Source organism: Streptomyces sp. NPDC018610, from assembly GCF_044391765.1.
Taxonomy (GTDB): Bacteria; Actinomycetota; Actinomycetes; order Streptomycetales; family Streptomycetaceae; genus Streptomyces.
Map to the genome: position 1 here is coordinate 394,160 of NZ_JBISAL010000006.1, position 55,815 is coordinate 449,974.

Here is a 55,815-nt window from a genome sequence, read left to right on the forward strand (position 1 = left end):
GGGCGGACGTCGAGGCCGCTCTCGACCTGGCCGAGGAGACGGTGCCGCTGCGTGAGGCGCACACGTTGGTGGGCCTGGCCGGGTCGGTGACGACGGTGTCCGCGATCGCGCAGGACCTGCCGGAGTACGACTCGCGGCGCATCCACCACTCCCGGGTCTCCCGCGACCAGGTCCGCGAGATCACCACGCGGCTGCTGCACTCCACGCACGCCGAGCGCGCGGCGATCCCGTCCCTGCACCCCGGACGGGTGGACGTCATCGGGGCGGGCGCCCTGGTCCTGCTGGCGATCATGGAGCGCGTCGGCGCGGAGGAGGTCGTGGTCAGCGAGCACGACATCCTCGACGGCATCGCGTGGTCTTTGGCCTGACCGCCTACAGGTCGCGGTATACGTCCCGCCGGTCGCCCACCTTGACGACGAGAACGACGAGTTCACCGTCGTTGATCTGGTAGGCGACCCGGTAGCTTCCGACCCGGAGCCGGTAGAGCCCGGACGGGCCGGTGAGCTTCTTGACGTCGGCGTCCTGGCGGTACGGGTCGTCACCGAGCGCGGTCAGCGCGGTCAGGACGCGCATGGCGTCGGGCCGGCTGATGGCCCGGAGCTGCCGTTGCGCCGCCGCGGTGAACCGGAAGGCGTACTTCACGCCGCCTCGCCGTCCTGTTCGGTGAACAGGTCTGCCAGCAGTTCCGCCATCGTCACTGTGGGACCGCCCTCGGCCAGGACCGCTTCGGCTTCGCGAGCCAGCATGACGTCGGCCGCTTCCTCCAGAGCTTCGAAGTCCGCGATCGGGACTACGGCGGCCACCGGAGCGCCGTTGCGCGTGATGACGGTCGGAACGCCTTCCTCGGCCCGGTTGATGTGGTCGGCGAGGTGCGCCCGGGCTTCCCGTACGGTCACGGTGTTCTCAGTCATGAGGTCAGTGTACGCACTCGCGTGTACACATGTCCGGTCCGGAGGGTCGCGTTCGTGAGCGATCCTCGACGGCATCGCGTGGTCGTCGGCGTGACCGACTGAGCCGTCCGGCACGGTCGCTCCAGTGGTCTTTTTCCCCTTTGCGGTTGTTTCGCCCCTTTGGCCCCGGTGCACCCGGGAGTCGAGACTCCTGAAGGAGGGTGACGAAACATGATCACCAGAGAACAGATCGCGACCGTGCTGGACCATCCGGTCCATGACGGTGACGGCAACAAGATCGGTGACGCCAAGCACGTCTACCTGGACGACGTGACCGGGCTGCCGGAGTTCGTGACCGTCAAGACGGGGCTGTTCGGCACGCACGAGACGTTCGTGCCCACCCGGGAGGCCTCTCTGGTCCAGGACCACATCCAGGTGCCGTACCGCAAGGACAAGGTCAAGGGCGCTCCGCACATCGACGTGGACGCGGGCGGCCACCTGTCGGAGACCGAGGAACACCGGCTGTACGACTACTACGGTCTGGACTGGAGCGAGGGCACGGGCCACGGCGGCCGGACGGGAACCGGCACCGGCGGGACGGCCGGCACCACCGGCGCCCGTACGACCGGCACGGCGGCGACGACCGGGCGCACAGGGGCCGGAGGCGCGGCGGCCGGGGCCGCGACGGGCGCCTCGGCAGGCGCGGCGGGCATCTCGGCGGACGCGGCGGCCCGTGCGCGCGCGGCCGGGCGCACCGATGAGCGGGCCGGCGGACGCATCGACGAGCGGGCCGGTGAGCGAGCCGGCGGGCGGATCGACGAGCGGGCCGGCGGACGCATCGACGAGCGGGCCGGTGAGCGAGCCGGCGGGCGCACCGGTGAATGGGCGGGGGAGGGGACCGGAGACCGGTCGCGCACGGGCATGGGCCGCGACGACGCCATGACGCGCTCGGAGGAGCGGATGCACGTCAGCGTCGAGAGCCGTGAGGTGGGGCGCGCCCGGCTGCGCAAGTACGTGGTCACCGAAGAGGTGGAGCAGACGGTGCCGCTGCGCCACGAGGAGGTGCGGGTCGAGCGCGAGCCGATCACGGACGCCAACCGTGACGCCGCCCTGTCCGGACCGGAGATCGGCGAGGCCGAGCACGAGGTGATCCTGCACGAGGAACGCCCGGTGGTGGAGACGGAGGCCGTGCCCGTCGAGCGGGTCCGGCTGACCACCGAGGAACACGTCTCCCAGGAGAAGGTGCGCGGCCGGGTCCGCAAGGAGCGCATCAAGGGCGAGGCCATCGGCTTCGACGAGACGGACGAGACGGGCCGCGGGAGGGACGTCCGGGACGACCGGGGCGACACGGGCCGGGGCCGCCGTCTGTGAGGGAGCCGGGGTGGCGGGACCGTGCCGCGCGGGGCGCCGACGGCCGGCCGTCGGCGCTTCGGCGCCGGTGACGTCGGTCTCTTTCGGGCGGTCGCGCTACCCGGCCGGTGCTACTGGTCGGTAACCTCCCTTGAGCAGCGGTGACGACGCATGAGCGGGCCGCGGGCGCCCTTCGGTCCGCCGTCCGGCGCCCCGTCGGGAAAGTTCGTGAAGTTCTTCACAAGGAATTGCCCCGGGCGGGGCCGTCCGGAGGCGCGAATGGGGCTTTTCGGGGGCTCGTCAGGGTCCGGACGGCGCTCGGGTGAGCGTCGGAGCCGGGTCTCGCAAGGGCCGAACGGGCCCTCCCCGGAAGGCCCCGCGGACTCGGAGCGGCAGCTCACACGGCCTTGACAACGGTCGTAAGCGGACGACGGTCCCCCTCCGTCGTCGTTCCCTCCGTCACAAGGGCCGCGCAGTTTAGCACAGCCCCTCCAGAAGCTTGTGAAGGGGCGCACGAGATGCCCCCCTCGGACAGGTGGATACTCGATGCCATGAGCACCACGGAGCGTCCCAGGATCCTCGTAGTAGGCGGTGGGTACGTAGGCCTGTACGCAGCTCGGCGCATCCTCAAGAAGATGCGCTACGGCGAGGCGACCGTCACGGTCGTCGACCCCCGGTCGTACATGACCTACCAGCCCTTCCTCCCCGAAGCCGCCGCCGGCAGCATCTCCCCGCGGCACGTCGTCGTCCCGCTGCGACGCGTGCTCCCCAAGGCGGAGGTCCTCACCGGCCGGGTCACCACCATCGACCAGGACCGCAAGGTAGCCACGATCGCCCCGCTGGTGGGCGAGGCGTACGAGCTGCCCTTCGACTACCTGGTCATCGCGATGGGCGCGGTCTCCCGCACCTTCCCGATCCCCGGCCTCGCCGAGCAGGGCATCGGCATGAAGGGCATCGAGGAGTCCATCGGCCTGCGCAACCACGTCCTGGAGCAGCTGGACAAGGCCGACTCCACCACCGACGAGGAGATCCGCCGCAAGGCGCTCACCTTCGTCTTCATCGGCGGCGGTTTCGCCGGCGCGGAGACCATCGGTGAGGTCGAGGACATGGCCCGGGACGCGGCCAAGTACTACACCAACGTGTCCCGCGAGGACATGCGCTTCATCCTCGTCGACGCCGCCGACAAGATCCTCCCCGAGGTCGGCCCCAAGCTCGGCCAGTACGGCAAGGAGCACCTCGAGGGCCGCGGTGTGGAGATCTACCTCTCCACCTCCATGGACTCCTGCGTCGACGGCCACGTGGTGCTGAAGAACGGCCTGGAGGTCGACTCCAACACCATCGTGTGGACGGCGGGCGTCAAGCCCAACCCGGTGCTGTCCCGCTTCGGTCTGCCCCTCGGCCCGCGCGGCCACGTCGACTGCGCGCCCACCCTCCAGGTGCAGGGCACGGACTACATCTGGGCCGCCGGCGACAACGCCCAGGTGCCCGACCTCGTCGGCCGCAAGGCGGGCAACGAGAACGCCTGGTGCCCGCCGAACGCCCAGCACGCGCTGCGCCAGGCCAAGGTCCTCGGCGACAACGTGGTCTCCGGCATGCGGGGCTTCCCGCAGAAGGAGTACAGCCACGCCAACAAGGGCGCGGTCGCGGGCCTCGGCCTGCACAAGGGCGTCGCGATGATCGTCATGGGCAAGATGAAGATCAAGCTCAAGGGACGTCTCGCCTGGTACATGCACCGCGGCTACCACGGTCTGGCCATGCCGACCTGGAACCGGAAGATCCGCATCTTCGCCGACTGGACCCTCGGCATGTTCCTCAAGCGCGAGGTCGTGTCCCTGGGCGCCATGGAGAACCCCCGCGAGGAGTTCTACGAGGCCGCCAAGCCGGCGCCGGTCGCCGCCGCGAGCAAGACCGAGGAGAAGGCCAAGGCCTCCTGACCTCCGCCGGTCGCTGATCCACCCGAAGGACCTCCCGCCATCCGTGGTGCGGGAGGTCCTTCGGCGTTCCGCCCGCGCGCGGACGGGAGATGGGTGGCTCATGCATCTGTTTTGCCCAGTCGTAACCCGCTTGCGGGACTGTGCCGAGGGCTTCCGGGTGTTTACGTGGTGGATGACATTCCGGCGTTCGTCGTCACGGAGGTGTGTACACCATGCCCGATGCCGCGTCGCGGCTCACGAGACCGCTCGAACAGCTTCTGGGAAGCCCGCTACCGGTGCGCGTGCGTGCCTGGGACGGGTCCGAGGCGGGGCCGCCGGGGGCGCCGACGCTCGTCGTACGCAACCGCCGCGCCCTGCGCAGACTGCTGTTCAAGCCCGGCGAACTCGGCCTGGCCCGCGCCTGGGTGGCCGGCGACCTGACCGTCGAGGGCGACCTCTACACCGCCCTCGGCCTGATGGCCGGACTGGTCTGGGAGCGCGGCGAGGACGCCCGAGGCCTCGGCGCCCTCCTGCGCGAGCCCGCGGCGCGGGCCGCCGTACGCGACCTCGTCAAGCTGGCCGGGCTGCCGCTGCCGCCCGCCCCGCCCCCCGAGGAGGTCCGCCGGCCCGGCCACCTCCACACCCGGCGCACCGACAGACGCGCCATCAGCCACCATTACGACGTCGGCAACGACTTCTACGAGATCGTCCTCGGCCCGTCCATGGTGTACTCCTGCGCCTACTGGCCGGCCCCCGAACCGGACGCCACCCTCGAACAGGCACAGCACGACAAGCTCGAACTCATCAGCCGCAAGCTCGACCTGAAGCCCGGTCAGCGCCTGCTGGACGTCGGCTGCGGCTGGGGCTCCATGGCCGTCCACGCGGCCCGCGAGCACGGCGTGAGCGTCGTCGGCGTCACCCTCTCCCAGGAACAGGCGGCCTACGCCAGGAAGCGCGTCGCCGACGAGGGCCTGACCGACCGCGTGGAGATCCGCGTCCAGGACTACCGCGACGTCGCCGACGGGCCGTACGACGCGATCTCCTCCATCGGCATGGCCGAACACGTCGGCGCCGCCCGCTACCTGGAGTACGCGAGCGACCTGCACGCCCTGCTGAAGCCCGGCGGACGGCTGCTGAACCACCAGATCGGCCGCCGCCCGCAGCGCGACGAGTCGACGTACGAGGTCGACGAGTTCATCGACGCCTACGTCTTCCCGGACGGCGAGCTCGCCCCCGTCGGCACCACCGTCACCCAGCTGGAGCGCGCCGGCTTCGAGGTGCGCGACGTGGAGTCGATCCGCGAGCACTACGCCCACACCCTGCGCCGCTGGGTCGCCAACCTGGAGGCCGACTGGGACCGCGCGGTACGGCTCACCAGCCCCGGACGCGCCCGCGTGTGGCGGCTGTACATGGCGGCCTCCGCGCTCGCCTTCGAACGCAACCGCATCGGCGTCAACCAGGTGCTCGCCGTGAAGACCCCCGACTCCGGCGCCTCGGGCATGCCGCTGCGCGCCCGCACCTGGGGCGCGCCGGAGGCCTGACGCACCCGGGGAGACGGAGAAGGGGCCCGTTCCGCACCGGAACGGGCCCCTTCGCGCGGGTGAGGGGTCGTCACTCGGACTTGATCGCCTGCAGCATGTTCAGACGGGCCGCGCGCCGGGCCGGCCACAGCGCCGCCAGCACGCCGACCGCCGCCGCCAGCAGCAGGAACAGGGCCATCCGCCCCCAGGGCAGGACCAGTTCGTACGTCGCCAGCTTGGTGCCCAGCAGCTCGCCGGCGGCCCAGCCGAAGAAGACGCCCAGACCGATGCCGAGGACGCCGCCGAACAGGGCGATCACCAGGGACTCCAGGCGGACCATCCGCTTGATGCCCCGGCGGTCCAGGCCGATCGCGCGGAGCATGCCGATCTCCTGGGAGCGTTCGAACACCGACATGGCCAGGGTGTTGATGACGCCGAGGACCGCGACGATCACCGCCATGGCGAGCAGGCCGTAGAGCATGTTCAGCATCAGGGTGAACATCTGCGCGATGCCGTTGGAGATGTCCTTCTTGTCCTGGACCTGGACGGCCGGGTTGGAGCCGAGCGCCTCGACCAGCCTGTCCTTGGTGGCGTCGGACGCGCCGTCGGCGGTCTTGACCAGGACCTGCATGTCGGTCACGTCGCTCAGGTGGGGGGCGAGGACGGCCTTGTCGAGCATGATGCCGCGGATCATCTCGTTGCCCTCGTAGACCCCGGCGACCGTGAGCTTCTGCTTCTTGCCGTCCTCGTAGGAGACGGTGAAGGCGGACCCGGCGGTCCAGTGGTGGTCCTTCGCGGTCCTGTCGTCGACCACGATCCTGCTGCCGCCGATCGCGAAGGAGCCGTCCCGCACCTCCAGGTCCGTCAGCTCGCCGATCGCGGCGCCGTCGACGCCGGTCAGGTACTCGGTCTCGCCGTCGATGCGGGAGGGCGCGTCGAGCAGCGGGCTGGTGGCGGTGACGCCGTCGGTGGCCTTCAGCTTCTTCTCGACGTCCGGGGACAGGCCGTTGCCGTTGGCCATCGACACCACGTAGTCGGCGCGGATCGAGGCGGCGGCCATCTTGTCGATCGCGTGCTGCAGGCTGCCCGCCATCACCGTCATGCCGGTGATCAGGGTCAGCCCGATCATCAGCGCGGACGCGGTGGCCGCCGTACGGCGCGGGTTGCGCACCGAGTTCTGCCGGGCCAGCCTGCCGGAGACCCCGAACACCCGCATCAGCGGAGCGGCGGCGGCGATCAGCGGCCGGGACAGCAGCGGCGTCAGGACGAACACGCCGATGATCAGCAGCACGGCGCCGAGACCCATCGGGGCCTGCGCGGAGTCGGCGTCCATCGTGGTGGCCGCGAGGACCACCGCGACGCCCGCCCCGGCGAACAGCGCGCCCAGCGTGTTGCGCAGCACCAGCGACTTGGTGGTGGCCCGCGCGTGCACGCTGCTCATCGCGGCCACCGGCGGGATCTTCGCGGCGCGCCGGCCCGGCAGCCACGCGGCCAGCATGGTCACCAGGACGCCGACGGCGAGGGCGGCGACGACCGTGCCGGGCGTGATCACCAGCGGACCGTCCGGGACGGTGGCGCCCAGCGTCCCCAGCAGGGACCGCAGCCCGGCGCCGATGCCGATGCCGGCCAGCAGACCGGTCACCGCGGCCACCACGCCCACAACGAACGCCTCGATCAGCACCGACCGGGTGACCTGGCGGCGGGAGGCGCCGACCGCGCGCAGCAGCGCCAGTTCCTTGGTGCGCTGGGCGACCAGCATGGTGAAGGTGTTGGCGATGATGAACGTGCCGACGAACAGCGCGATCCCGGCGAAGACCAGCAGGCCCTGCTTCATGCTGCTCATCGACGAGGAGATCATCTCCGCCTGGTCGTCGGCGAGCTCGCGGCCGGTGGTGGTCTCGGTGCGCCCCTTGGGCAGCGCCCGGTCCAGCTGCGCCTTCAGCGCCGTCTGGCTGGTGCCGGCCTTCGCCGCGACGTCGATCTCGTCGTACGTGCCCGGCTTGCCGAACAGCTTCTGGGCGGTGGCCGTGTCGAACAGGGCGAGGCTGCCGCCGGCGGCGACGTTGCCGTCGTCGGTGGTGAAGACGCCGCTGATCGTGGGGGTCAGGACGGGGCCGTCGACGGAGATGCGCACGGTGTCGCCGACCTCGTAACCGGCCCGGCGGGCGGTCTCGGAGTCGATGAGGACCTGGTTCGCGCCGTGCGGAGCGGTGCCGGAGGCCAGCGGGTAGCGGGGGTCCTTCGTGCCCCAGTAGTTGCCGCCCTCGGACTGGAAGCCGTTGCCGATCAGCTTGCCGTCCTTGCCGGCGATGGCGGTGAAGCCGCGGACGACACCGGTGGCGGACTCCGCGCCCGGCACGCCGGCGCTGCGCTTCAGCAGCGCCTGCGTCAGCTCGGGCGTCCTGCCGACCCGGTCGCCCTCGCTCTTCTGGTGCTTGGCCTCGACGGCCACGTCGACATGGTCGAAGCCCTTGGCGGAGCTCTTCTGGAACGCGTCGGAGATGGTGTTGGTGAAGACCAGGGTCCCCGACACGAAGGCCACGCCGAGCATCACGGCGAGCACGGTCATCAGGAGCCGGGCCTTGTGCGCGAGTACGTTGCGCAAGGCGGTGCGGAACATGGGTTGTCTCAGTCCAGGTGAGGTGTGCGGGGGCTGGGGACGACGGATGCCGACAGGGAGGGACCGCCGGGCGGGCGGCCCGGGGCGCCGCTCGTCAGCTGGTGCGCCCCTTGACGTCGAACTGCTTCATGCGGTCCAGGACCGCGTCCGCCGTCGGCCCGTACACCTCGTCCACGATCCGGCCGTCGGCGAGGAACACCACCCGGTCCGCGTACGCCGCCGCCACCGGGTCGTGGGTCACCATCACCACGGTCTGGCCCAGCTGCCGCACCGAGTTGCGCAGGAAGCCGAGCACCTCGGCGCCCGAACGCGAGTCCAGGTTGCCGGTGGGTTCGTCACCGAAGATGATCTCCGGCTTGGAGGCGAGCGCCCGGGCGACCGCGACGCGCTGCTGCTGGCCGCCGGAGAGCTGCGAGGGCCGGTGTCCCAGCCGCCCGGACAGGCCGACCATCTCGATCACGGAGTCCAGCCACTGCTTGTCGGCCTTGCGGCCGGCGATGTCCATGGGCAGGGTGATGTTCTCCAGCGCCGTCAGCGTCGGCAGCAGGTTGAACGCCTGGAAGATGAACCCGATCTTGTCCCGGCGCAACTTGGTGAGCTGCTTGTCCTTCAGGGAGCCGAGCTCGGTGTCGCCGATGCGCACCGAACCGGAGGAGAAGGTGTCCAGCCCCGCGACGCAGTGCATCAGGGTGGACTTGCCGGAGCCGGAGGGCCCCATGATCGCGGTGAACTCGGCCTGCGCGAAGTCGACGGAGACCCGGTCGAGAGCGACCACCTGGGTCTCGCCCTGTCCGTAGATCTTCGACAGATCCGTGGCGCGCGCGGCCACGGCGGTGGTCCGGCCGGCGATGGAGGAGGTGGTCACGGGTGGGTGCTCCTGACGGGACGACGATGTTCTCGGGGACGGGTTCCATCGTCGCGGCCGAACAGGCCCGTGGCGTCAGCCGCAGTCCTGGTTCCGGAGGGCGACTCGGGTCGGACGGTGAGCACCCCTGTCATACCCAGGTATGAGGGCCGCCCCTGAGACGCGCCGGAGGCCGTCCTTGGGGAGAGGAACGTCGAGAAAGGGTGGAGCCTCGCTGCCCGGGCGGTGAAATTCCGTCATTCCGTGTACGCGGCCGACTGCCGCACGTAAGGCTGTGGGCATGTGCCGAAGGCGGTTTCTCGGCCCTGATGCTCCCTCAAGCGTCAATAAAACAAGACAACATGAGGACACCCGCACACGGCCCGGGTGGTGTACCCCGATAGGCTCGGACCTCGGCGCGGAGCCCACGGCCTGGCCCGGATGGTGGAATGCAGACACGGCGAGCTTAAACCTCGCTGCCCCTCGCGGGCGTACCGGTTCGAGTCCGGTTCCGGGCACTCCCACCCAAGCGGTGTCCGGCCTGTGAAGACCCCGGGCCGGCGCCGTTTCCCTTTTCCTTCCGGACGCGCCACTTCTCGCGCATCACCTCCCCTCGGGGCGTGCCGTTCGTCCCCCGTGCGCGCCGCTGCGCTCCGGGGCGTGCCGTTTCACCCGCCCCGTGCGCGTCGCTTCCCTTCCGGGCGTGCCGTTCACCCCCCTGTGCGCGCCGGGTTCCCCCGCGGCGCCCGGCCCTCCGGAGCGTTCAGGCTCCTTCCGCGGCGGAGTGCGGGCCGGCGCGGGATCCATTGACATCGGGCGGGTCCGGGCGGAGACTCAGGGCAATTCAGTGAAGGAAAGTTCACTACGCGAACGCAGCCGCCGACGCGACCGCGAACGCCCGTGGTGGCCCCGCGGCGAAGACGCCCACCCGAAGGGAACGACCGATGCGCACCACCGTCGGCATCATCGGAGCCGGCCCGGCCGGCCTGCTCCTGGCCCGGCTGCTCCACGACGCCGGGATCGACTCGGTCGTCCTGGAGAGCCGCGACCGCGCCTACGTCGAGCGGCGCCAGCGCGCCGGGATCCTGGAGCAGGGCACCGTGGACGTGCTGCGCGCGGCCGGGGCCGGGGAGCGGATGGACCGCGAGGGGCTGCGTCACGACGGCATCGAACTGCGGTTCGCCGGGCGGCGCCACCGCGTCGACTTCCCCGGCCTGACCGGCGGCCGGTCCGTGATGGTCTACGCCCAGACCGAGGTCTGCAAGGACCTCATCGCCCTCCAGCTCGAGGACGGCGGGCCGCTGCTTTTCGAGGCGGAGGCGCTGGCCGTCGAGGGCGCGGAGGGCGACCGCCCGTCGGTGCGGTTCCGGCACGAAGGGCGCGAGGACGTCCTCACGTGCGACTACGTCGTCGGGTGCGACGGCTTCTGGGGCGTGGCCCGCAAGGCGGTCCCGGTCGGCCTCTCCCAGGTGTTCGAGCGGACGTACCCCTTCGCCTGGCTCGGCGTCCTCGCCGACGTGCCGCCCTCGCACGACGAACTGGTCTACACCCGCCACGACCGAGGCTTCGCCCTGCTCTCCATGCGCTCCCCGTCCACCTCCCGTCTCTACCTCCAGGTCCCCGCCGGCGCCGACGCCGAGAGCTGGACGGACGAGGAGATCTGGGACGAGCTGGAACGGCGGCTGGAGACGGACGACGACTGGGAACTGGCGCGCGGCCCGATCACCCAGAAGTCGGTCACCCCGATGCGCTCCTACGTCCACGAGCCGATGCGCCACGGCCGCCTCTTCCTCGCCGGCGACGCCGCCCACATCGTGCCGCCGACCGGCGCCAAAGGCCTGAACCTCGCCGTCGGCGACGTCGTCACCTTCGCGCGGGCGCTGACGCACCGCCAGGAGACCGGCTCCGACCAGCTGCTGGACTCCTACTCCGCCGACTGTCTGCGCCGGGTCTGGCAGGCCGAGCGGTTCAGCTACGACATGACGACGATGCTCCACCCGGCCCCGGACGCCACCCCTTTCGAGGGGCGACTCCAGCTCGCCCGCCTGGACCGGATCGCCTCCTCGCGGGCCGCCGGCGCCGACCTGGCCGAGGCCTACACCGGGTTCCCGATCGGCCGAACGGGCCCTTCGGGGCGCCGGGGGTCTCCGGCCGGTTCCGGACGTGTACCGGGTCGGTCATGAACGCCGCCGTCACGTGCCGGGAATCACCTGGCCGCGTAGCGTGTTCCGCAGCAAGGCGGGGGAAAGATCCTTCCCAGGTAGTAGGGTCGATCCTTTGCCGTTCCATTACTCTTGAGCCAAGGCCGCGACGTGCGGCCATGGAGGAGTGAGATGAGGAGCAGAAACCCGGTCTTCTCGCGACGGGGGTTCAGCCGCGACAACGGCTACGCGGGCTTCAACACCGCGCCGCAGGCCGGGGGCCCCGCAGTCGGCACGCAGGGCGGTCCGTACGCGCAGGGCGGTCCTTACGCCCAGCCGAGCGGCAACCCCTACGCGCAGAACCCTTACGCCCAGCAGGACCTTCAGTACGGCGCGCCGCCGCAGGCCCCGGCCGCCACCGGCCGGATGACGATGGACGACGTCGTCGTGCGCACCGCCTCCACGCTCGGCGTGCTCGTGGTCACGGCCGCGCTCGCCTGGACGCTGCTGCCGGTCGACGACGCCCACATCTCCCGGTCGTACGGCATCGGGATCGGCGCCGCGCTGATCGCGATGGTGCTGGGCTTCGTCCAGTCCTTCAAGCGCAAGGCCTCACCCGCGCTGATCCTGACCTACGCGGCGTTCGAGGGCGTCTTCCTCGGCGTGGTCTCCAGCGTCGTCGACAACCGCATCGCGAGCGGTGCGGCCATGCAGGCCGTGCTCGGCACGATGGCGGTCTTCGCCGCCGTGCTGGTCGCGTACAAGGCCCGCTGGATCCGCGTCAACCGCCGCTTCTACGGCTTCGTGATGGCGGCCGCGCTCGGCTTCGTGCTGCTGATGGCGGTGAACCTGCTGTTCGCCGCGTTCGGCGGTGGTGACGGCCTCGGCTTCCGCAGCGGCGGCCTCGGCATCTTCTTCGGCATCGTCGGCGTCATCCTCGGCGCCTGCTTCCTCGCCCTGGACTTCAAGCAGGTCGAGGACGGCGTGACCTACGGCGCGCCGCGCGAGGAGGCCTGGCTCGCGGCCTTCGGCCTCACGCTGACGCTGGTGTGGATCTACATGGAGTTCCTGCGGCTCATCGCGATCCTCAACCAGAGCGACTGACGTCCGCCGACGTCCGTGTACGCGCGGAAGGGCCCCGGCTCCGGCCGGGGCCCTTCGTCGTTCCCGCGCCGCCCAGGGCGTGTTTCGAAAGTCCCGCCTGCCACTTTCGAAACACGCCCTAGAGCAGCTTGCGGGCGGCCCTCCTCAGGTCGTACTCGTGGATGATCGCCTTGGCGTGGCCGTAAGCGAGGTTGTGCTCGTGGCGGAGCCAGCTGAGCTTCTCCTCGAAGCAGAGCGCCGGGCCCTCTTCGACGGTGCGCAGCCAGTCGGCGACTTCACGACCGGTGCACTGGGGGATGCGGGCGAGCAGGTTGCGGTGGGTCTCTTCGGAGAAGACTTGGGACATCGGCGCCTCCGGACGCGTTCGACGAAGCCGGTCCTTCACGTCACCGTGCCCGAGGGTTCGCTCGTTGGCAACAGTCCGGGTGCGGCGCGTAGTCTCGCGACGTGGTTGACACGACATCGCTGAGCCGGGCAGTGGATCACTTCGCGGACCGTCTGCGGGCGGCGCCGCAGAGCCGGCTGCAACGGAGCGCGGCGGCGGAGGCGCTGGCACTGGCCAGGGAGTTCGCACGCCGGGCCCAGCTCGCCGAGGAGCCCGGGCGGGAGCCGCGTGAGATGCCGGACGCGGGGATGTTCGCGGTCGCGGACCAGATCACCGTGGCCGGACACGACCTGGCACTCGTACTGAAGGACGAGGCCGAGGTCGAGGAGGCGGTCCGCCTCGTGACGGAGGCACAGAGACGCGCCGGGGTGTGACCCGGGCGGCGGGGTACGCCGGGCGGGCGAGGTGCGCCTGGGTGTGGGCCCGGCCGGTGGGGGTACGCCGGGCGTGACAGCGAGTCGAGTGCGGCGCGCCGGGTTGTGGCGGCGCGGCTGAAGCGCGCCGGGGCGCCCGGAGTGTGACGGGGCGGCAGGAGCGCGCCGGGTGTACTGCCGGATACGCCGGGCTCGGCCATGGAACGGCGGGCGGCCGGCCGTGGAACGGCGGGCGGCCGGCCGTGGGGCGGCGCCCGGCTGTGAAGGGCCCGGCTGACGGAGGGATGCCCGGCCGCGGTGGAGCGGCGTCGGGACGTGGCCGGTCAGGCAGGCCGGTCAGAGCGAGGCGATGACGCGGTCCGCCAGGATGTACACGTTCTCCTCGCCGCAGGAGAAGGTCAGGGTGTAGGCGCCGGAGATGCCCGAGCCGCCCAGCAGGACCGGGGACTTTCCGGCGCGCAGCGCGTCGGCCAGCCGTTCCGCGGTCTCGCGGTGGCCCGGCGTCATGCACAGGGTCGTGCCGTCGGCGAAGACGTAGACGTCCAGGGTGCCCAGCGGGCCGGGACGGACGTCGGTGAGCTCCACCTCGTCCTCGGCCAGTTTCTCCAGGGTGGCGACGGTGCGCTCGTGGTCGCCGACGACCGGGGAGGCGTGCGGGGTGAAGTCCGGGTGCGAGGGGTGGCGGCGGCGGGCCGCGGCCAGCTCGGCGGACTCGCCGGGGCCGCCCTGGGCCTCGTCGGCGTCGGCGCCCGGTTCGGTCACCGGCTCCAAGTGCTCCAGGCCCGCGAAGTCGGCCTGCCGCGGCAGGAACAGCTCGCTGTCGGGCAGCCCGAGCAGGGACGGCGTGTCGGCCGCGTCACGGGCCTCCTGCGCGGCCCAGAAGGCCCGCGCCTCGGCCAGCTCCCGCTCCCGCTCCTCGGCGAGCGCCTGGACCACGGCGGTGCGTATCTGCTCGGCGTCCGCCTGTCCGCGGGCCGCGGGCAGCAGGGCACGCGCCGTCACGGCGTGGTTCTCCGCGAGCTGGCTGTGCAACGCCGTGACCTGTCGGCGCAGGGTGAAAAGGGTGCGCAGGACGGCGACGCCCACGGCGCCGGTGGCGGCCGTGGTGAGCAGCAGGGCGATGGGCATGGCGCTCACTGACGTACTCCCGGGTTCAAGGTGGACCCCCGACTTCCTACATCAGCTTGAAGGGCGGACTATCCAACTGTCAGTGCGTAACGTCACGAAACGGACAGGAATGTGGCTAGTGGGGCGCTTGATCCGCCTGGCGCGACGCTGTTGACCTGCGAAGATCCCCTTCCGATGGGAAGTAGGTCACACTCTGGGGGAGATTGGATCACAGAACGGCCCGGAATCCAGGGGTTTCCTGTATTCCGGGCCGTTCGTTCACTCTGGGTTCCGCGGCGGACACTGACGGTCCCTCACGGGGCCGCCCCGCGGGGTCAGCTGAGGCGCTCGATGACCATGGCCATGCCCTGGCCGCCGCCGACGCACATCGTCTCCAGACCGAACTGCTTGTCGTGGAACTGGAGGGAGTTGATCAGGGTGCCGGTGATGCGGGCGCCGGTCATGCCGAAGGGGTGGCCGACCGCGATGGCGCCGCCGTTGACGTTCAGCTTGTCGATGTCGATGCCGAGGTCGCGGTAGGAGGGGATCACCTGGGCGGCGAACGCCTCGTTGATCTCGACCAGGTCGATGTCGTCGATGGTCAGGCCGGCCCGCTTCAGGGCCTGCTTGCTGGCCTCGACCGGGCCGAGGCCCATGATCTCCGGGGACAGGCCGGAGACGCCGGTGGAGACGATCCGGGCGAGCGGGGTCAGACCCAGCTCGCGGGCCTTGGTGTCGGACATGATGACGAGCGCGGCGGCGCCGTCGTTGAGCGGACAGCAGTTGGCGGCGGTGACCAGGCCGTCGGGGCGGAAGACGGGCTTGAGGCCGGAGACGCCCTCCATGGTCACGCCGGCGCGCGGGCCGTCGTCCTTGGAGACGACCGTGCCGTCCGGCAGGGTCACCGGGGTGATCTCGCGCTCCCAGAAGCCGTTCTTGACGGCCTCCTCGGCGAGGTTCTGCGAACGGACGCCGAACTCGTCCATCTCCTGGCGGGTGACGCCCTTCCAGCGGGCCAGGTTCTCGGCGGTCTGGCCCATCGCGATGTAGGCGTCGGGGATCAGGCCGTCCTCGCGCGGGTCGTGCCAGGTGGTGCCCTCCTGCTGGGCCACGGCCGCGGTGCGGGCCTCGGCCTCGGCGAACAGCGGGTTGTGCGTGTCCGGGAGGCTGTCGGAGTTGCCCTTGGTGAAACGGGAGACCATCTCGACGCCGGCCGAGACGAACACGTCGCCCTCGCCGGCCTTGATGGCGTGCAGGGCCATCCGGGAGGTCTGCAGCGAGGAGGAGCAGTAACGGGTGACCGTGCAGCCGGGCAGGTGATCCATGCCCATCTGCACGGCGACGATCCGGCCGAGGTTGTTGCCCTGCTCGCCACCGGGCAGACCGCAGCCGAGCATCAGGTCGTCGATGTCCCTCGGGTCCAGTTCGGGGACCTTGGCGAGTGCCGCCTGGATGACGGTGGCGGTGAGGTCGTCGGGGCGCAGGTCCTTGAGGGAGCCCTTGAAGGCGCGGCCGATGGGCGAGCGGGCGGTCGAGACGATGACGGCTTCGGGCATCAGGGCTCCACGGGGGTGCGGATGACGGGCAGGGCTGGTCTGGAAGTTACCCGTACGTATCGCCGCGGTCACGGGGGTGACGGTGTGACCCTGACCGCAGTTTTCTAAGCGCTTGCTTTTTCGGTCGTCCGGCGTGACGTCCGCTCCCACCGCCCCTTCCGGCGCCTGAGGTTCGTGCGGTCGGGTGACACCCGCGGGCGGCAGCCCGTACGGCGATCGAGGACGAGGCCGACCGGGGACGCCAGGGGGCGGGAGCCCGCCCGCGGCGAGCGAGGGGACGGCGCCGGGCGCCCTCGCTCAGCTCACCGTCCGCACCGGCGAGGGCTCCGTCGCGGCCACCCTCCGCCGCCGGCGCCGCTTGAGCAGCGCCCACGGCCCCCGGGGCCCGGTCGGCATCGCCGCCGTGACCTCCGTGCCGGCCTCCGAAGCCGCCTCCGCCGCCGCACGGGCCACCGGCAGGAACCCCTCGCGCCGCGACACGTCCGGCCGGTCCTCCTCGGCGGGCCACAGGCCGAGCGCCGCGCACACCGTCGGCAGCACCGCCATCGCCGCCGTGGCGTACCCCTCGGCGGACGGGTGGTAGTTGTCGGGGCCGAACAGCTCCCGCGGGTTCGCCTCGAACTCGGGCCCCAGCAGATCGCCCAGCGACACGGTGCGGCCCCCCTGCTCCACCGCGCCGATCGTCTGCGCCGCCGCCAGCTGCCGCGAGGTGCGCCGGGCCAGCCAGCGCAGCGGCTGCTGCACCGGCTCGATCGTCCCGAGGTCGGGACAGGTCCCCACGACCACCTCCGCGCCCGCGGTGCGCAGCCGTCGTACCGCCGTCGACAGGTGGCGCACCGAGCGGGTCGGCGGCATCCGGTGGGTGACGTCGTTGGCGCCGATCATGATGACGCAGACGTCCGGCGGCTGGGCCGGATCGGCCAGCACCAGGGAGACCTGGCGGTCCAGGTCGTCGGAGCGGGCGCCGGTGACCGCGACGTTGCGCAGTCGCACCGGGCGCTCGGCCACGGCCGCCAGGCCGGACGCCAGCAGCGCGCCCGGCGTCTGTCCGGCACGGTGGACGCCCTGCCCCGCCGCCGTGGAGTCGCCGAGCATCACCAGCCTCAGCGGCGGCTCGCCGGGGGTGTCGTAGACATGGCCGTACAGGCCGTCGGCGAGCGGTACGTGGTTGTCCGTGCCGTTGCCCACGTGGCGGCGGGCCAGCCGGACCTCGGCCAGCAGCAGGCCCACGGCCGCCGCTCCGGCAAGGCCGAGCCCCCCGCCGCCGTACGCGGCGCCGGCCGCGATCCGCCGGGCCACTCGCGCCCTCGACATGCTCGTCATGACTGGCTGCCACCTCCCGCGAAGCCGTACACCCAGGTCTTGCCCCGTACCGACCGTCGTCCAATCGCGACAGTGAGTGAACACCCGTCCGGGACCCGGTCCTGGCCGTACGCTTGCGGAACCACCACGACCACCCCTTTTGCAGCGACCGGAGACAACGGTGCAATTCCACGACTCGATGATCAGCCTCGTCGGCGACACCCCGCTGGTACGGCTCAACAGCGTCACCAAGGGCATCAAGGCGACCGTCCTGGCCAAGGTCGAGTACTTCAACCCCGGCGGCTCCGTGAAGGACCGCATCGCCCTGCGCATGATCGAGGCGGCGGAGAAGAGCGGGGAGCTGAAGCCCGGCGGCACGATCGTCGAGCCGACCAGCGGCAACACGGGCGTCGGCCTCGCCATCGTGGCCCAGCAGAAGGGCTACAAGTGCATCTTCGTCTGCCCCGACAAGGTCTCCACGGACAAGATCAACGTGCTGCGCGCCTACGGGGCGGAAGTGGTCGTGTGCCCCACGGCCGTGGCGCCGGAGCACCCGGACTCCTACTACAACGTCTCCGACCGGCTGGTCCGTGAGACGCCGGGCGCCTGGAAGCCCGACCAGTACTCCAACCCGAACAACCCCCTCTCGCACTACCACTCCACCGGCCCCGAGCTCTGGGAGCAGACCGAGGGGAGGATCACCCACTTCGTGGCGGGCGTCGGCACCGGCGGCACCATCTCCGGCACCGGCCGCTACCTGAAGGACGCCAGCGACGGCAAGGTGAAGGTCGTCGGCGCCGACCCCGAGGGCTCGGTGTACTCCGGCGGCTCCGGGCGGCCGTACCTCGTCGAGGGCGTCGGCGAGGACTTCTGGCCCACCGCCTACGACCGGAGCGTCGCCGACGAGATCGTCGCCGTCTCCGACAAGGACTCCTTCCAGATGACCCGCCGCCTGGCCAAGGAGGAGGGCCTGCTGGTCGGCGGCTCCTGCGGCATGGCGGTCGTGGCGGCGCTGGAGGTGGCCGAGCGGCTCGGCCCCGACGACGTCGTGGTGGTCCTGCTGCCCGACAGCGGCCGCGGCTACCTGAGCAAGATCTTCAACGACGAGTGGATGGCCGACTACGGCTTCCTGGAGGGCGAGGGCCCCAGCGCCCGCGTCGGCGACGTGCTGAACGACAAGGAGGAGGGCATCCCCTCCCTGGTCCACATGCACCCCGACGAGACCGTCGGCCAGGCCATCGAGGTGCTGCGCGAGTACGGCGTCTCGCAGATGCCGATCGTGAAGCCGGGCGCCGGCCACCCGGACGTCATGGCGGCCGAGGTCGTCGGCTCCGTCGTCGAACGCGAACTGCTGGACGCGCTGTTCACCAAGCGGGCCTCGCTGGAGGACCCGCTGGAGAAGCACATGTCCGCGCCGCTGCCGCAGGTCGGCTCCGGTGAGCCGGTCGCCGACCTGATGACGGTGCTCGGCGCCGCCGACGCGGCGATCGTCCTCGTGGAGGGCAAGCCGACCGGAGTGGTCAGCCGGCAGGACCTGCTCGCCTTCCTGGCCAAGGGCGGAAAGCAGTAGCGCGTCTCCCGTGGGCCGGCCCCGGCACGGCCCGCGGGAACTCCCGGTGACCCGCGGCCGAGGTACGGTCGCGGAACTGGTACGCGCACGTCATGTGCGCGCAGCACCCGCTTAACACGCGTCCGGCACAGTCATGGGTGTCGGCGGGAAGGGAGCGGCTCCCCTTCCGGTCCGACGGCGAAACGGCGCCAAGGACCTCCGGAGCGGCTCCCGGACCTCCATGGTCGCCCGGACGCGCAGGCCCGGCCTGACCCGGCCCGCGTCCTTCGCGGGGACCGCCGTCGTCCCGCCCCCCAGCGATGGGGGTTGCGGCGGTCCCCGCGCACGCTCTTGTCCGGGCGGACCTCGGTCCCCCTCAGTCCTCCCAGGCGTCGTCGTGCTTCGCGGCGCGGCGCCGACCGCCGAACAGGCCGGGACGGACGCGGGCGGCCTGGACCGCGTTGACGCCGACGATGCCGGCCCAGGCCACGATGAGGCCGGGCAGATGGGCCACGCCGCCGCCGATCGCGGACAGCGGGACGGCGAGCACCAGCGTGACGATGCCGAAGCCGAAGCGTTCGCCCCAGGCGTCGGTGCTCTTCGGCGCGCGGGCGTCGCGGGTCGCCGTCATCCGGTGCTCGGCGAGCTGCCGGCGCACCCGGCGCTCGACGGCGCCGTCGACGCGCTGGTCGATCTTCTCCAGGAACGATTCGACCAGCGCGGACTCGTACTCGGCGCCCAGTTCCCCGCGTGCCCGCAAGGTGGCGTCGAGCTCCTTCTTGAGCTCGGTGTCCCGCGCGTCCATTGCCGTCATGCGCACCAGGCTAGGGAGACCGCCCGCCCGCCGCACTGGGGAAAGCCCCCCACTCCGGCGGGGGGAGGCCGGAGGACGGCGGACGGCGGGGGCCCGGCGGGGGACGCGGGGGAGGCGGAGCCGTTGGCGGTCGCCTGGCGGGGGGAGCCGTGGGCTGTCGTGCGGGCACGGGTGGAGCCGTGGGCTGTCGTCCGGGGCGCGGGTGGTGGCTCTCGGCCGGGGCCGTGGGCGGCCTCGGGCGGACCGCCGCCGTAGGCGTCGCCCGGCTGCGGGTCGGCGCGCCGACGGCGGCGGCCGTCGAGGGACCCCGCGGTCGGGGTCGTGACGCCGCTCCCGGGGGTGGTGCGAGGGGCGTCCGTCCATGATGAGCACGCGCGCCGTCGCGCTCCACGCGCCCGCGGCGCGACTTGGCCGATCCCTTGCCTGCCCTTGCCCGCTCTGTATGACGTCATGCAGAGTTCTTGGTGTCTGAATAGGAACTGGTCGGGGAGTACTCTCCCGGGTCGTCGACGACTTCTGGAGGGGGAGCACGGCATGAGCGTGACCGACAGCCCTGCCGCACGGTTGCAGGCGCTCTTCGAGGGGCACCGGCTCACGCCGACCCAGCGGCGCATCGCGCACAGCATGGTGCGGCGGGCCGCCGACGTGCCCTTCCTGTCCAGCGTGGAGCTGGCCGAGCTGGCCGGGGTCAGCCAGCCGTCGGTGACCCGCTTCGCGGTCGCCCTCGGCTTCGACGGCTACCCGGCGCTCCGGCGCCATCTGCGGGAGGTGGCGCCCGCCGAGCCGGCCGACCGGCCGGCTTCCTACAACGAGTACCAGCAGGCCGTCGAGGCCGAGATCGAGAACCTGCGGCACCTGGCACAGGCGCTCGCCGATCCGCGGCCGGTGCGGCGGGCGGGCCGGATCCTCGCCGCCTCGCGACCGCTGCCGGTGGTGGGACTGCGGGCCGCGGCCTCCCAGGCGTACGGCTTCGCGTATTTCGCGGGCAAGGTCCACCCGGACGTACGGCTGCTCCACGAGGGCGGCACGATGATCCAGGACCGCATCGACGGCGCGGTGCGGGCGGGCGCGTCGGCGCTGCTGTGCTTCGCGTTGCCCCGGCACCCGCGCGAGGTCGTGGACACCCTCGCCTACGCCCGGGAGGCGGGGCTGACCGTCGTCACGGTCGCGGACTCGGCCTTCGCGCCGGTCGCCCGCCACTCCGACCTGCTGCTGCCCGCGGCCGTGGGCACCGGGCTCGCCTTCGACACCGCCTGCGCGCCGATGCTGCTGGGCCGGGTGCTGCTGGAGGCCATGTGCGACGACCTCCCGGACGCCCAGGCGAGGCTGGAGGAGTTCGACGCCGCCGCGGCGGCACGCGGTCTGTTCGTGGAGTGACCTTCGGCCGGGCGCTGCTCGCGGAGTGGCCCCAGCGGGGCGCTGCTCGTGAGGTGACCCCGGCCGTCCGCCGCTCTCCGGCCGCTGTTCGCCGGTCGCCGGCCGTCGGCTGTGCGGCCGCCGTCGTGACCCGCCGCCTGCGGGCGGGGGGGCGCTCTCAGATTCGTCTCAGGAACGCTCGCTAGCCTCCCGCCCGGACGGAAGTGTGCCGGGTTACGAGGGAGGCAGCACGTGGCACGCGCAGGACGCGGAGGGCAGGGACTGGCCCGGGTGGCGGTCGTCGTACGGGCCGGAGCGGCGCCGATGTGGTGGCTCGGGGTGTTCGCGGCGGGGATCGGAGTGCTGGTGCCGGGGCTGACCGGGCGCCGGATCGGCGTCCTGGCGGGCGCCGCGCTCTTCCTCGTGACCGCGGCCGTCGTCGCCGTCACCGGACGCCGCCGCTACCGGCGTCTCGCCCACGGCGCCGCCCGTGCCGGCCGGCACGACGTGCTCCAGGACCGCGCGGTGAGCATCCGCGTCTGGCGCCGGGGACACCGCTGGTGGCTGCTGCCGGCCTTCCTGGCCGCGCTGGGCGGCTCCTTCGCCGTGCCCGCCGCCGGCGGTCTCCTGCTGGCCGGGGCCGGGGCCGGGCTGCGCCTGAAGGCGGCCTGGCTGGGACGGCTGGAGCGGACCTCGGACGCGCTGCTGTGGGTGCGGGTGGACTGGCTCGGCAAGCATGGCGGGCGTCCCGCGGGCCCCGCGGTCAAGGGCTACCGCAGCACGGGCGTCGCGGCGGGCGACGCGGCCCCCGGAGGGGCACGCCGCCGCACCACGGCTTCGGTCTAGGAACTGTCCCGCGGTCAGAACCTGTCCCGGCCCGCGCCGGTCGGACCTCGGCTCACACCTCCAGGTCCTGTTCGATCCTTTTCAGCTGGTGGCGGGCCATCGCCAGGTTGGACCGCTTGGCGTCCAGCACCAGGTAGAGGAAGAGGCCGTTGCCGCCGCGCCCGCTGATCAGGCGGATCAGGTGGTACTGGTCGGACAGGGTGATCAGGATGTCCTCGATCTCCGCCTTGAGGCCGAGGTGCTCCATGGTGCGCATCTTGGCCCGGACGACGTCGGTGTTGCCGGCGGCGGCGACGTTCAGGTCGAAGGTCTTGCTGCCGCCCATCGTGCCCAGCGCCATGCCGCTGGTGTAGTCGACGAGCGCGACGCCGGTCGCACCCTCGATGGAGGCGAGCGCTTCCTTCAGGCAGGTCTCGGTGTTGGTCATGGCGGGGTCTCCTTGCTCCGGTGTTCCTGTCAGCCTTCGGTGGCGGTGGGCGCGTTGGCGCCCGGGGCGGTGCCCGTACTGCGGGGCACACGGGTGGTTCTGGTGCGTGGGGCGGTGGTCCTGGCGGGCGGTTTCGCCGCCTTCGCGGGCGGTCCGCCGGCGCCGCGGGCCGTCTGCGCGGCGTCGACGAGCTCGCCGATGCGGGCGCCGGCCCGGCGGCCCTCCAGATGGAGGCGGCCGACGTTGACGCGGTCCTGCGCGAGCAGCGTCAGCACGGCGGTGCGGCCGGCCGCGTAGGTGGCCACATAGCCGTAGACGCCGCGCACGAGCAGTTCGCGCAGGTCGCCCTGGCCGGTCACGTCCGTGGTGCGCACGGCCACGCCGAGCGCCGTCGCGGTCAGCGCGGCGAGGCTCTCGGCCTCCACGCCGGGGGTGTCGTGGGCCAGCACGAGGCCGTCGACGCTCGCGGCGAGGGCGCCGGTGAGTTGCGGGACGCGCGCTCTCAGTCTGCGCAGCTCGTCCAGGATCTCGGGCTCGGCCGCCATCCGTTGTCTCCTCTCAAAGGGCCTCCAGCGCATCCCTGAGCCTCTTCAGCAGCGTGATGTGGGGGTCGGTGGTGTGCGCGAGCCGCTCGGCGATGTCGGGCGGCGGCCCGGCGGCCTCGGGCGGCAGAGGTCCGCTCCAGGCGGGCGGCGGCGGGGGGCCGGGGTGCGGGGCGGCGAGGCCGGGGTGCGGCGCGGTCGCGGTGACGGGCGCGGCGGTTCCGGTGGGCGCGACGGTTCCGGTGGGCTCGGCGGGGCAGGTGTCCGGTGCCGCGTCCGGTGTCGCCGGTCCGGGCGCCGGGCGCGGCGCGATCACTCCGGCCGCCGCCAGGCGCCGTACGTCCACGAGCGTGTGGAACGCCTGCCGGCCCAGCTGCCGGGCCAGATCGGCGGCGGTGCGGGTGCCGTCGATCCGGTCCAGCAGGGTCTGCTGACGGGCGGTGAGCCGGGGCGCGGCGGCGGCGTACGTCCGCACCAGCGGCGCGTGGTCGGGGCGCGGGTCGGGCCAGATGCGGTGCAGCAGGTCGCGGCGGCGCAGCGTCTCGCGCTCCAGCGCGGCGACCGGCACCGGCAGGACGGGACCGAGCCGGTGGGCGACGCCGTAGCGGAAACGGCCCGGGGCGCTGCTCGGGGCGAGGGCGAAGTACGCGGCGTCGTAGAGCGCGCCCAGGTGGCACAACTGCAGCGCGCCCTCGGTCAGATGGCCGCCGGACAGCAGGAACCCGGCGGCGCCGCGGTGCTCGTCGGCCCGGGAGATCGCCTCGCCCCAGACCTCGGTGCGCAGGGTGCCGTGCGCGGTGAGGAGGGCGTCCAGACCGAGGGCCAGCGGGCTCTCGGCGTGCGTCACCAGGCCCTCGTCGAGGTGGAGGGTGCCGCCCTCGCGGACCAGGACGCCGGTGGCCCGCTCCGCGGCGAGCCGGGTCAGCATCGGCGAGACGCCGCCCCAGGCCCGCTCGACGGCGGTCGCCTTGTCCCGTACCGGCAGCGGGGGCGGGGGAGAGGTGTCGACCACGGTCATCCCAGCACCAGCCGCTCGGCCATCTCGCCCAGGCGTATGCGGGCCAGGGCGAGGTTGCCCTCCTCGCGGGTCAGCCACAGGTGCAGGAACACGCTGCTGTCGAAGGAGGTGTCCACGAATCTCAGCAGGTGGTAGCTGTCCCGGTTGCTGACGATCAGGTCCTCCACCGGGGGCCGCTCGCCGCCGGGGTCGTCGGCGGCGGCGAACGCGCCGTGCTCGGCGGCGAGCCGGGCCAGCTCGGCGGCCTCCGCCGCGGTGGTCTCGTGGTCGCCGCCCGGGGACTCCCCGACGGCGCCCAGGGCCAGACCGCTCGTCCAGTCGACCAGCGCGGCGCCTCTGGCTCCGGGCAGCCGCATGGCTTCCAGCAGGCACTCGTCGATTCCGGGCACCGTTGTTCCCCTCCCGCCTGGGGTTCGGCTGAGTGATGCAGAGGCTACGCACGGTGCACGGGGCCGGTGAGGGTTACGGCATTTTCCGGTGGAACATGCGACCGAGGGGCTAACGTGGGTCGACTGACCCGGGTTTCGCACCAGTTGCTCCGGGCCCTCGCCGTTCGCCCCGCCTCGGGGGCGCTCGGACGCACGCCCCGTGGTGAACGCGAAACCGCGCGCCCCGGCGGCCCGAACACGCGCGTTCCGGCCGACCGAACGCGCGCGCCCCGCGCCGACCGCCCCGTCGGGACACGCGTGCCCCGCGCCGACTGCCCCGTCGGGATATGCGTGCCCCGCGCCGACTGCCCCGTCGGGACGCGCGCGCCCCGCGCCGCCTTCGTCGGCCGGGTTCCGGGCGCCCCACCACCCCACGGGCCCCCCTCCCGCACAGCCGCCACCCGCACTCCACGCGACCCGCCTCGCGGCCCCACTCACCTCCCCCACCCCGCCCCGGGGCCGCCACGCGGCGCGCCCCAACGTATTGACTAGTTCTATTCAGGGGGTCAGGATGTGAATAGACGCAGTAACAATCCCTCGGGAGCAACCGCCAGGAGGCAGACCATGTCAGGACCCCGCCCCGTACGAGCGCCGCGCGGTACGGAACTGAGCGCCCTGGGATGGCAGCAGGAGGCCGCCCTGCGGATGCTCCAGAACAACCTGGACCCCGAGGTCGCCGAGCACCCCGACAAGCTCGTCGTCTACGGCGGCACCGGCAAGGCCGCCCGTGACTGGCGCTCCTTCGACGCCATGGTCCGCACCCTGCGGACCCTCAAGGCCGACGAGACCATGCTCGTCCAGTCCGGCCGCCCGGTCGGCGTGATGCAGACCCACGAGTGGGCCCCGCGCGTCCTGCTCGCCAACTCCAACCTCGTCGGCGACTGGGCCAACTGGGAGGAGTTCCGCCGCCTGGAGGCCCTCGGCCTGACCATGTACGGCCAGATGACCGCCGGCTCCTGGATCTACATCGGCACCCAGGGCATCCTCCAGGGCACCTACGAGACCTTCGCCGCCGTCGCCGCGAAGAAGTTCGGCGGCACCCTCGCCGGGACGATCACCCTCACCGCCGGCCTCGGCGGCATGGGCGGCGCCCAGCCGCTCGCCGTGACGATGAACGACGGCGTCGCCCTGTGCATCGACTGCGACCCCCGCGCCATCGACCGCCGCATCGAGCACCGCTACCTCGACGTGCGGGCCGACTCCCTCGACCACGCCCTCCAGCTCGCCACCGAGGCCCGCGACCAGCGCCGCCCGCTGTCCATCGGCGTCCTCGGCAACGCGGCCGAACTGGTCCCGCAGCTCCTCGCGATGGGCGCGCCCATCGACATCGTCACCGACCAGACCTCCGCCCACGACCCGCTGGCCTACCTGCCGCTGGGCGTCGACTTCGAGGACATGGCCGACGCCGCCGCCAAGGACCCGGCCGGCTTCACCACCCGCGCCCGCGAGTCCATGGCCAGGCACGTCGAGGCGATGGTCGGCTTCCAGGACGCCGGAGCCGAGGTCTTCGACTACGGCAACTCCATCCGCGGTGAGGCCCAACTCGCCGGTTACGACCGTGCGTTCGCCTTCCCCGGCTTCGTCCCCGCCTACATCCGCCCGCTGTTCTGCGAGGGCAAGGGCCCCTTCCGCTGGGCCGCCCTGTCGGGTGAGGCGTCCGACATCGCCAAGACCGACAAGGCGATCCTGGAGCTCTTCCCGGAGAACGAGTCCCTGGCCCGCTGGATCAAGATGGCCGGCGAGCGCGTCCACTTCCAGGGCCTGCCCGCCCGCATCTGCTGGCTCGGCTACGGCGAGCGCGACAAGGCCGGCGAGCGGTTCAACGACATGGTCGCGAGCGGTGAGCTCCAGGCCCCGATCGTCATCGGCCGCGACCACCTCGACTGCGGCTCCGTCGCCTCCCCGTACCGGGAGACCGAGGCCATGCTCGACGGCTCCGACGCGATCGCCGACTGGCCGCTGCTCAACGCCATGGTGAACGTGGCCTCGGGCGCCTCCTGGGTCTCCCTCCACCACGGCGGCGGCGTCGGCATGGGACGGTCCATCCACGCCGGCCAGGTCACCGTCGCCGACGGCACCGCGCTCGCCGGCGAGAAGATCCGCCGGGTCCTCACCAACGACCCCGGCATGGGCGTCATCCGGCACGTGGACGCCGGGTACGACATCGCGGAGTCCGTGGCCGGCGAGCGGGGCGTGCGGGTCCCCATGCGCGAGGGTGACGGGGCGTGAGCTTCCACAGCATGTGGGCGGAGCTGCTGCCCGTCGGCCGCAGCTCCGCCTCCGGCGGATACCGTCGCTTCGCCTGGACCGGGGCCGACGCCGAGTGCCGCGCCTGGTTCCAGGAACAGGCCGAGGCACGCGGGCTCGCGTACGAGGTCGACCGGAACGGCAACCAGTGGGCCTGGCTCGGGGACCCGGCCGCCCAGAACGCCGTCGTCACCGGCTCCCACCTCGACTCCGTGCCCGACGGCGGCGCCTTCGACGGCCCCCTCGGAGTGGTGTCGGCCTTCGCGGCCCTGGACGAACTGCGCCGCAGGGGAGCGCGGTTCGCCAGGCCGCTGGCGATCGTCAACTTCGGCGACGAGGAGGGCGCCCGGTTCGGGCTGGCCTGCGTCGGCTCGCGGCTGACCGCGGGGGCGCTCACGGTCGAGGACGCGCACCGCCTCACCGACGGCGACGGCATCACCCTGCCCCGGGCCATGGAGGCCGCCGGGTACGACCCCGACGCCATCGGCCCCGACCCCGAGCGGCTCGCCCGCATCGGGGCCTACGTCGAACTGCACGTCGAGCAGGGCCGCGCCCTCGACCTCACCGGCGACGCCGTCGGCGTGGCCAGCGCGATCTGGCCGCACGGACGGTGGCGGTTCGACTTCCGCGGCGAGGCCAACCACGCCGGCACCACCCGGCTCGTCGACCGCCGCGACCCGATGCTGCCGTACGCCGAGACAGTGCTGGCCGCGCGCCGCGAGGCCGCACTCGCCGGCGCGGTCGCCACCTTCGGCAAGATCGCCGTGGAGCCGAACGGCGTCAACGCCGTCCCGTCCCTGGTGCGCGGCTGGCTCGACTCCCGCGCCGCCGACCAGCCGAGCCTGGACACGGTGGTCACCGGCATCGAGAAGGCCGCCCGCGAGTACGCGGACGCCCACGGCGTCGACCTCGACGTGGTCCGTGAGTCCTTCACGCCCGTCGTCGAGTTCGACCACGCCCTGCGCGACGAGATCGCCCGCGTCCTCGGTGAGGCCACCGGCCCGAAGGTGCCCGTCCTCGGCACGGGCGCCGGACACGACGCCGGAATCCTCTCCGGGAGCGTGCCGACCGCCATGCTGTTCGTGCGCAACCCCACCGGTGTCTCGCACTCCCCGGCCGAGTTCGCGGCCGAGGACGACTGCGTGGCCGGGGTGCGCGCCCTCGCCGACGTACTGGAAGGACTGGCCCGCACGTGACCTGCACCGAGCAGCCGCGGACGTACTGGCTGGAGCACGCCTGGCTCGGCACGAACGTCGAGCCGGGCGTGGCGCTCGACGTGCGGGACGGTCGCGTCGCGGCCGTCCGCACGGGTGTGGCCGCTCCGCCGCCGGGAGCCGAACCCCTGCGCGGCCTCACGCTCCCCGGGCTGGCCAACGCCCACTCGCACGCCTTCCACCGCGCGCTGCGCGGCACCGTCCAGGTCGGCAGCGGGACGTTCTGGACCTGGCGCGAGGTCATGTACTCCGTCGCCGACCGGCTCACCCCCGAGACGTACCACGCGCTGGCCCGCGCCGTGTACGCCGAGATGGCCCTCGCCGGCATTACGGCCGTCGGCGAGTTCCACTACGTCCACCACGCCCCGGGCGGCGCCCGGTACGCCGACCCCAACGCGATGGGCGAGGCGCTGATCGAGGCCGCCGCCGAGGCCGGGGTGCGCATCACCCTCCTCGACACCTGCTACCTGTCCGCCGGCTTCGGCGAGGCGCCCGGCCACCACCAGCTCCGCTTCTCCGACGGCACCGCCGAGGCCTGGGCCGAACGCTCTTCAGGTCTCGAGGAACGCGATCACGTGCGGATCGGCGCCGCCGTCCACTCGGTGCGGGCCGTGCCCGCGCGGGAACTGGCGACGGTGGCGCGCTGGGCCGAGGAGCGGCACGCCCCGCTCCATGTGCACCTGTCCGAGCAGACCGCCGAGAACGACGCCTGCCTCGAAGCCCACGGCTGCACCCCGGCCCGGCTCCTGGCCGACCACGGCGTCCTCGGCCCGCGCACCACGGGCGTGCACAACACCCACCTCACCGAGGCGGACATCGCGCTGCTGGGCGGCTCGGGCACCGGCACCTGCATGTGCCCGACCACCGAACGGGACCTGGCCGACGGCATCGGCCCCGCCGTCGCCCTCCAGCGCGCCGGCTCCCCCCTCTCCCTGGGCTCCGACAGCCACGCCGTCATCGACCTGCTCGAAGAAGCCCGCGCCATGGAGCTGAACGAGCGGCTGCGCACCCGCACCCGCGGCCACTGGACGGCCGCCGCGCTGCTGCGGGCCGCCACCGCCGACGGTCACGCGGCCCTCGGATGGGACGAGGCGGGCAGCCTCGTCCCCGGCGCCCTCGCCGACTTCACGACGATCGCGCTGGACTCGGTCAGGACCGCGGGGCCGGCGCCCCGGCTCGGCGCCGAAGCGGCCGTATTCGCGGCGTCCGCGGCGGACGTACGGCACACCGTCGTCGCCGGCCGGCATGTGGTGCGCGACGGGGCGCACACCCTCGTGCCCGACGTGCCGCGGGCGCTGACGGCCGCCGTCGAAGCCCTGCGCGGCTAGGGCGTGTTCCGAAAGTCCCGCCTGCCCCGCGACGCCTGGCACGCGCGCTCGCCGCGTTGTCGGGATCGTCCACGTACGCCCGGTACGAGGACGACCCTCCGCCTTGCGATCACACGCACCAGACGCCGCGGGGCCCGCCCTTCGGGCGGACAGCGCTACTTTCGAAACACGCCCCTAGGGCGTGTCCGGCGGGTCACGCCGCGGACGCGGGGCTCGGCACGCCCCTGCGCGGCGTTGTCGTCGGCTGCCGATGCTCCGCATCGACGGCCTTCTCCGCCTTGCACAGGGACGCACCGAGCCCCGCTCACCCGAGTCGGTCCGGCACCGCCGCTCACCTGCGACGTGATCCGCCGGGCAGGCCCTGACCCCACCGCCATCTGCGAGGACACGGACACCATGAGCAGCGCGAGCACCAGCACCGTCATCACGGACATCGCGACGTTGGTCACCAACGACCCCTCCCTCGGCGACGCGTCTCCCCTCGGACTGATCCGGGACGCGGCCGTCGTCATCGAGGGCGACCGCGTCGTGTGGACCGGTGAATCAAGCAAAGCACCCGCCACTGACACCCGGGTCGACGCGGGCGGCCGGGCGGTCCTGCCGGGGTTCGTCGACTCCCACTCCCACCTGGTCTTCGCGGGCGACCGCACCGAGGAGTTCAACGCCCGCATGTCCGGCCGGGCCTACAGCGCGGGCGGCATCCGCACCACGGTCGCCGCCACCCGCGCCGCGAGCGACGGCGCGCTGGAGGCCAACCTCGTCCGCCACCTCGACGAGGCCCTGCGCCAGGGCACCACCACGTTCGAGACGAAGTCCGGCTACGGACTCACCGTCGCCGACGAGGCCCGCGCCCTCAGCATCGCCGCCCGGCACACCGAGGAGGTCACCTACCTCGGCGCCCACATCGTCTCCCCGGACTACGCCGAGGACCCCGCGGCCTACGTGGCGCTGGTCACCGGCGAGATGCTGGACGCCTGCGCCCCGCACGCCCGCTGGATCGACGTCTTCTGCGAGAAGGGCGCCTTCGACGGCGACCAGGCCCGCGCGATCCTCACCGCGGGCATGGCCAGGGGCCTCACCCCGCGCATCCACGCCAACCAGCTCTCCTACGGCCCCGGCGTGCAGCTCGCCGTCGAGCTCGACGCGGCCAGCGCCGACCACTGCACGCACCTCACCGACGCGGACGTCGACGCGCTGGCCGCCGGCCGCACCGTCGCCACCCTGCTGCCGGGCGCCGAGTTCTCCACCCGCGCCGCCTGGCCCGACGCCCGTCGGCTGCTCGACGCGGGCGTCACCGTGGCCCTGTCCACCGACTGCAACCCCGGCTCGTCCTTCACGTCCTCGGTGCCGTTCTGCGTCGCGCTGGCGGTGCGGGACATGGGGATGACGCCGGACGAGGCGGTCTGGTCCGCCACGGCCGGCGGGGCGGCGGCGCTGCGCCGCGACGACATCGGCCGGCTCGCCCCCGGCGCCCGCGCCGACCTGATCGTCCTGGACGCGCCCAGCCACGTCCACCTCGCCTACCGGCCGGGCGTGCCCCTGGTCGACCAGGTGTGGCGGCGCGGCGTGCGCGAGGTCTGACGCGGTCCGGCCGGAGCGCGCCCGGGCCTCACTCCACGACGGTGAGGCCCTTGCGCAGGCGCACCAGGGTCCGCGACAGCAGCCGCGAGACGTGCATCTGGGAGATGCCGAGCTCCTCGCCGATCTCCGACTGGGTCATGTTGGCGACGAACCTCAAGGACAGGATCTTCCGGTCGCGGGAGGGGAGTTCGGCGATGAGCGGCTTCAACGACTCGACGTACTCGATGCCTTCGATCCCGTGGTCCTCGTAGCCGATCCGGTCCGCGAGCGCGCCCTCCGACTCGTTCTCCTCGGGCTGGGCGTCCAGCGACGAGGCGGTGTACGCGTTCGACGCCGCCATGCCCTCGACCACCTCTTCGTCGGACAGGCCGAGGTGGGCGGCCAGTTCGGACACGGTGGGGGCGCGGTCCAGCCGCTGGGCCAGCTCGTCACCGGCCTTGGCCAGGTCCAGCCGCAGTTCCTGGAGTCGGCGCGGGACGCGCACGGACCACGAGGTGTCGCGGAAGAAGCGCTTGATCTCGCCGATGATGGTTGGCATCGCGAAGGTCGGGAACTCGACCCCACGCGAGAGTTCGAAGCGGTCGATCGCCTTGATCAGGCCGATCGTGCCGACCTGGATGATGTCCTCCATCGGCTCGCTGCGGGAGCGGAAGCGGGAGGCGGCGAACTTGACCAGGGCGAGGTTGAGTTCGACGAGGGTGTTGCGTACGTACGCGTGCTCGTGGGTGCCTTCCTCGAGGGACTCCAGCCGCTCGAAGAGGGTCTTGGACAGGGCCCGGGCGTCGTCCGGGGCCACTTCGTCGTACGCGGGGATCTCCGGAAGTCCGGCCAGTGCGTCCTCTGCGCCGATCGGCTCCAGGCGGACCGGAGTGGATGTCGACGTCGCCCTCGGGGTGTGCGAGGCGTCGAGCCGGGATGACATGATGTCCTCCATCGTTCTCGGCATATGGCTGCCGAAGCCAGTTCGTGCACTGCGGTGTGCGGCGCCTCCAAAGCCGGCCGTGTCGGGTACGTGTCCCTACTAGCCCTACCCGCTTTCCTGGGACGACCGCAAGTGCGTTCTGTGGAAGTATGTCCGTTTGTGTGCGGTTGTTCGGGTGTTGGAGCGCTGCGGGAAGGCGTAGTGTTCGAGGGCGTCAGTCAGCAGCCAAGACCCCGGGAGAGAGACGGCATGGACCGCGGGACGGTCGGCAGTGCACAGTCGGGCCGGCTTCTGGTGGAAGTGCGGCAGGAAGGTTCGAGTGCCGTGGTGACCCCGGCGGGTGAGCTGGACCATCACACGGCCGATCTGCTGCGCGAGCCGCTCGAGGAGTGCCTCGACAAGGGGCGCTCGCGCCTGGTGGTGGACTGTTCACGCCTGGAGTTCTGCGACTCCACGGGGCTGAACGTGCTGCTGGGGGCGAGGCTGAAGGCGGAGGCGGCCGGGGGAGGTGTGCATCTCGCCGGGATGCTGCCGGTGGTGGCCCGAGTGTTCGAGATCACCGGGGCGGACGCCGTCTTCAGCGTGCACGACACGCTCGAGGACGCGCTGGCCGCCGAGACCGGTTGAGCCGGTCGCCGAGCAGCAGACGTGTCCTTTCCGTACCTGTACTCAGCGGCACCTCCAGGCCGGTCCGCACCGGGCGTCACGCCCGTGGGCCGGAAAACGGGGGTGTCCCGCCGGAACGGTCGGGCAGGAGACATGCTGGACGGACCGGTCGCCCGGACCGGGAGCCGGCGAGGGGCCGGCCGGTGTGGGCGGGGACGTGCGCGCGGAGGTACCGCGTGTACGGATGCAGTGATGTCTGAATCGTGAACTGGTGAATCGGTGAGGTGAAGCGCTGATGAGCACCACCCGGCCTTGCTCGCCGGGCGACCGCGGCCCGGAGCCCAGCGGCGCTTCCGGGGCGTCCGAGGGGGGCGTGCCGGCGGACGGTGCGTCCGCAGGAGGTGCGACGGCCGTGCCGGCGGCCCCGTCCGGGGGTCGTCAGGTCCGCAGGCTGAGCTTCGACGGCGAGAGCGGCGTCGTGCCGCTCGCCCGTGACTTCACCCGCCAGGCGCTGCACGCGTGGGGCTGGCTGCCCGCCGCGAGCGCCGACCAGCGGGCGGCCGCGGAGGATGTGCTCCTCGTCGTCTCCGAGCTGGTCACCAACGCGTGCCTGCACGCCGAAGGCCCCGAGGAGCTGGAGCTCACCTGTGACAACAAGGTGATCCACATCGAGGTCGCCGACCGCGGCACCGGCCAGCCCGCGCCGCGCACCCCGCACCGCGCCGGCCGGCCCGGCGGCCACGGCATGTTCATCGTCCAGCGCCTGTGCCTCGACTGGGGCGTCGTACGCGTCCCCGGCATCGCCGGCAAGAAGGTCTGGGCGGAACTCGGCGCCCCCGCGTAGCCCTCCGGGCACCCGCCTCACCCCGCCACCCCCGCGCGCCGGCCGTCCAAGGCCCGGCGCGCCCGGCGTCTCCGCGGCCCGCCCGCCGCCGCACGCCGTCCCGCCTGGCCGGTCCCGCCTCGCGTCGTCCCGCCGCGCGTCGTCCCGCCTCGCGTCGTCCCGCCGCGCGTCGTCCCGCCTCGCGTCGTCCCGCCGCGCTCGGCCTGCCGTCGCGCCGAGCCGCCCGCCCGGCGTCGGCCCGTCTCGCGCCGGCCGCCTCACCTGCCTGGCGTCGGCGTCCTGGCCCGCCGCGCCCGCCTGTCCGGCGCGTCTGCCTGGCCCGCCGCGCCCGCCTGTCCGGCGCGTCTGCCTGGCGCGCCCGTGCCCGTTCGGTCCGCCCGCGCCCGCCGGGCCCGCCCGCGCCTGCCGAGCCCACCCGCCCCGCCCAGCCCCGCCGCGAGCAGCCCTCAGCCACCCCGAGTCACGGCCAGCCGCCGGTCGCCCTCGCGGTGCGGTACACCTCCCCAGCGCCGTTCCCCGGATCCGGAGGGGCATGTTCCGGCCATTCCCGCGGTGCCGCCCGTGCCGCCGCCCGGACCCCCTGAAAAACGCCCGGAGGGCCACCCCACCCCCGTCAGGGGAGTGCGATGGCCCTCCGGAAGAAGCGGCCGTGAGGTCGGCTCGGGTCAGCGGACGTCGCCCATGAGCTGCTTGACCTTGTTGCGGTACATCCACACCGCCACACCGGCGATGACGGCGAGCACCGCCTCCAGGGTCACGATGCCCGTCTTGTTGAGGTCGACGCCGGCGATGGAGAGCAGGCCGGTCGTGGCGTCACCGGCGGTGACGGCCAGGAACCAGACGCCCATCATCTGGGAGGCGTACTTCGCGGGCGCCATCTTCGTGGTGACCGACAGGCCGACCGGCGAGAGCGTCAGCTCACCGACGGTCTGGACGAAGTAGATCGCCACCAGCCACAGCGCGGCCGCCTTGTGACCGCCGTCGGCGATCGCCAGCGGGGCGAGGAAGAGGAAGAAGGACGCGCCGATCAGCACCAGGCCCATCGTGAACTTCACCGCGGTGCTCGGCTCCTTGCCGCGCCGCGCCAGCGCCAGCCACGCCCAGGCGAAGACCGGGGCCAGCGCCATGATCATGACCGGGTTCACGGACTGGTACCAGGAGACCGGGAAGTTCCAGCCGAAGATCGTGTTCTTCGCCGAGGACTCGGCGAACAGCGACACGGTCGAACCGCCCTGGTCGTAGATCATCCAGAACACGGCCGCGGCGACGAAGAACCAGATGTAGGCGCTCATCTTCGACTGGTCGGCGCGGTCGAGCTCCTTGTCCCGCTTGATGCGGGCGATGACCATGACGGGGATGACCAGACCGGCGACGGTGATCGGGACCAGCAGCCAGTTCAGCGTGTAGACACCGGAGAAGCCGACGATCGCGTAGAAGACGACCGCGATGCCCGCCCACAGGGCGGCCTTGGTCAGCGTGGCCTTCTTCTCCTGCTCCGACAGCGGCGTGGGAACGACGTCCGAGCGGGCGTCCAGGTGGCGCGAGCCGAGCAGGAACTGGGCCAGGCCCACCGCCATGCCGAGCGCCGCGAGCGCGAAGCCGAAGTGCCAGTTGACGTTCTCGCCGACGGTGCCGATGATCAGCGGCGCGGCGAAGGCGCCGAGGTTGATGCCGATGTAGAAGAGCGTGAAGCCACCGTCACGGCGCGGGTCGTCCGCGCCCCGGTAGAGGTGGCCGACCATCGTGGAGATGTTGGCCTTCAGCAGACCCGAGCCGATGGCGACGAGGCCGAGGCCGGCGAAGAAGCTGCCCGCCCAGGGCAGGGCCAGCGTCAGGTGGCCCAGCATGATGACCGCGCCGGCCACGGCGACGGTCTTGCGGGGACCGAGGACCCGGTCCGCGAACCAGCCGCCCGGCAGGGCGAGCAGGTACACGAGCGAGAGGTACACCGAGTAGATCGCGGTCGCGGTGGCCGCGTTCATGTGGAGCCCGGCCGGGGCCACCAGGTACAGCGGGAGCAGGGCCTTCATGCCGTAGTAGGAGAAGCGCTCCCACATCTCGGTCATGAAGAGGGTGGCCAGGCCGCGGGGGTGGCCGAAGAAGGTCTTCTCGGAACCGGGGGTGCCCGGACGGACCGAGTCCTTCGTCAGGCTGGACGCCATGGTCGTTCCTTGCTGGTCGGGACGCGCTTCGACGAGCGGTTCGCGCGCCCGGTGGGGGGCTGGCCGGCACCGGCGGGGCCTGTCGTCCACCCCACGCCCAGGGGAGTACGCCCCGGGTTGCGGAGCGACGGACGGCGGCCACCGGGATCCACGCCTCGCAACGCGACGATGCGTCCAGCGAGGCCCGGCCCTAGGTCGTTCCTTTCGAGGCCGGACGGAACCGGCCCGCACGCAAAAGGGACCCTCAGCGTCGTATGAGCGCCAAAGGTCCGCTGCGTGCTACAGGCGTTCAGCTCACCATACGGCAGGACAGTGCCGGATATGGAAGGACTTGAGACACGGATCACAGCAGGTCACGGAACCGCGCGCACGTTTTCGAAGGTGTATTCAAGGATCGCACCTCTCGTTCGTCGGCGCCGCCCGAGGGCGGTGGACGACCGGCGGGGACGCGGTGGAGGGTTCGTGCCGGACCGTCCCGAGGGCGCGCCCCATCAGGCCGGAAGGTAAGAGCGGCCGAGTTCGATCACACCGCAGCACCGCCCCGGGGGGTGGCGCGGGCGGACTACCATCACCCCATGACCCGTGTACTGCTCGCCGAGGACGACGCGTCCATCTCGGAGCCGCTGGCCCGCGCACTGCGCCGGGAAGGTTACGAGGTCGAGGTGCGTGAGGACGGACCCACCGCGCTCGACGCCGGAATGCAGGGCGGCGTCGACCTGGTCGTGCTGGACCTCGGCCTGCCCGGTATGGACGGCCTGGAGGTCGCCCGCCGGCTGCGCGCCGACGGCCACACCGTGCCCATCCTGATCCTGACCGCGCGCGCCGACGAGGTGGACACCGTCGTCGGTCTCGACGCGGGCGCCGACGACTACGTGACCAAGCCGTTCCGCCTCGCCGAACTGCTCGCCCGGGTCCGGGCCCTGCTGCGGCGCGGCTCGGCCGAGCCGCAGCAGCCGCCCGCCACGCACGGCGTGCGCATCGACGTCGAGTCGCACCGCGCCTGGATGGGCGACGAGGAGCTCCAGCTCACCGCGAAGGAGTTCGACCTGCTGCGGGTGCTGGTGCGCGACGCGGGCCGGGTCGTCACCCGCGACCAGTTGATGCGCGAGGTCTGGGACACCACCTGGTGGTCGTCGACCAAGACCCTCGACATGCACATCTCCTGGCTGCGCAAGAAGCTCGGCGACGACGCGGCCAACCCCCGTTACATCGCGACCGTGCGCGGCGTCGGTTTCCGTTTCGAGAAGAGCTGATTCGACCAGAGCCGGGCGGCACCGCGGTCCGGGTCCCGGCAGGTAAGAGGTCATGCGCCGTCGACTGATCCAGTCCACGCTCGCCGTGGTGCTCGTCGTGATCGCCGTTTTCGGCGTCTCCCTGGTGATCGTGGAGACCCGCACGATCAGCAACAGCGCGCAGGAGCGGGTCGACTCCGAGGCGCTGCGGCTGGCCAGCATCGTGGACAGCCGGCTGCTGGGCGCGGAGACCGTCAACGCGGACATCCTGCGCGACCAGGTGGCCCCGGGCCAGTATGCGGTGATCGCCATTCCCGGGCGCCCGACGATCGAGGTCGGCGCCAAGCCGGCCGGGGACGTGATCCACTCCACGGCCACGGGCGAGCAGGGCGAGACGGTCCGGATGGAGGAGCCGCGCTCGTCGGTCACCCGCGAGGTCGGCCGCACGCTGCTGATCATCGGGCTGGTGGCGCTGCTGGCGGTGATCGCCGCGGTGCTGCTGGCGATCCGCCAGGCCAACCGGCTCGCCTCCCCGCTGACCGACCTCGCCGAGACCGCCGAGCGGCTCGGTTCGGGCGACCCGCGCCCCCGCCACAAGCGCTACGGCGTCCCCGAGCTGGACCGCGTCGCCGACGTGCTGGACTCCTCCGCCGAGCGCATCGCCCGCATGCTCACCGCGGAACGGCGGCTGGCCGCCGACGCCTCCCACCAGCTGCGCACCCCGCTGACCGCGCTGTCCATGCGCCTGGAGGAGATCACCCTCACCGACGATCCGGACACGGTGAAGGAGGAGGCGAACGTCGCCCTCACCCAGGTCGAGCGGCTGACGGACGTGGTGGAGCGGCTGCTGACGAACTCCCGCGACCCGCGCACCGGCTCCGCGGTCACCTTCGACATCGACGAGGTCATCCAGCAGCAGATCGCGGAGTGGCGTCCCGCCTACCGCAGCGCCGGCCGGGCCATCGTCAGCTCAGGCAAGCGGCATCTGCGGGCGGTGGGCACCCCGGGCGCGGTCGCGCAGGTGCTGGCCGCGCTGATCGAGAACTCCCTCATGCACGGCGGCGGCACGGTGGCGCTGCGCACCCGCGTCACCGGCAACCAGGCGGTCGTGGAGGTCACCGACGAGGGCCCCGGGGTCCCCGCCGACCTGGGCGCCCGCATCTTCGAGCGCACGATCAGCGGCCGCAACTCCACGGGCATCGGCCTGGCGGTCGCCCGCGACCTCGCCGAGGCGGACGGCGGCCGCCTGGAGCTGCTCCAGGCCCAGCCGCCGGTGTTCGGCCTGTTCCTGTCGCGCACGCCCCCGCTGAAGCGGTCCGTGGAGGACCTGCCGACCGTCCGCTAGCGGGGACGGCCGAGGACGGGACCGCCGGCGGGGACGGCTGAGGAGACGGGCCCGCGAGGGGACAGCCGTGGAGACGGGGCGGACGGGACGGCGAAGGCCCCGTCAGCGGGAGACCCTCGACCGGGGCTTCTTCGACTGGGCCCGCAGGTACGACTCCGCGTCGGCCACGGCCTCCCGGGCGCCGGGCTCGCCGCCGTCGTGGCGGGCGCCGCTCTCCCGGCTGGGCAGGGCGCGGAAGACCCAGCTGCGGTAGGACCAGAAGCGGAACAGGGTCGCGATGCCGATGCCGAGGAACTTGAAGACGTTGCTCTGCAACGGGCTGTCCCAGCCGAAGCCGTACGTCGCCAGGTAGAGCACGCCGTTCTCGATCACCAGGCCGACCGCGCTGAACAGCAGGAACAGGGTCAGTTCCTTGGTGCGGCCGCTCTTGTCCCGGTCCCGGTAGGTGAAGTAGCGGAAACCGATGTAGTTGAAGACGATCGAGACGATGGTCGCGATGACGCTCGCCCGGACCACCTGCAGATCGGTGACGTGCCGCACCAGGTTGAAGACGAGCAGGTTGACCAGCAGGCCCGCCCCGCCCACCGCGCCGAACTTGACGACCTCGCGCCAGGCCCGGCCGATCCGTCGCAGCAGCCCGCCCCGGGGGGCGGGGGAGGAGGGGGGAGCCGGGGGCGCCGGGGAGGCCGGGGGCGCCGATCGGTGCCCCGAGGAACCACGTCCCATGGTCGTGCAGGCCCCCGTCCGGGTCGGTTTCGTCAACCCCGCCATGCTAACCAGCGGCGGGTGTCCGCGCCCGCGGACGGCTCATGAGCCGCCGAACGGGTCGGAAAGAGTGCCGGAAAAGACGGGAAAGAGACGGTGAAGGACCCGGTGAGAGACCGGGAACGGACGGCCCGGGAGCGCGGGATCCGGCCACGGTGGCCCGGCCGATACCCTAGGGGCGTGACGTTCCCGGTAGTCGGCATGGTCGGCGGTGGCCAGCTCGCTCGTATGACACACGAGGCGGGCATCCCGCTCGGCATCAGGTTCAAGCTCCTCAGTGACACACCCCAGGACTCCGCGGCACAGGTCGTGAGCGACGTCGTCATCGGCGACTATCGCGACCTGGACACGCTGCGGGCCTTCGCACGGGGCTGCGACGTGATCACCTTCGATCACGAACACGTCCCCACCGAGCACCTGCGGGCCCTGGAGGCGGACGGCATCCCCGTGCGCCCCGGCCCCGACGCGCTCGTGCACGCCCAGGACAAGGGCGTGATGCGCGCGAGGCTCGACGAACTCGGCGTGCCGTGCCCACGGCACCGGATCGTCACCGATCCGGCCGACGTCGAGGCTTTCGCCGCGGAGGGTGACGGGTTCCCCGTGGTCCTCAAGACCGTCCGCGGCGGCTACGACGGCAAGGGCGTGTGGGTGGTCGACTCCGCGGAGGAGGCCGCCGACCCGTTCCGGGCCGGTGTCCCCGTCCTCGCCGAGGAGAAGGTCGACTTCGTCCGCGAGCTGGCCGCCAACGTCGTGCGCTCCCCGCACGGGCAGGCCGTCGCCTACCCGGTGGTGGAGTCCCGGCAGGTGAACGGCGTCTGCGACACCGTGATCGCCCCGGCCCCCGACCTGGAGGAGTCCCTCGCGCTGCGGGCCGAGGAGATGGCCCTGACCATCGCCAAGGAACTCGGCGTCGTCGGCCACCTCGCCGTCGAGCTGTTCCAGACCCGCGACGGCCGCATCCTCGTCAACGAGCTGGCGATGCGCCCGCACAACTCCGGCCACTGGTCGATGGACGGCGCGATCACCTCCCAGTTCGCCAACCACGTCCGCGCGGTCCTCGACCTGCCGCTGGGCGACCCGCGCCCGCGCGCGAAGTGGACGGTCATGGCGAACGTCCTGGGCGGCGACTACCCCGACATGTACTCCGCGTACCTGCACTGCATGGCCCGCGACCCCCAGCTCAAGATCCACATGTACGGCAAGGACGTGAAGCCCGGCCGCAAGGTCGGACACGTCAACACCTACGGCGACGACCTGGACGACGTGCTGGAGCGCGCCCGTCACGCAGCCGGCTACCTGAGAGGCACGATCACAGAATGAGCGCCGCTGGCCCCGTTGTGGGCATCGTCATGGGGTCGGACTCCGACTGGCCCGTGATGGAGGCCGCCGCCAAGGCACTGGACGAGTTCGAGATCGCCTACGAGGTCGACGTCGTCTCCGCGCACCGCATGCCGCGCGAGATGATCGCGTACGGCGAGCAGGCGGCCGAGCGCGGCCTGAAGGCGATCGTCGCGGGCGCGGGCGGCGCCGCCCACCTGCCCGGCATGCTCGCCTCCGTCACTCCGCTGCCCGTGATCGGCGTGCCCGTGCCGCTGAAGTACCTCGACGGCATGGACTCGTTGCTCTCCATCGTGCAGATGCCCGCCGGCATCCCGGTGGCGACGGTATCGGTGGCCGGCGCGCGCAACGCGGGCCTGCTGGCCGCCCGGATCCTCGCGGCGCACGACGAGGACCTGCGGCAGCGCATGACCGAGTTCCTCCAGGACCTCAACGACCAGGCCACCGAGAAGGGAAAGCGGCTGCGCGCCAAGGCCGAGGGCGCGGGCGGCTTCGGCTTCGGGACCGGGAAGTGAGCGCCGTGGGCTCCCTGGAGCGGGCCCGGGAACTGCTGCGCGAGTTCCCCGTCGTCGACGGCCACAACGACCTGCCCTGGGCCCTGCGCGAGCAGGTCCGCTACGACCTCGGCGCCCGCGACATCGCCACCGGCCAGAGCGCCCACCTGCACACCGACATCCCCCGCCTGCGCGAGGGCGGCGTCGGCGCGCAGTACTGGTCGGTGTACGTCCGCTCGGACCTGCCCGACGCGGTCCCGGCGACGCTGGAGCAGATCGACTGCGTACGGCAGCTGCTGGAGCGCTACCCGGCGGACCTGGCGCCCGCGCTGACCGCCGCCGACATGGAGGCGGCCCGCGCCGAGGGCCGTATCGCCTCGCTGATGGGCGCCGAGGGCGGCCACTCCATCGCGAACTCGCTGGGCACCCTGCGCGGCCTGTACGCGCTCGGCGTGCGCTACATGACCCTCACCCACAACGACAACGTGGCGTGGGCGGACTCGGCGACGGACGAGCCGGCCGTGGGCGGCCTGTCCGCCTTCGGGCGCGAGGTGGTGCGGGAGATGAACCGCCTCGGCATGCTGGTGGACCTCTCCCACGTCGCCGCGACGACCATGCGGGACGCGCTGGACGCCTCGTCGGCCCCGGTGATCTTCTCGCACTCCTCCGCCCGCACCGTCTGCGACCACCCGCGCAACGTCCCGGACGACGTCCTGGAGCGGCTGCCCGCCAACGGCGGCATGGCGATGGTGACGTTCGTGCCCAAGTTCGTGCTCCAGGCAGCCGTCGACTGGACGGCCGCCGCCGACGAGAACATGCGCGCGCACGGCCTGCACCACCTCGACACCACCGAGGAGGGCATGAAGGTCCACCGCGCCTTCGAGGAGGCGCATCCGCGGCCGGTCGCGACCGTGGCCACCGTCGCCGACCACCTCGACCACATGCGCGAGGTCGCCGGCGTCGACCACATCGGCATCGGCGGCGACTACGACGGCACGGCCTTCACCCCCGACGGCCTCAGCGACGTCTCCGGCTACCCGAACCTGCTCGCCGAGCTGCTGGAGCGCGGCTGGTCGAAGTCCGACCTCGCCAAGCTGACCTGGCAGAACGCGGTACGGGTGCTGGGCGCCGCCGAGGACGTCGCCCGCGGCCTGCGGGCCACGCGCGCGCCGTCCCACGCGACGATCGGGGAACTGGACGGCTGAGAGCCCGTGTGCGCCACCGCGCCCGGGCCGGGGCGGGGATCCGCACACGGGCTCTGATCAGGGCCGTCCGCTACGCGTGCTCGATCCGGCAGAGGCAGAACGGATGCCCTGCCGGATCGGCGTAGACCCGGAAGTCCTTCTTCTCGCTGTCCTCCAGGTCCAGCGGCCGCGCGCCCAGCGCCAGCACCCGCTCATGGGCGGCGTCCATCTCCTCCCACGTCGACCCGGCGTCGAAGTCGAGGTGGAACTGCTGCGCGTTGCGGTCGGCGCGCGGCCACTCCGGCGGCGTCAGACCGGGCGCCCGCTGGAAGGAGAGCCGCGACCCGCCGGGGACCGTCAGGACGACCCAGTCGTCGTCCTCGGCTTGCGGCGTGCCCCCGGCGACGTCCGCGTAGAAGCGGGCGAGGGCGTGCGGGTCGGGGCAGTCGATCACGACGGAACGCAGACGTACCGCGGCGGGCATGGGACCTCCCGGTCTCCTGGGTGTCAGCAGGCGCACAGGCAGAACGGGTGCCCGGCCGGGTCGGCGTAAACCCGGAAGCTCCTGCCGCCCGGCTCGGCCAGCGGCTTCGCGCCGAGCGCGAGCACGCCCCGCTCGGCCGCGTCCAGGTCGTCCACGGTCAGATCCAGGTGGAACTGCTGCGAGGCGTCGGCGGCGGGCCACTTCGGCGGCACGAAGCCCGGCGCCCGCTGGAACGCCAGCGCCGTCCCGCCCGGCACCTTCAGGTCCACCCAGTCGCCCTCCCCCTCGACCGCCCCGCCCAGCACCTCGGCGTAGAAGCCGGCGAGCGCGCGCGGGTCGGGACAGTCCAGGACGACGACACCCAGCTTGGCCAGAGCCATGAGTTTCCTCCCAGGAAGCGACGGTGGTTACCCGAAGAGCCGGGTAACCGGTAACCGTTACTGCATGCTGCCCCCTCACCGGTAACGGCGCAACCGGATCGGCGCGGTACCGTCGCTGCCATGAGTGAGAGAGCGCCCGCGCCCGGCGGCCTGGCTCTGGTCGAGTCCCTGGTGAACACGCTGGACCTGGAGACGGGCGCCGACCTGCTCGACACGCCGGAGGGCCGGGCGGGCCTCGGGATCGGCGAGGCGGAACTGGCCCCGGCGCGCGAGCTGCGCGAGTCGCTGCGGGCGGTGCTGCTGGCGCACGCCGGTCACGCCCCGCACCGCGAGGTCGCCCCGCTCGGCGAGCTGCTGGCCCGGGCCCCGCTGCTGGTGGCCGTCGACGCGCGCGACGGCTCCGCCGCCCTCGCCCCGGCCGACGCCGGGCCGCTGCTCTCCCGGGTCGCCGCCGCGGTCGCCGAGGGGCTCGTCGCGGGCACCTGGGCCCGGCTGAAGGCCTGCGAGGCGGCCGACTGCCACTGGGCGTACTACGACCGCAGCCCGGCCGGACGGCGGCGCTGGTGCTCGATGCGGGTGTGCGGAGCGCGCGCGAAGATGCGCCGGTACCGGGCGCGGGAGGGGTGACGGGCGCGCCCGTGGTGCAGAATGCGGGAAGACGCCGGTTCGGCCGACTGAGCCTCGGCCGAACCGGCGTCGCCGGTCCGCTCGCCGAGGCCCGCGCCGGCCGCCCCCGCCGCTATGCCGTCGGGCGGCCCATCGCCCGGTACGTCCAGCCCGCGCGCCGCCACAGGTCCGGGTCCAGGGCGTTGCGCCCGTCCAGGACGAGACGGGAGGCGGCGACCTCTCCCAGCTCGGCCGGGTCCAGCTCGCGGAACTCCCGCCACTCCGTCAGGTGCAGCACCGCGTCGGCGCCCCGGACCGCCTCCAGCGCGGAGTCGGCGTAGCCGAGGGTGGGGAAGACCCGGCGGGCGTTGTCCATGCCCTTGGGGTCGTAGACGGTGACCTGGCCGCCCTGGAGGTGGATCTGCCCGGCCACGTTCAGCGCGGGCGAGTCGCGCACGTCGTCCGAGTCGGGCTTGAAGGTGGCGCCGAGCACCGCGATCCGCTTGCCGAGGAACGGCCCGCCGCCCAGCGCCTGCCGGGCCAGCTCGACCATCTGACCGCGCTGGCGCATGTTGATCGAGTCGATCTCGCGCAGGAACGTCAGCGCCTGGTCGGCGCCCAGCTCGCCGGCGCGGGCCATGAACGCCCGGATGTCCTTGGGCAGGCAGCCGCCGCCGAACCCGATCCCGGCACGCAGGAACTTCCGGCCGATCCGGTCGTCGTACCCGATGGCCTCGGCCAGCTTGGCCACGTCGCCGCCGGCCGCCTCGCACACCTCCGCCATCGCGTTGATGAAGGAGATCTTCGTGGCCAGGAAGGAGTTCGCGGAGGTCTTCACCAGCTCGGCGGTCGGGAAGTCGGTGACCACGAACGGCGATCCCTCGCCGATCGGCTGGGCGTACACCTCGCGCAGCAGCTTCTCGGCCCGCTCGCTGCGCACGCCGACCACGATCCGGTCGGGGTGCAGGGTGTCCTGGACGGCGAAGCCCTCGCGCAGGAACTCCGGGTTCCAGGCCAGCTCCGCGTCCTCGCCGGCGGGCGCCAGCGAGGCGATCGTCCGGGCCAGCCGGTCCGCGGAGCCCACCGGCACCGTCGACTTGCCGACCACCAGCGCCGGCCCGGCCAGGTGCGGGGCCAGGGAGGCGACGGCGGAGTCGACGTAGCTCATGTCGCAGGCGTACTCGCCGTGCTTCTGCGGAGTGTTCACGCAGATGAAGTGGACGTCGCCGAAGGCGCCGGCCTCGGCCCAGTCCTGGGTGAAGCGCAGCCGGCCGGTGGAGCCCTCGAGGCCGGCCACGTGCCGGCGCAGCAGCTCGTCGAGGCCCGGCTCGTACATCGGGACCTCGCCGCGCCGCAGCGTCTCGATCTTCTCGGCGACCACGTCCAGCCCGAGCACCTCGAACCCCATCTCGGCCATGGCCGTGGCGTGCGTCGCGCCGAGATAGCCGGTGCCGATCACGGTGATCTTCAGGCTCATGGGGTGCTCCAGGAGGGATGATGGCAATGCGCTGCCCGAGCATATCCGGGGCATGGGCGGGGCCCTCGCCGGGCAATGTCCCCGCTGTCGCCAAGCTCACGTATCCCTCGCGCGGGCGGGCCCCCTAAAATTTGAGTTACTTAACGGTAATTAGCATCACTGGTCGTCTTTGGAGCGTGAGAGACCTTGGCCGGATCGGCTGACTTCGACCTGTACCGCCCGTCCGAGGAGCACGACATGCTCCGCGACGCCGTCCGCTCGCTGGCCGAGGCGAAGATCGCGCCGCACGCCGCCGCCGTGGACGAGGAGGCCCGCTTCCCGCAGGAGGCCCTCGACGCCCTGGTCGCGAACGACCTGCACGCCGTGCACGTGCCCGAGAGCTACGGCGGCGCGGGCGCGGACGCCCTCGCGACGGTCATCGTCATCGAGGAGGTGGCCCGCGTCTGCGCCTCCTCCTCCCTGATCCCGGCCGTGAACAAGCTGGGCTCGCTGCCGGTGCTCCTGTCCGGCTCCGAGGAGCTGAAGAAGAAGTACATGACGCCGCTCGCCAAGGGCGACGCGATGTTCTCGTACTGCCTGTCCGAGCCCGACGCGGGCTCGGACGCGGGCGGCATGAAGACGAAGGCGGTCCGCGACGGCGACACCTACGTCCTCAACGGCGTGAAGCGCTGGATCACCAACGCCGGCGTCTCCGAGTACTACACGGTGATGGCCGTCACCGACCCCGACAAGCGCACCAAGGGCATCTCCGCCTTCGTCGTCGAGAAGTCCGACGAGGGCGTCTCCTTCGGCGCCCCGGAGAAGAAGCTCGGCATCAAGGGCTCCCCGACCCGCGAGGTCTACCTCGACAACGTGCGCATCCCCGCCGACCGCATGATCGGCGCCGAGGGCACCGGCTTCGCCACCGCGATGAAGACCCTCGACCACACCCGCATCACCATCGCCGCCCAGGCCCTCGGCATCGCCCAGGGCGCCCTCGACTACGCCAAGGGCTACGTCAAGGAGCGCAAGCAGTTCGGCAAGCCGATCGCCGACTTCCAGGGCGTCCAGTTCATGCTCGCCGACATGGCGATGAAGGTCTCCGCGGCCCGCGCCCTGACCTACCAGGCCGCCGCCGCCTCCGAGCGCGGCGACGCCGACCTCACCTACCAGGGCGCCGCCGCCAAGTGCTTCGCCTCGGACATCGCCATGGAGGTCACCACCGACGCCGTCCAGCTCCTCGGCGGCTACGGCTACACCCGCGACTACCCGGTCGAGCGCATGATGCGCGACGCCAAGATCACCCAGATCTATGAGGGCACGAACCAGGTCCAGCGGATCGTGATGGCCCGCAACCTGCCGTAACGGCGCACCTGACGGTCCCGCGACCCGGCCCCCGGCGGACACCGCCGGGGGCCGGCGCGTGTGCGGCGCCGCGCCGGCGCGGCCGGTCCCGGCCGACGCCCGCCACCCGAACGGCGGCTCGCCCGGCGTCCGCTCCGAATGGCGGCCGGGGGCGGTCGGGCGTACGACGGTAGTGCGCGGGGCCCACCCCGGGCCCCGGCTCCCGTCGTCCCCCCAGGAGGAGCCATGACCCACACCCAGCCCAGTGCCATGACCGCGATGAGCAAGGAGATGCAGGACTGCGTCGACGCCTGCATGACGTGCCACAGCATCTGCGAGGAGGCCATGAGCTCCTGCATGCAGATGGGCGGTCAGGCGCAGATGCAGATCATGCGCGCGCTCATGGACTGCTCCGAGACCACCCGGATGTGCGCGGACATGATGATGCGCCGCTCGCCGATGTCCTCCGACATGTGCGCGATGTGCGCCAAGGCCTGCGACATGTGCGCGGAGGCGTGCATGTCGATGCCCGACGACAAGATGATGATGCGCTGTGCGGAGGCGTGTCGCCGCTGCGCGGAGATGTGCCGCTCGATGGCGGGCGCCGCGATGTGACCTCGCCCCCGGCGCGGTGGCGGGGCCCCGCGGTTCCGTGACCGTGGGACCCCGCCGTGCCGACTCGCCGCCGGTCAGCCGTCGGAGACGGTGACCTTCTCGTCGTTCTTCAGCTCGTCCACCAGGGTCTTGACCTTCGCCTTGTCCCAGACGAGGTTGCCGCCCGTGGAACCCGAGATCGGCATGTTCATGGAGGTGCCGTCACCGCCGCTGACGCCCTTCATCGCCCAGAACATGGAGGCCAGGTCCCACAGGCTCATGTCCTTGTCGACGATCAGGGAGTCCAGGCCGGCGCTCATCGTCGGATAGAACGCGAACGGGTTGAGGATCGTGGACGGCGTGGCCACCTCGTGCGCCAGCGCGGACAGGAACTTCTGCTGGTTCTTGGTGCGCTGGAGGTCGGAGGCGGCGAAGGCGTGCCGGGTGCGGACGAAGGCGAGGGCCTGCTCGCCGTTCAGCTTCTGCTTGCCCGCCTGGAAGTCGGCGCCGGACCACTTGTCCTTGAACGGCTTGTCGATGTTCATCTCGACGCCGCCCACCGCGTCCACGATGTTGGCGAAGCCGGCGAAGCCGATCTCCACGTAGTGGTCGATGTGCAGGCCGGTGTTGTACTCGACGGTGCGCACCAGCAGCGTCGGGCCGTCCTCGGCGTAGGCGGCGTTCAGCTTGGTGTGCCGCCCGGTGGCCGGGTACGTCTTGCCCGACTCGGCGCCCTTGTACGACGGGATCTCCACGTTCGAGTCGCGGGGCAGGGAGATCAGCGTGTCGCCGTTGTCCCCGACGTGCAGGATCATCATGGAGTCCGTGCGCTTGCCCTCGGCGGAGCCGGTGTGGAGCTTCTTCTTGTCCTCGGAGGACAGCCCGTCCCGGCTGTCGGAGCCGACGATCAGGTAGTTCGTGCCCTCGCCGCCCTCCGGCCGGTCGATGACCTTGGAGAGGTCGACGTCGCGGTGCAGCTTGGAGTCGGCCCAGAAGTAGGTGGCGACCGACGTCACCACCACGACCGTGACCACCGTGATCGCGGTCCACTTGATCCGGCGCCGCCAGTTCGGCGCGGGCCGGGGACCGCGCGGGCGGGAGCCGCCCGGACCGGCCGGGCCGCCACCGCCGGAGGCGCCGTAGACCTGGCCGGTGTTGTAGCCGCTGTCGTAGCCCGGACCGCCGTCGGCGTAGCCGCCGCCCTCGCCGCCGTCGACGTACGACGGCTGCTGCGGCACCCCGTGGGGCGGCGCCGTGGGGCCGCGGCCGGGGCCGCCGCGCTGTCCGGGCGGCACCGCGGGGCCGCCGCGCCGCACCTGGCGCATCACGCGTGCGCCTTCCGGCTGCGCACCGGCGCTGCCGCGTCCGTACCGGGGTCCGCGGTTCTCGTCGGACCACCCCTCGGGCCATTCATTCATGTGGCCCAGTGTGCCGGGCCGCACGGTGTGCCTCACAAGGGCCGTCGGGAAATCAGGGCCTCGCTGTTGCGAAGCTGACACAAATCCGCCTGATTGTCGCCTCGACATAGGGTGGGGGCATGACAGACCAGTCCTCGGCCGTGGAATCAGGCGCCCCGGAGATCCCGGGCAAGCCGACCTCGGCGTCCCGCACCACCCTCAGCCACATCATGACCCACAACGACACCAACCTCCTGGGCACGGTGCACGGCGGGGTGATCATGAAGCTCGTCGACGACGCGGCGGGCGCGGTGGCCGGCCGGCACAGCGGCGGTCCCGCCGTCACCGCGTCGATGGACGAGATGGTGTTCCTGGAGCCCGTCCGGGTCGGCGACCTCGTCCATGTGAAGGCCCAGGTCAACTGGACCGGCCGGACCTCCATGGAGGTGGGCGTCCGGGTCCTCGCCGAGCGCTGGAACGAGTCCACGCCGCCCACCCAGGTCGGCTCCGCCTATCTGGTCTTCGCGGCCGTGGACGCCGACGGCAAGCCGCGCCTCGTGCCGCCGGTCCTGCCCGAGAGCGAGCGGGACAAGCGGCGCTACGAGGAGGCCCAGATCCGCCGCACCCACCGCCTGGCCCGCCGCCGGGCCATCAAGGAGCTGCGCGAGAAGCGCGCGGCGGAGGGCTTCGAGGACTGAGCCCCCGGCCCGACTTCGGGCCCCGGCCCGGTCCCCGAGCCCCGGCTCGGCTCCCAGGCCCTCACGCCCCGCAGCTCACTCGCAGGACACCTCGTCGCCCCGCACCACCTGGGCGGCGCGCTTGACCGGGTCCTCGACCCGCACCGGCCGCACCGCCCGGTAGTCGGCGCCCGCGATCACCCTGAGCGTGGCGCCCATCCCGGGCACGGCCCGCAGCTCGCTGCCCGGCAGCGCGGCGGCCACCGACCGCGCCGAGCGGTCCCACCGGGGGTCGTAGAGCACGGCGGTCCGCTTCACGCCGCGTTCCGGGGAGTCCACGGGCGCCTTGGTCGTCACGAACCCGGCCGCCGCCAGCGCCGTGTCCACCCGCCGGCCGAGCCCGGCGGTGTCGGTGCCGTTCTCCACCTGGACCCGGATCCGCTGCGGGGCGACCTCCACGCCGACCGCGCCGTCCGGTCGCGGCGACGGCTTGCGCACGGCCAGCGGGCGGTCCTCGCGCAGTGAGCGGAACAGCTCCTCCGCCTTCGTCGCGTCCCACTTCACCGTCGACCCGAGGCCCTTGACCGGGAAGGCGGTCCGCGCGATCGGGACGGTGGTGAACTCCGAGGAGGAGGGGGAGAAGTTCCGCATCGCCCGCCCGAGATCGAGCAGCTCGTCGGTGTGGAAGCCCTTGTCCGCGCGGACCGAGCCCAGCACGGCCCGGGTCACGTCGCGGAACTTCAAGGGGTTGAGCAGCACCCGGGAGGAGGTCGCCCGCTCCAGCAGGGCGGCCAGGAAGCGCTGCTGGCGCTGCATGCGGCCGAAGTCGCTGGCCGAGTCGACGTGCCGGGAGCGGACGTACTGCAGGGCCTGCCCGCCGGTCAGGGTGTGGGTGCCGGCCGGCAGGTCCAGGCCGGTGTAGGCGTCCTTCAGCGGCTGGACGGTGCACAGCCGGACGCCGCCGAGCACGTCGACGGTGCGCATGAAGGTGGTGAAGTCCACCTCCAGGTAGTGGTCGATCTTCAGACGGGTCATGCCCTCGACGGTGCGCACGGTGAGGTTCGGCCCGCCCTCCGCGTACGCCGCGTTCAGTTTGACCGGGTGCGGGGCGTGCTGTCTGCCGGTGACCTGGTCGACGTGGGCGGGCAGCTCGGCGTAGGAGTCACGGGGCAGGCTGACGACGCTGGCCCGCTCCCGGTCCCGGGACAGGTGCACGATCATCATGGTGTCGGTGCAGTGGCAGGGCTGGCCGCCCAGCCGGTACGCCTGCCGCTCCCGCGCGCTGATCCTGTCGCGGCCGTCGGTGCCGACCAGCAGCACGTTCATGCCGTGCCCCGTGGGCGGGCGGTTCTTCATGTCCTTGAAGGGGTCGACCCGGCTGATGTCGGCGTCCAGGCTGGAGACCACCGCGTGGCCGATCCCGGCGGAGGCCAGCAGCACCACCGACAGGGTGGTCGCCGCCCGCATGGCCCAGCGCGGCCTGCGGCGGGGCACGGGCGCGTACGGCATGCGGTCCGGCCGGGCGGGCGGTGGGGGCTGTCGAGGTCCGCGCTGCGACTGAGCGGGCGGCCGGGGCGGCCGGGACGAGGTGGTGGACATGGGGGACACCTCCGCTTATGGCGTGGGTGGACACCGTGAGCACCGTAGGGCCATACGATCGGCTGACCGGTGCGCGGGCCCCCGCGGCGCGCACCGGTGTCCCCCGTTCGCGGTAACGTGAGCACCGATGAACGCCAAGCCCGACGTGCGGTTCCCCGCCGTGTCTGTGATCATGCCCGTCCTCAACGAGGAGCGGCATCTGCGCGGGGCCGTCGAAGCGATCCTCGCGCAGGAGTACGCCGGCGAGATGGAGGTGGTCATCGCCCTGGGTCCGTCCACGGACCGCACGGACGAGATCGCCGCCGAGCTCGTACGCGACCACCCGCGCGTGCACACGGTCCCGAACCCCACCGGCCGCACCCCCGCCGCGCTGAACGCCGCGATCAAGGCCTCCCGCCATCCGGTCGTGGTCCGCGTCGACGGCCACGGGATGCTCTCGCCGAACTACATCGCCACGGCGGTACGGCTCCTGGAGGAGACCGGCGCGCAGAACGTCGGCGGCGTCATGCACGCCGAGGGCGAGAACGACTGGGAGCACGCGGTCGCCGCCGCCATGACGTCGAAGATCGGCGTCGGCAACGCGGCCTTCCACACCGGCGGCGAGGCCGGCCCGGCCGAGACGGTGTACCTGGGCGTCTTCCGCCGCGCGGCCCTGGAGCAACAGGGCGGCTACAACGAGGAGTTCATCCGCGCCCAGGACTGGGAGCTGAACTTCCGCATCCGTGAGGCGGGCGGCCTGATCTGGTTCTCGCCCGAGCTGCGGGTCTCCTACCGCCCCCGCCCGAGCGTGCGGGCGCTGGCCAAGCAGTACAAGGACTACGGCCGTTGGCGGCACGTCGTCGCCCGCTACCACGAGGGGTCGATCAACCTGCGCTATCTCGCGCCGCCGACCGCCGTGTGCGCGATCGCGGCCGGGATCGTGGTGGGCGCCGCCCTGACCCCGTGGGCGTTCGTGGTCCCGGGCGGTTATCTCGCGGCGATCGCCGCCGGTTCGGTGCCGGCCGGCAAGGGCCTGCCGCTGAAGGCCCGGCTGCGCATACCGGTCGCCCTCGCCACCATGCACATGTCGTGGGGCTGGGGCTTCCTCACCAGCCCGAAGTCGCTGGCCAGAAGGGTCATCGCCTCCCGGCGCCCGGCGGTCGTCACCACCTGAGGTAGACCACCGGCCGCGGACGCACGGCGAAGGCCCCCGCCCCGTTCCCGGGGCGGGGGCCTTCGCCGTCGGTCGCGGTTACCAGGTGTAGATCTTCTCCGCCACGTCCATGCACTGCCCGGTGTCCGCGCTGTTGAGGGCGTCGGAGTTCTCCGGGATGTCGCCCGCCTTCGGGGCCTTCTCCTTCGGATAGGCGGCGCCGGTGCGCCAGTCCGAGCCGACCACGAGGGTGACCCCGGAGACGTCGGTCGACTTCTCCACCGAGGTCGTCGGGATGCCCAGCGCCTTGGCGACGCGCTCGGCGTCGCCCTTCAGGTCGGCGCTCGGGTAGCGCACGACCGTGTCGTCGGCGGTCGGCGTCACCGAGGCGTCCGCCGACGCCTTGGCGAAGCCTTTCTGCACGAGCTCCTCGCTGATCGCGCTCGCCCGGTGGGAGACCGGGGCGAGGGTGGCGGTGCGGGTGCCGTTCTGCACCATGACGCCGATCTGGCCGTCCGGGTGGGCGGGGGTCGTGGAGGTCTTGTCCGCGTCCTTCTTCGCGCCGGCCGCCTCCGCGTCGGACTCCTTGCCGTTGGAGTCGAAGGGCACGTCGTCGCGGAGCATCTTCCACATCTTCTCGGCGTCGGCGCCGTCCGGTACGACGTGGTCCTTGTTCTGCGGGTCCTGGACGTTGGGCATCGTCGTCATGGTGATCCGGTCGGTGGGGACCGTCTTGAGCTGCATGGCCAGGTCGTACAGCTTCTTGACGGTGCCGATCTCCTCGGAGACCTTCAGCGACTTCGTGGCCGCTTCGGCCAGGTCCATCAGACGGCCGGTGTCGGTGAAGACGTTCTGGCCCTTCAGCGTGCGGATCATCGAGTTCAGGTACATGTGCTGGGCCCGGGCCCGCATCAGGTCACTGCCCCAGGCGTGCCGGGTGCGCAGCCACTGCAGGGCCTGCACGCCCTTGACCTTCCGCGTGCCGGCCTGCAGCTTCAGGCCCGACCCTCCGCGCTGGGCGGGCGTCGAGTGGTCCCACACGTTCTGCTTCACGCAGACGTCGACGCCGCCGATGGCGTCCGCCATGCTCACCACGCCGGCGAAGTCGATCGTCATCCAGTGGTCGATGTAGACCCCGGTGAGGTTCTGCCAGGTGGCGAGGGTGCAGCCGGCGCCGCCGCGCGCCAGCGACTCGTTGATGATGGTGTCGACCGGCTGGTACACCTTGTGGGTGTCCGGGTCCGTGCACTGGGGGATGTGGACGCGCGTGTCGCGCGGGATGCTCACCACGGCGGCGCTCTTGCGGTCCGCCGACAGGTGGATGAGCATCTGCACGTCGCCCAGCGGCGGGTTGCCCCGGTTCTCCCTGCTGCCGCCCAGCGCGACGTTCGCGTCCGAGTTGCGGCTGTCGGAGCCGATCAGCAGGATGTTCACGGGCGTCTGGCCGGCCGCGTTGGGCTCCGCCTTGTGCGCCTTGGAGTCGCCGCTGTCGCGCTCGCCCTTCTGTATGTTGCCGTTGAGGTGCTCGTAGTAGAGGTATCCGGCGCCGGCCGTGCCGAGTATGACCACGGCCAGCACCGTCGCCGACCAGCGCAGCACCCGCCGCTTGGGACGTCTTCCACCGGTGCCGCGAGCCCCCCGCCCGCCGCCCCTGCCGCCGCCGTGCCGTCCGTCGCCCTCCGGCGCGCCGCCACCTCGCGCCGCGAGGGGCATCGTGTCGTCGATCGCAGGCCCCTCCCCGCGCAGACCACTCTGGGTCAACTCCCCATCCTCCCCACCCTGATGCATGCCATCGAACAGGCCTGTCCTACGTCGTGTTAGACGTACGACAGGCCCGTCAGGTCACACGGTTCCGCTCAACTCGCGCACTGAACCTTGTCCGCCGTGGACTGCCCCTCCACCGTGGGCGCCTTCGCCGGAGCGGTGAGCGACACTCCCGCGCCCTTGAAGTCCTCGCCCAGCGTCAGCGTCATCGCCGGCAGTCCCTGGGCGTTGACCACGCTCTTGCCCGGCTTCAGCGCGGACCCGGACAGCCCCATCAGCGAGGCGAGTTCACGGGCCTGGTCGGCCTGGTCGGGGGCGTACTCGAGCTGGGTCTTGGCGAGCTTCTCGGGCGCGTTGCTGCCGTTCTCCGACTTGGACACGCCCTTGGTGTTCTGCAGCCAGGTGAGGGTCTCCTGCGCGGAGCCGGAGGGCGCGCCGCCGTTGAGGATCCGCACCCGCACGTCGGAGGCCGGGGACTTGGCGCCCTTGAGCCGGGCCGCCTCCGCGTCCTTGGCCGCCTTCTGCTTCTTCTTCACCTCGGTGAAGGAGACGTCGTCGCGGATGGCGTCGAAGACCTGGGGTGCGGTGCTCTGGTTGACGATGACCGTCTTGTGCACCGTGCCGTCCGCCGGATTGTCGAGCACCGGCACGGTCAGGAAGGTGATGTTCTTCGGCGGCACCTTCTTCAGCTCCAGTGCCATGTCCTTGAGCGTGCTGACCTTGTCGATGCCCTGGTCGACGGTGAGCGCCTTGGTGGCGGCGTCGGCCAGGCTGTAGAGCTTCGACGGGTTGCTGAGGGTGTCGCCGGAGGCCATCTTGCGCATCAGCGAGCTGAGGAACTGCTGCTGCACCTTGATCCGGTCCAGGTCGCCGTGGTTGCCGAAGCTGTGCCGGGTGCGCACGAAGGCCAGCGCCTGCTCGCCCGCGATCTTGGACTCGCCGGCGGGCAGGTTCAGGTGCGAGTCCGGGTCGTTGACCGCGTGCTTGAGGCACACCTCCACGCCGTCGACCGCGCTCGTCAGCGTCTTGACCGCGTTGAAGTCGGCCATCATGAAGTGGTCGGGCGCGATCCCGGTCACTTCCTTCACCGTGCGCATGGTGCAACCGGCGTCCCGGCCGTCCTGGCCGAGGCTGGTGTTGAAACGGGTGTTGTCCGTTCCCGGGATGACCTTCGTACTGTTGTCGGGCTGCTTGGTCGGGCAGTCCGGGACGTTCACGATCAGGTCGCGGGGGATGCTCAGCGCGGTCGCGTTGGTGCGGTCCTTGGAGACGTGCAGCAGGATGTTCGTGTCCGCGTGGCCGACGCTGCCCTTGTCGCCGTAGCCCTCGTTGCCCTTGCCGGTGCGCTTGTCGGTGCCGATGATCAGCAGGTTGAACGCCTCGTCCTTGCTGAAGCCGTCCTTGGCCGCGGTGCCGACGTCGGTGCTGCTGATGTTGCCCTCGAGGTGCTTGAGGATCAGGTATCCGGCCGTGCCGGCGCCCACCAGGACGAACGCCATGGTGCCGCCGGTCCACATCAGGACCTTCTTGGTCTTCGACTTCTTCTTCTCCGGCCGGCGTCCCCGCCGTCCGGGCGGCGGCTCCTGAGGCGGCGCGCCACGGCGGCGCTGCCCGGGCACCGGGCGGGCGGGGGCCTCCTCGCGTGCCTGCTGCCGCTTGGGCGCCGCGCCGCGCCGCCCGGCGGTCGCACCGCCGGACGGGGCGTCCGCACCGGACGGACCGGGTGCGCCGGTCCGGCCGGGTGCGCCCGCTCTGCGCGAGCCGGGTCTGCGGGGGCCGGGGATCGGCGACTGCGGAGCGGAAGGCGTCAGTCGCAGTTCGTATTCACCGGTCTCCGGATTGAGCACCCATTGGTCTGCGGGATCGATGTCGTCCGCCCGCCCACGGCCTTGCGCGTCCACGGTTGTCCGAATCCTCCGTCGGGGCCACGCGGCGCCTTCCCCCTCAAAGGCGCTCAGGTCTGGTCACACAGTGCACGACCCCAGGAAGACCTCGCGGCCGGATGCACCGGATCGCTCACACTATCCGGCCGATTGAGCATTCAGCGACGCCGGTGACAAATTCCACGTCCCTACAAGCGGGCAATCCACTCATTTCCGTGGACAAAAGTTCGCCTTTGGCCGCGGTTTTACCCGCACGCGTCCTCGACGGCGGTGTTGCCGGTGAACGTCGGGGTGGGGGAAGGCGGGTTCCCGGAGGTCGAGGACCGCTCGCCGCCCTCCCGCGCGTTTTCGAAAAGGTACCGAACGTAGTCGCCCGACTGCACAGGAGAATCGCCTTCCGGCGCCCTGGGCGCACGGCGCGCTTCCGACGGGGATTTCGAATCCGGGGACGCCGGATCGCCGCCCTTCGCGCGGGAATCCTGTGAAACGTCCCGGACGACCTCCAGCGGCTGGTCCGCGCGCAGCCGGGCGAACAGCCTCCCGGCCGCCGGCTGCACCAGCTGGTCGCGGTTGACGTCGTGGACGTACGCCTCCCTCGGCACGGTCAGGAACCGCGTCTGGCCGGTGGGGAGGTCGCGCAGCCCGCGCACGAGCTGGTAGAGGCCGCGCAGGCTCGCCAGGGCCGGATCGGCGGTCAGGGACCGAGTGGCCGCGTTCAGGACGGGGTAGAGCTTCGCCGGGTTCAGCAGGACGTCGTCACCGCGCGCCTTGGCGAGGAGCGCGCCGAGGAACCGCTGCTGGCGCTCCATCCGGTCGGTGTCGCTGCCGTCGCCGAGCGACTTGCGGGCGCGGACGTAGCCGAGGGCCTGCTCGCCGTTCAAAGTCACCCGGCCCGCACGCAGCCGCAGTCCGGCGTCCTTGTCGTCGACGGGCTCCTTCAGACACACCGGGACGCCGTCCATCGCGTCGACCAGCTGCTTGAACCCGCTGAAGTCGACGGCGAGGTGATGGTCGACGCGGATGTCGGTCAGCTTCTCCACGGTGCGGATCGTGCAGGCCGAACCACCCGTCTCGTAGGCGCGGTTGAGCGCGGTGAGCGCGGGCGCGCTGCGGCTGCCGTCCGGGCGGTGGCAGGCGGGGACGCGCACCAT

General features: G+C 72.3%; 50 protein-coding genes and 1 tRNA gene (2 of these 51 only partly in view). 27 read left to right on the top strand and 24 right to left on the bottom strand.

From position 1 onward, the window contains the following. Positions 1–368, top strand: partial view of an exopolyphosphatase gene (locus ACH5A8_RS18220; RefSeq protein ID WP_399003061.1) — the end only. 574 nt of this gene lie to the left of the window's left edge; 368 of the gene's 942 nt are visible here — the last part of the coding sequence; its start codon lies beyond the left edge, outside the window; the stop codon is at positions 366–368. Between the two features lie 4 nt (positions 369–372). On the opposite strand, the gene ACH5A8_RS18225 is transcribed toward ACH5A8_RS18220, so the two are convergent. Both ACH5A8_RS18225 and ACH5A8_RS18230 read right to left on the bottom strand, forming a co-directional pair. Next, complete coding sequence (locus ACH5A8_RS18225) at positions 373–642, bottom strand: type II toxin-antitoxin system RelE/ParE family toxin (protein ID WP_399003063.1); 270 nt, start codon at positions 640–642, stop codon at positions 373–375. Next, on the bottom strand, positions 639–911 hold the full coding sequence (locus tag ACH5A8_RS18230) for a type II toxin-antitoxin system Phd/YefM family antitoxin (RefSeq protein ID WP_137302729.1): 273 nt from the start codon (positions 909–911) through the stop codon (positions 639–641). Before ACH5A8_RS18230 ends, ACH5A8_RS18225 begins: the two co-directional genes overlap by 4 nt. A gap of 210 nt (positions 912–1,121) precedes the next feature. Between ACH5A8_RS18230 and ACH5A8_RS18235 the strand changes: the two genes are divergently transcribed. From ACH5A8_RS18235 to ACH5A8_RS18245, 3 genes are all read left to right on the top strand, one after another. Then, entirely contained in the window at positions 1,122–2,261 is a 1,140-nt protein-coding gene (locus ACH5A8_RS18235) for a DUF2382 domain-containing protein (protein WP_399003065.1), read from the top strand. A 530-nt stretch (positions 2,262–2,791) separates the two neighbouring features. Further along, positions 2,792–4,174, top strand: coding sequence for an NAD(P)/FAD-dependent oxidoreductase (locus ACH5A8_RS18240; protein WP_399003067.1), 1,383 nt, complete (start codon positions 2,792–2,794; stop codon positions 4,172–4,174). Positions 4,175–4,386: 212 nt separating this feature from the next. Then, positions 4,387–5,694: a class I SAM-dependent methyltransferase gene (locus ACH5A8_RS18245; protein WP_399003069.1), complete on the top strand. Its 1,308-nt coding sequence runs from the start codon at positions 4,387–4,389 to the stop codon at positions 5,692–5,694. A 70-nt stretch (positions 5,695–5,764) separates the two neighbouring features. On the opposite strand, the gene ACH5A8_RS18250 is transcribed toward ACH5A8_RS18245, so the two are convergent. Continuing rightward, positions 5,765–8,293: an ABC transporter permease gene (locus ACH5A8_RS18250; RefSeq protein WP_399003071.1), complete on the bottom strand. Its 2,529-nt coding sequence runs from the start codon at positions 8,291–8,293 to the stop codon at positions 5,765–5,767. A gap of 94 nt (positions 8,294–8,387) precedes the next feature. Further along, positions 8,388–9,158 carry an ABC transporter ATP-binding protein gene (locus tag ACH5A8_RS18255; protein ID WP_399003073.1) on the bottom strand — a complete coding sequence of 257 codons (771 nt, stop codon included), beginning with the start codon at positions 9,156–9,158 and terminating at the stop codon, positions 8,388–8,390. Positions 9,159–9,572: 414 nt separating this feature from the next. Here ACH5A8_RS18255 and ACH5A8_RS18260 point away from each other — a divergent pair. The 3 genes from ACH5A8_RS18260 to ACH5A8_RS18270 all read left to right on the top strand — a co-directional run bounded on the left by ACH5A8_RS18260 (position 9,573) and on the right by ACH5A8_RS18270 (position 12,382). Then, a tRNA-Leu gene (locus tag ACH5A8_RS18260) sits at positions 9,573–9,655 on the top strand. Positions 9,656–10,081: 426 nt separating this feature from the next. Further along, on the top strand, positions 10,082–11,320 hold the full coding sequence (locus ACH5A8_RS18265) for a 4-hydroxybenzoate 3-monooxygenase (RefSeq protein ID WP_399003075.1): 1,239 nt from the start codon (positions 10,082–10,084) through the stop codon (positions 11,318–11,320). A 150-nt stretch (positions 11,321–11,470) separates the two neighbouring features. Beyond that, on the top strand, positions 11,471–12,382 hold the full coding sequence (locus ACH5A8_RS18270; protein WP_399003077.1) for a Bax inhibitor-1/YccA family protein: 912 nt from the start codon (positions 11,471–11,473) through the stop codon (positions 12,380–12,382). Positions 12,383–12,500: 118 nt separating this feature from the next. Here the strand turns inward: ACH5A8_RS18270 and ACH5A8_RS18275 are convergent, their stop codons facing one another. Continuing rightward, a complete protein-coding gene (locus ACH5A8_RS18275) occupies positions 12,501–12,728 on the bottom strand; it encodes a DUF4287 domain-containing protein (protein WP_392267267.1) in 228 nt (75 codons plus the stop codon). Between the two features lie 101 nt (positions 12,729–12,829). Between ACH5A8_RS18275 and ACH5A8_RS18280 the strand changes: the two genes are divergently transcribed. Continuing rightward, positions 12,830–13,141 (top strand): hypothetical protein, encoded by a 312-nt coding sequence (locus ACH5A8_RS18280; RefSeq protein WP_399003079.1) that lies wholly within the window; start codon positions 12,830–12,832, stop codon positions 13,139–13,141. Between the two features lie 336 nt (positions 13,142–13,477). On the opposite strand, the gene ACH5A8_RS18285 is transcribed toward ACH5A8_RS18280, so the two are convergent. The 3 genes from ACH5A8_RS18285 to ACH5A8_RS18295 all read right to left on the bottom strand — a co-directional run bounded on the left by ACH5A8_RS18285 (position 13,478) and on the right by ACH5A8_RS18295 (position 17,127). Continuing rightward, on the bottom strand, positions 13,478–14,278 hold the full coding sequence (locus ACH5A8_RS18285; protein ID WP_399003081.1) for a hypothetical protein: 801 nt from the start codon (positions 14,276–14,278) through the stop codon (positions 13,478–13,480). A gap of 305 nt (positions 14,279–14,583) precedes the next feature. Then, the gene (locus ACH5A8_RS18290; protein WP_399003083.1) at positions 14,584–15,804 is read right to left on the bottom strand and encodes an acetyl-CoA C-acetyltransferase; all 1,221 of its coding nucleotides are present in this window, start codon (positions 15,802–15,804) and stop codon (positions 14,584–14,586) included. Between the two features lie 297 nt (positions 15,805–16,101). Continuing rightward, on the bottom strand, positions 16,102–17,127 hold the full coding sequence (locus tag ACH5A8_RS18295; RefSeq protein WP_399003085.1) for an SGNH/GDSL hydrolase family protein: 1,026 nt from the start codon (positions 17,125–17,127) through the stop codon (positions 16,102–16,104). Positions 17,128–17,287: 160 nt separating this feature from the next. Between ACH5A8_RS18295 and ACH5A8_RS18300 the strand changes: the two genes are divergently transcribed. After that, the gene (locus ACH5A8_RS18300; RefSeq protein ID WP_399003087.1) at positions 17,288–18,676 is read left to right on the top strand and encodes a cystathionine beta-synthase; all 1,389 of its coding nucleotides are present in this window, start codon (positions 17,288–17,290) and stop codon (positions 18,674–18,676) included. Positions 18,677–19,031: 355 nt separating this feature from the next. Here ACH5A8_RS18300 and ACH5A8_RS18305 read toward each other — a convergent pair whose 3' ends face one another. Beyond that, complete coding sequence (locus tag ACH5A8_RS18305; protein WP_399003200.1) at positions 19,032–19,460, bottom strand: hypothetical protein; 429 nt, start codon at positions 19,458–19,460, stop codon at positions 19,032–19,034. Positions 19,461–20,003: 543 nt separating this feature from the next. Between ACH5A8_RS18305 and ACH5A8_RS18310 the strand changes: the two genes are divergently transcribed. Both ACH5A8_RS18310 and ACH5A8_RS18315 read left to right on the top strand, forming a co-directional pair. Beyond that, a complete protein-coding gene (locus tag ACH5A8_RS18310; RefSeq protein WP_399003089.1) occupies positions 20,004–20,846 on the top strand; it encodes a MurR/RpiR family transcriptional regulator in 843 nt (280 codons plus the stop codon). A 303-nt stretch (positions 20,847–21,149) separates the two neighbouring features. Further along, positions 21,150–21,671: a hypothetical protein gene (locus ACH5A8_RS18315; protein ID WP_399003202.1), complete on the top strand. Its 522-nt coding sequence runs from the start codon at positions 21,150–21,152 to the stop codon at positions 21,669–21,671. A gap of 52 nt (positions 21,672–21,723) precedes the next feature. Here ACH5A8_RS18315 and ACH5A8_RS18320 read toward each other — a convergent pair whose 3' ends face one another. The 4 genes from ACH5A8_RS18320 to ACH5A8_RS18335 are packed head-to-tail and all read right to left on the bottom strand — an operon-like array spanning position 21,724 to position 24,047. After that, positions 21,724–22,098, bottom strand: a complete 375-nt coding sequence (locus tag ACH5A8_RS18320; protein ID WP_399003091.1) for a hypothetical protein — start codon at positions 22,096–22,098, stop codon at positions 21,724–21,726. A 29-nt stretch (positions 22,099–22,127) separates the two neighbouring features. Continuing rightward, a complete protein-coding gene (locus tag ACH5A8_RS18325) occupies positions 22,128–22,643 on the bottom strand; it encodes a roadblock/LC7 domain-containing protein (RefSeq protein WP_399003093.1) in 516 nt (171 codons plus the stop codon). A 13-nt stretch (positions 22,644–22,656) separates the two neighbouring features. Beyond that, positions 22,657–23,658 carry a hypothetical protein gene (locus ACH5A8_RS18330; RefSeq protein WP_399003095.1) on the bottom strand — a complete coding sequence of 334 codons (1,002 nt, stop codon included), beginning with the start codon at positions 23,656–23,658 and terminating at the stop codon, positions 22,657–22,659. After that, the gene (locus ACH5A8_RS18335; protein ID WP_399003097.1) at positions 23,655–24,047 is read right to left on the bottom strand and encodes a hypothetical protein; all 393 of its coding nucleotides are present in this window, start codon (positions 24,045–24,047) and stop codon (positions 23,655–23,657) included. The genes ACH5A8_RS18330 and ACH5A8_RS18335 overlap by 4 nt, the downstream gene beginning before the upstream one ends. Before the next feature lie 603 nt (positions 24,048–24,650). Here ACH5A8_RS18335 and hutU point away from each other — a divergent pair. The 4 genes from hutU to hutI all read left to right on the top strand — a co-directional run bounded on the left by hutU (position 24,651) and on the right by hutI (position 30,456). Then, a complete protein-coding gene (gene hutU, locus ACH5A8_RS18340) occupies positions 24,651–26,315 on the top strand; it encodes a urocanate hydratase (RefSeq protein WP_399003099.1) in 1,665 nt (554 codons plus the stop codon). Then, positions 26,312–27,529 (top strand): allantoate amidohydrolase, encoded by a 1,218-nt coding sequence (locus ACH5A8_RS18345; protein WP_399003101.1) that lies wholly within the window; start codon positions 26,312–26,314, stop codon positions 27,527–27,529. Before hutU ends, ACH5A8_RS18345 begins: the two co-directional genes overlap by 4 nt. Next, a complete protein-coding gene (locus ACH5A8_RS18350) occupies positions 27,526–28,875 on the top strand; it encodes a formimidoylglutamate deiminase (protein WP_399003103.1) in 1,350 nt (449 codons plus the stop codon). Before ACH5A8_RS18345 ends, ACH5A8_RS18350 begins: the two co-directional genes overlap by 4 nt. Before the next feature lie 396 nt (positions 28,876–29,271). Beyond that, a complete protein-coding gene (hutI, locus tag ACH5A8_RS18355; protein WP_399003105.1) occupies positions 29,272–30,456 on the top strand; it encodes an imidazolonepropionase in 1,185 nt (394 codons plus the stop codon). Between the two features lie 28 nt (positions 30,457–30,484). Here the strand turns inward: hutI and ACH5A8_RS18360 are convergent, their stop codons facing one another. After that, positions 30,485–31,390: an RNA polymerase sigma factor SigF gene (locus tag ACH5A8_RS18360; protein ID WP_399003107.1), complete on the bottom strand. Its 906-nt coding sequence runs from the start codon at positions 31,388–31,390 to the stop codon at positions 30,485–30,487. A gap of 237 nt (positions 31,391–31,627) precedes the next feature. On the opposite strand from ACH5A8_RS18360, the gene ACH5A8_RS18365 reads away from it, so the two are divergent. After that, positions 31,628–32,005, top strand: a complete 378-nt coding sequence (locus tag ACH5A8_RS18365) for an STAS domain-containing protein (RefSeq protein WP_399003109.1) — start codon at positions 31,628–31,630, stop codon at positions 32,003–32,005. A 274-nt stretch (positions 32,006–32,279) separates the two neighbouring features. Beyond that, entirely contained in the window at positions 32,280–32,828 is a 549-nt protein-coding gene (locus ACH5A8_RS18370; protein WP_399003111.1) for an ATP-binding protein, read from the top strand. Between the two features lie 665 nt (positions 32,829–33,493). Here the strand turns inward: ACH5A8_RS18370 and ACH5A8_RS18375 are convergent. Next, a complete protein-coding gene (locus ACH5A8_RS18375; protein ID WP_399003113.1) occupies positions 33,494–34,990 on the bottom strand; it encodes an oligopeptide:H+ symporter in 1,497 nt (498 codons plus the stop codon). A gap of 575 nt (positions 34,991–35,565) precedes the next feature. Between ACH5A8_RS18375 and ACH5A8_RS18380 the strand changes: the two genes are divergently transcribed. Both ACH5A8_RS18380 and ACH5A8_RS18385 read left to right on the top strand, forming a co-directional pair. Beyond that, positions 35,566–36,243: a response regulator transcription factor gene (locus ACH5A8_RS18380; RefSeq protein ID WP_019983855.1), complete on the top strand. Its 678-nt coding sequence runs from the start codon at positions 35,566–35,568 to the stop codon at positions 36,241–36,243. A gap of 52 nt (positions 36,244–36,295) precedes the next feature. Next, a complete protein-coding gene (locus ACH5A8_RS18385) occupies positions 36,296–37,567 on the top strand; it encodes an ATP-binding protein (RefSeq protein WP_399003115.1) in 1,272 nt (423 codons plus the stop codon). A 102-nt stretch (positions 37,568–37,669) separates the two neighbouring features. Here the strand turns inward: ACH5A8_RS18385 and ACH5A8_RS18390 are convergent, their stop codons facing one another. Continuing rightward, positions 37,670–38,293 carry a GtrA family protein gene (locus ACH5A8_RS18390; protein ID WP_399003203.1) on the bottom strand — a complete coding sequence of 208 codons (624 nt, stop codon included), beginning with the start codon at positions 38,291–38,293 and terminating at the stop codon, positions 37,670–37,672. A 219-nt stretch (positions 38,294–38,512) separates the two neighbouring features. Here ACH5A8_RS18390 and ACH5A8_RS18395 point away from each other — a divergent pair, with 219 nt between their 5' ends. From ACH5A8_RS18395 to ACH5A8_RS18405, 3 genes are read left to right on the top strand one after another with little or no spacing between them, the layout of a single operon-like run. Further along, positions 38,513–39,652, top strand: coding sequence for a 5-(carboxyamino)imidazole ribonucleotide synthase (locus ACH5A8_RS18395; RefSeq protein WP_399003117.1), 1,140 nt, complete (start codon positions 38,513–38,515; stop codon positions 39,650–39,652). Next, positions 39,649–40,185, top strand: a complete 537-nt coding sequence (gene purE, locus ACH5A8_RS18400) for a 5-(carboxyamino)imidazole ribonucleotide mutase (RefSeq protein WP_399003119.1) — start codon at positions 39,649–39,651, stop codon at positions 40,183–40,185. Before ACH5A8_RS18395 ends, purE begins: the two co-directional genes overlap by 4 nt. Beyond that, entirely contained in the window at positions 40,182–41,369 is a 1,188-nt protein-coding gene (locus ACH5A8_RS18405; protein ID WP_399003121.1) for a dipeptidase, read from the top strand. Before purE ends, ACH5A8_RS18405 begins: the two co-directional genes overlap by 4 nt. Positions 41,370–41,439: 70 nt before the next feature. Here ACH5A8_RS18405 and ACH5A8_RS18410 read toward each other — a convergent pair whose 3' ends face one another. Together ACH5A8_RS18410 and ACH5A8_RS18415 are read right to left on the bottom strand one after the other, a co-directional pair. Continuing rightward, positions 41,440–41,832 (bottom strand): VOC family protein, encoded by a 393-nt coding sequence (locus tag ACH5A8_RS18410; RefSeq protein WP_399003123.1) that lies wholly within the window; start codon positions 41,830–41,832, stop codon positions 41,440–41,442. Positions 41,833–41,855: 23 nt separating this feature from the next. After that, the gene (locus ACH5A8_RS18415; RefSeq protein WP_399003125.1) at positions 41,856–42,212 is read right to left on the bottom strand and encodes a VOC family protein; all 357 of its coding nucleotides are present in this window, start codon (positions 42,210–42,212) and stop codon (positions 41,856–41,858) included. A gap of 120 nt (positions 42,213–42,332) precedes the next feature. Between ACH5A8_RS18415 and ACH5A8_RS18420 the strand changes: the two genes are divergently transcribed. Then, positions 42,333–42,839, top strand: a complete 507-nt coding sequence (locus tag ACH5A8_RS18420) for a CGNR zinc finger domain-containing protein (protein WP_399003126.1) — start codon at positions 42,333–42,335, stop codon at positions 42,837–42,839. 112 nt (positions 42,840–42,951) lie between these two features. Here the strand turns inward: ACH5A8_RS18420 and ACH5A8_RS18425 are convergent, their stop codons facing one another. Then, on the bottom strand, positions 42,952–44,295 hold the full coding sequence (locus tag ACH5A8_RS18425) for a UDP-glucose dehydrogenase family protein (protein WP_399003128.1): 1,344 nt from the start codon (positions 44,293–44,295) through the stop codon (positions 42,952–42,954). A gap of 186 nt (positions 44,296–44,481) precedes the next feature. Between ACH5A8_RS18425 and ACH5A8_RS18430 the strand changes: the two genes are divergently transcribed. Both ACH5A8_RS18430 and ACH5A8_RS18435 read left to right on the top strand, forming a co-directional pair. After that, positions 44,482–45,639, top strand: coding sequence for an acyl-CoA dehydrogenase (locus tag ACH5A8_RS18430; protein WP_399003130.1), 1,158 nt, complete (start codon positions 44,482–44,484; stop codon positions 45,637–45,639). 225 nt (positions 45,640–45,864) lie between these two features. Next, on the top strand, positions 45,865–46,233 hold the full coding sequence (locus tag ACH5A8_RS18435) for a four-helix bundle copper-binding protein (protein ID WP_399003132.1): 369 nt from the start codon (positions 45,865–45,867) through the stop codon (positions 46,231–46,233). A 74-nt stretch (positions 46,234–46,307) separates the two neighbouring features. Here the strand turns inward: ACH5A8_RS18435 and ACH5A8_RS18440 are convergent, their stop codons facing one another. Beyond that, positions 46,308–47,630: an LCP family protein gene (locus ACH5A8_RS18440; protein WP_399003134.1), complete on the bottom strand. Its 1,323-nt coding sequence runs from the start codon at positions 47,628–47,630 to the stop codon at positions 46,308–46,310. Between the two features lie 119 nt (positions 47,631–47,749). On the opposite strand from ACH5A8_RS18440, the gene ACH5A8_RS18445 reads away from it, so the two are divergent. Continuing rightward, entirely contained in the window at positions 47,750–48,307 is a 558-nt protein-coding gene (locus ACH5A8_RS18445; protein ID WP_399003136.1) for an acyl-CoA thioesterase, read from the top strand. A 75-nt stretch (positions 48,308–48,382) separates the two neighbouring features. On the opposite strand, the gene ACH5A8_RS18450 is transcribed toward ACH5A8_RS18445, so the two are convergent. Then, positions 48,383–49,885 (bottom strand): LCP family protein, encoded by a 1,503-nt coding sequence (locus tag ACH5A8_RS18450; protein ID WP_399003138.1) that lies wholly within the window; start codon positions 49,883–49,885, stop codon positions 48,383–48,385. 127 nt (positions 49,886–50,012) lie between these two features. On the opposite strand from ACH5A8_RS18450, the gene ACH5A8_RS18455 reads away from it, so the two are divergent. Continuing rightward, complete coding sequence (locus ACH5A8_RS18455) at positions 50,013–51,038, top strand: glycosyltransferase family 2 protein (protein ID WP_399003140.1); 1,026 nt, start codon at positions 50,013–50,015, stop codon at positions 51,036–51,038. Positions 51,039–51,116: 78 nt separating this feature from the next. On the opposite strand, the gene ACH5A8_RS18460 is transcribed toward ACH5A8_RS18455, so the two are convergent. From ACH5A8_RS18460 to ACH5A8_RS18470, 3 genes are all read right to left on the bottom strand, one after another. After that, the gene (locus tag ACH5A8_RS18460; protein WP_399003205.1) at positions 51,117–52,730 is read right to left on the bottom strand and encodes an LCP family protein; all 1,614 of its coding nucleotides are present in this window, start codon (positions 52,728–52,730) and stop codon (positions 51,117–51,119) included. Between the two features lie 143 nt (positions 52,731–52,873). Further along, positions 52,874–54,682 (bottom strand): LCP family protein, encoded by a 1,809-nt coding sequence (locus ACH5A8_RS18465; protein WP_399003142.1) that lies wholly within the window; start codon positions 54,680–54,682, stop codon positions 52,874–52,876. A gap of 227 nt (positions 54,683–54,909) precedes the next feature. Beyond that, a protein-coding gene (locus ACH5A8_RS18470; RefSeq protein ID WP_399003144.1) for an LCP family protein crosses the window boundary here: on the bottom strand, positions 54,910–55,815 show its 3' portion. 411 nt of this gene lie beyond the right edge of the window; the window shows 906 of its 1,317 coding nt (coding positions 412–1,317); its start codon lies beyond the right edge, outside the window; its stop codon occupies positions 54,910–54,912.

Bases quoted from the DNA above. Each gene is read 5' to 3' on its own strand.
- ACH5A8_RS18235 (WP_399003065.1), top strand. From the start codon at position 1,122: ATGATCACCAGAGAACAGATCGCGACCGTGCTGGACCATCCGGTCCAT.
- ACH5A8_RS18325 (WP_399003093.1), bottom strand. From the start codon at position 22,643: ATGGCGGCCGAGCCCGAGATCCTGGACGAGCTGCGCAGACTGAGAGCG.
- ACH5A8_RS18230 (WP_137302729.1), bottom strand. From the start codon at position 911: ATGACTGAGAACACCGTGACCGTACGGGAAGCCCGGGCGCACCTCGCC.
- ACH5A8_RS18385 (WP_399003115.1), top strand. From the start codon at position 36,296: ATGCGCCGTCGACTGATCCAGTCCACGCTCGCCGTGGTGCTCGTCGTG.
- purE (WP_399003119.1), top strand. From the start codon at position 39,649: ATGAGCGCCGCTGGCCCCGTTGTGGGCATCGTCATGGGGTCGGACTCC.
- ACH5A8_RS18305 (WP_399003200.1), bottom strand. From the start codon at position 19,460: ATGGACGCGCGGGACACCGAGCTCAAGAAGGAGCTCGACGCCACCTTG.
- hutU (WP_399003099.1), top strand. From the start codon at position 24,651: ATGTCAGGACCCCGCCCCGTACGAGCGCCGCGCGGTACGGAACTGAGC.
- ACH5A8_RS18315 (WP_399003202.1), top strand. From the start codon at position 21,150: ATGTGGTGGCTCGGGGTGTTCGCGGCGGGGATCGGAGTGCTGGTGCCG.
- ACH5A8_RS18270 (WP_399003077.1), top strand. From the start codon at position 11,471: ATGAGGAGCAGAAACCCGGTCTTCTCGCGACGGGGGTTCAGCCGCGAC.
- ACH5A8_RS18435 (WP_399003132.1), top strand. From the start codon at position 45,865: ATGACCCACACCCAGCCCAGTGCCATGACCGCGATGAGCAAGGAGATG.
- ACH5A8_RS18250 (WP_399003071.1), bottom strand. From the start codon at position 8,293: ATGTTCCGCACCGCCTTGCGCAACGTACTCGCGCACAAGGCCCGGCTC.
- ACH5A8_RS18375 (WP_399003113.1), bottom strand. From the start codon at position 34,990: ATGGCGTCCAGCCTGACGAAGGACTCGGTCCGTCCGGGCACCCCCGGT.
- ACH5A8_RS18320 (WP_399003091.1), bottom strand. From the start codon at position 22,098: ATGACCAACACCGAGACCTGCCTGAAGGAAGCGCTCGCCTCCATCGAG.
- ACH5A8_RS18275 (WP_392267267.1), bottom strand. From the start codon at position 12,728: ATGTCCCAAGTCTTCTCCGAAGAGACCCACCGCAACCTGCTCGCCCGC.
- ACH5A8_RS18410 (WP_399003123.1), bottom strand. From the start codon at position 41,832: ATGCCCGCCGCGGTACGTCTGCGTTCCGTCGTGATCGACTGCCCCGAC.
- ACH5A8_RS18420 (WP_399003126.1), top strand. From the start codon at position 42,333: ATGAGTGAGAGAGCGCCCGCGCCCGGCGGCCTGGCTCTGGTCGAGTCC.
- ACH5A8_RS18330 (WP_399003095.1), bottom strand. From the start codon at position 23,658: ATGACCGTGGTCGACACCTCTCCCCCGCCCCCGCTGCCGGTACGGGAC.
- ACH5A8_RS18445 (WP_399003136.1), top strand. From the start codon at position 47,750: ATGACAGACCAGTCCTCGGCCGTGGAATCAGGCGCCCCGGAGATCCCG.
- ACH5A8_RS18360 (WP_399003107.1), bottom strand. From the start codon at position 31,390: ATGGAGGACATCATGTCATCCCGGCTCGACGCCTCGCACACCCCGAGG.
- ACH5A8_RS18240 (WP_399003067.1), top strand. From the start codon at position 2,792: ATGAGCACCACGGAGCGTCCCAGGATCCTCGTAGTAGGCGGTGGGTAC.
- ACH5A8_RS18245 (WP_399003069.1), top strand. From the start codon at position 4,387: ATGCCCGATGCCGCGTCGCGGCTCACGAGACCGCTCGAACAGCTTCTG.
- ACH5A8_RS18310 (WP_399003089.1), top strand. From the start codon at position 20,004: ATGAGCGTGACCGACAGCCCTGCCGCACGGTTGCAGGCGCTCTTCGAG.
- hutI (WP_399003105.1), top strand. From the start codon at position 29,272: ATGAGCAGCGCGAGCACCAGCACCGTCATCACGGACATCGCGACGTTG.
- ACH5A8_RS18460 (WP_399003205.1), bottom strand. From the start codon at position 52,730: ATGCCCCTCGCGGCGCGAGGTGGCGGCGCGCCGGAGGGCGACGGACGG.
- ACH5A8_RS18455 (WP_399003140.1), top strand. From the start codon at position 50,013: ATGAACGCCAAGCCCGACGTGCGGTTCCCCGCCGTGTCTGTGATCATG.
- ACH5A8_RS18415 (WP_399003125.1), bottom strand. From the start codon at position 42,212: ATGGCTCTGGCCAAGCTGGGTGTCGTCGTCCTGGACTGTCCCGACCCG.
- ACH5A8_RS18380 (WP_019983855.1), top strand. From the start codon at position 35,566: ATGACCCGTGTACTGCTCGCCGAGGACGACGCGTCCATCTCGGAGCCG.
- ACH5A8_RS18450 (WP_399003138.1), bottom strand. From the start codon at position 49,885: ATGTCCACCACCTCGTCCCGGCCGCCCCGGCCGCCCGCTCAGTCGCAG.
- ACH5A8_RS18365 (WP_399003109.1), top strand. From the start codon at position 31,628: ATGGACCGCGGGACGGTCGGCAGTGCACAGTCGGGCCGGCTTCTGGTG.
- ACH5A8_RS18390 (WP_399003203.1), bottom strand. From the start codon at position 38,293: ATGGGACGTGGTTCCTCGGGGCACCGATCGGCGCCCCCGGCCTCCCCG.
- ACH5A8_RS18370 (WP_399003111.1), top strand. From the start codon at position 32,280: ATGAGCACCACCCGGCCTTGCTCGCCGGGCGACCGCGGCCCGGAGCCC.
- ACH5A8_RS18265 (WP_399003075.1), top strand. From the start codon at position 10,082: ATGCGCACCACCGTCGGCATCATCGGAGCCGGCCCGGCCGGCCTGCTC.
- ACH5A8_RS18425 (WP_399003128.1), bottom strand. From the start codon at position 44,295: ATGAGCCTGAAGATCACCGTGATCGGCACCGGCTATCTCGGCGCGACG.
- ACH5A8_RS18290 (WP_399003083.1), bottom strand. From the start codon at position 15,804: ATGCCCGAAGCCGTCATCGTCTCGACCGCCCGCTCGCCCATCGGCCGC.
- ACH5A8_RS18295 (WP_399003085.1), bottom strand. From the start codon at position 17,127: ATGACGAGCATGTCGAGGGCGCGAGTGGCCCGGCGGATCGCGGCCGGC.
- ACH5A8_RS18440 (WP_399003134.1), bottom strand. From the start codon at position 47,630: ATGAATGAATGGCCCGAGGGGTGGTCCGACGAGAACCGCGGACCCCGG.